The sequence below is a fragment of the Mariniflexile gromovii genome, from assembly GCF_017814435.1.
Taxonomy (GTDB): Bacteria; Bacteroidota; Bacteroidia; order Flavobacteriales; family Flavobacteriaceae; genus Mariniflexile; species Mariniflexile gromovii.
Window position 1 is genome coordinate 115344 of record NZ_JAGJCB010000003.1, and the last position, 57671, is coordinate 173014.

Sequence of the window (57671 nt, forward strand, 5' to 3'; positions counted from 1 at the left end):
CTCTAACAAGAGTGGAAGTAATAAGTACTATAATAATACATTCGCAGATTATTCAGGGGCATTAACTTTAAGACATGGAGATAATTGTGAGGTTTATAATAACTTCTTTTTGGCCAATGGCCACTCTTTTAGTGGTGGCGTTCGGGTGATGGGTGAAAACCATAAAATTTACAATAATTATATTGAAGGCACCGTGGCTAAATATCCAAATAATTCGTCTACTAACGGTCTTGCAGGTATTAATATCCATAACGGTATATTAAATAGTGCTTTAAATGGATATTACCAAGTGAAAAATGCAACTATAATAAATAACACTTTTGTTAATTGTGATTTGGGTATAAGAGTTGGTGCTACATTTAATTCTACTCAAGATCAACCGCCTCTTAATGTAGTAATAGGCAACAATATCATGTATCAAAACACTAACAGAGCGATTCAGGTTACCACTCAGTTAACAGGAGCGTCTTCAAAGTATGAGAATAATATAAAACAAAACGGTACATTCGATTCGTTTGGGTCTGTAACCGCGTCGGGTAATAGTAATGTTACTTCAGGGTTATTAGCTTCAGGTACCGATATTTATAATATAGTTGCGGGAAGTGTAGCGATAGATTACGGGGCTGGTTCTTATGCGTTTTTAACAAAAGACATTCTTGGTGGCAACAGAGAAGTAGCTTTTGATGCTGGTGCAGAAGAATATGGTGCTGGCGGAACAATTGTACCTTACAAACAATCGGATGTAGGAGTTAAAGTTGGTTTTGGAGCATCAGGTACTTTATCAATAGGTGATAATGTAAAGAAACCATCTAACATTAAGGTGTATCCTGTGCCAACAAAAGATGAATTGATAATTTCATCCTTAAATAAAAATATAGGAACTATTGAGATATTTGATATTACTGGTAAGTTATTGATGAAAAAGACCAATAATTCTACACTGGCAAAAATTAATGTAAGTACCTTTTCAAAAGGAATCTACATACTTAAAGCCGATGATTTTAAAAGCCGTTTTGTTGTAGAATAATTAAAACAACCTGTTTGTGAAACCCAAGATAAATTACAAACAGACAGATTTTTTTAATCTTTATGATTAAATGAGTTAACAAACACTTAAAAAAAAGCCACAATTTTTGTGGCTTTTTTTTACCTTAATCCCCATGAATTATTATGATATAACTACATTAGGTATCGCATTTGGTTTGGGGCTGTTGGTAGGCCTACAGCGCCAACGGGATGACGATAAAATGGCTGGGGTTAGAACCTTTACCATTATATCCATATTGGGGGTTGTTGCTGGATTTCTGAACGAGTCTTATCATAACCCATTTATTTTACCTGTTTTAGGGCTTTCATTAGCATTAATATTGGTGGTTGCTAATTTGATAAAAAGCAAAAATAATCAAGATGCCGGAATAGGGCAGACCACCGAAGTCGCTGCTTTATTAATGTTTGCTATTGGAGCTTATCTTGTTTTAGGAAGTCGAGTGATTGGTGTGATGATGGGAGCATCCTTAGCCATTTTATTATACCTAAAAGAACATCTTCATGATTTTATAGAACGATTGACCCAAAAGGATTTATCTGCAATTTTCACTTTGGTGGCCATTAGTATGATTGTGCTTCCTATTCTTCCTAACGAAACCTATGGGCCTTATGATGTGCTTAATCCAAGAAATATTTGGTGGATGGTAACACTTATAGTGGGTATTAGTGTGGTGGGATATTTTATTTACAAATTTGTGGGGAAGAATACCGGCATCATTTCCAATGGTATTTTAGGTGGACTTATTAGCAGTACGGCAACAACCGTTAGCTATGCACGAAAAACTTCAAAAACTAAATCAATTAGTAAAATTGCAGCGTTTATTATTACCGTGGCATCATTAGTGTCAATGGTAAGAATATTGATTGAAGTAGGGGTTGTTGTTCCCGAAAAATTGGCTATTATTGCAGTGCCTATTGGCGCTGAGATCATTATAATGATCATTATCGCTATATCTTTATTTTATTTAATCAATAAAGAAGAATCGGATTCTGATATGCCAGAGCCTGAAAATCCAGCACAATTTAAAAGTGCTTTAATATTTGGATTACTGTATGGCTTTATTTTATTGGCAGTTGCGTTTACTAAAGAGCAATTTGGAGAAAATGCGCTCTATATTGTTTCAATAATTAGCGGTTTAACCGATGTGGATGCCATAACATTATCGTTATCCAACTTAATAAAAAACGGCTCTTTAGAAGCTGATTTTGGTTGGAAACTAATATTATTGGCTGCCCTTTCAAATTTGGTGTTTAAAGGCATTATGGCTATGGTGCTTGGAACCAAACAATTAACCAAGTGGATTTCAATAGCTTTTGGTATATCATTGTTTTCTGGGTTATTAATCATTTGGTTATGGCCAGAAAATTGGCATTTTTAATTAAAAAATATGTTCAAAAAAGATCCGCTTCAAATTATTTCTTTCCAAACCTATGGATCCTCCAATCATTTATATGTTAGAGGAAGAGCCCTTGAAGATGAAAGCATAGATCTAGAACAGAAAGGTGTATTTAAATTACTTTTAAACGCTTGGAAAAGTTTCGAAACCGATGAGGTAAAAAATGCCGAACTTATAGTTAAAGTAGGTACAGATAAGTTTTTTTACACTACCACAGATAATAAAGGCTACTTTTTATTGGATGAAAAGGTAGAAAATATTAATAGCTATGCCAATGACGAAGGTTGGGTGAAATTGGAATTTTCCTTTAAGCTGGAAAAATTATCTAGAAGCATTAAATCTAATAACCGATTTCCCGGAGAGATGCTTATTCCATCACAAAAAGCGTCTTTTGGAGTGATTAGCGACATTGATGATACCATTTTACACACAGGCATCAGCTCCATTTTAAAATGGCGTGTTCTTATAAACACCTTTTTGGTTTCATCAGGAAAAAGGATGCCGTTGGAAGGTGCTCCAGAATTTTATCATTTATTGCACCAGGGCAAAAATGGGGATGAAGCAAACCCCATTTTTTATGTGAGCCATAGTCCATGGAATTTATATAGGTATTTGGAATTTTTTTTAAAGAAGAACAATTTTCCAAAAGGGCCAATTGTTTTAAGGAATTTCCCTAAGCCTTTTTCCAGAAAAAATAAAGGTGAAAAACCACAAAAACAAAAAGAGATTTTAAATATTTTGAAGGCGTATCCTAAAATGGATTTCATATTAATTGGAGATATTGGCGAGCATGACCCAGATATTTACTTAGAGATTGCTGAGGCGTATCCAAATAGGATTTCTGCTATATATTTACGGAGCGTTAACCACAAAAAGAAAATGCTTCGTGTAAAAAGTCTTTATGACCAATATAAAACGACCCCGGTTTTATTAGTTGAAAACACAAATCAGGCTATTGAACATGCCAAAAAGCACCATTTTATAAAATAAAAGTCTTTAAAAAAAACACCTGTTATACCATCAATAATTGCCAAGTCTAATTCCTCGGATTTATTGTGCTTGATTTTAAAAGTAAATTCGTTGTAGAGTAAACTGATATTATGGTTTAAGGAAATAAAAAGGTTCATATATTAAAATGTTCCCACAAGTCCTATAGTGCCATATCCAGCTTTTAATTGCCAACTTATATTCTTGGGTTTAGAGTAATTGTATGCATTTTTCCTTTTCATAAAATTATCAACACCATCTACAACTACAATGCTTACGGCAATACCAACACCTATGTCACTCAACCAATGGGCTTCTGCCCATAGTCGGCTAATAGGCGCAATAGAACCAATGGTGTAAATACCTGCTTTGGCCCAAAAGCTGTCAAACTGTTTGGCTATGGCATGTGCCATTGAAAAAGAAAGTATAGAGTGACCTGATGGAAAAGAGTGATACCCAGGAGTTCCTTCAAAAGGTTTAAAGTTATTATGGTTGCCAGTGTTTGGACGTGCACGACCAAGGGCTGTTTTAGTAATGGATTGTATAATGCCTGATGTTGCAGCAGATGCAATAATTAAGACTCCCGTATGCCTTACTTTCTCATTATCTGTAATAAGTCCAAAACCATATATGCCTGCTGAGATCATGAAGAAGTTTTGTGGACTTCCAAAGTACCAACCAAACTCTTTAAAAAACTCTGGCACATCTTCATTTTGGTTTTTAAAAATAGTTCGTGCTTCATTGTCAGATAGATACAATATGCTTGTGCCGGCAACAATGCTTCCCGCAGTAATAAAATCATTCTTCTGCCATCGTAGAGGTTGAGTGAATGCGTTCCCCATGCTTTGTAAGGTGAACTTACCATCAAAAGCAAGTTGTTTCCATATTCTATGTTTTGTAGCAGTGGTATCTATGCTGTCTTGCGCAAATAGTTTGTTTGCCGGTGTGAATAAGGCAAAAAACAAGACTGTAAAAAGGATGTTTTTAACGTTCACCAAGAGTTTTTTTTGAAAATGAATAGGGATTGATTATTGATTTCTCAATTTTAAAACAACCCATTTATTTCAGCATCAATAGTATTGATCACAAAGCCTAAATCTTCAGGATTATCAACAAAATCAAGTTTATCAACGTCAATAATTAAAAGTTTGCCTTTGTTATATCCATGTATCCAAGCTTCGTAGCGTTCGTTCAACCTACTTAAATAATCTATACTAATGGAGTTTTCGTATTCGCGTCCGCGTTTGTGGATTTGAGATACCAAATTAGGGATGGTGCTTCGTAAATAAATCAACACATCTGGTCCTTTTACCAAGGATTCCATCAATTCAAAAAGCGATTTGTAGTTTTCAAAATCACGATTGGTCATCAAACCCATAGCGTGCAAGTTGGGTGCAAAAATATGGGCGTCTTCGTAAATGGTTCGGTCTTGAATAATGTCTTTGCCACTTTCACGAATTTGTAAAACTTGGCGAAACCTACTGTTTAAAAAGTACACTTGCAAATTAAAACTCCAACGTTCCATTTGGTTGTAAAAATCGTCTAAATAGGGGTTGTCTACAACGTCTTCAAGCTGTGCTTCCCACTTATAATGTTTTGCTAGTAATTTTGTAAGGGTGGTTTTTCCTGCGCCAATATTTCCGGCAATAGCAATATGCATGTTAGTTGATTTTTAATTGGTACTTCTGTAGGTTTTCCTTGTGGTAAATATACAAGGTTTCGTTGGTTACATAAAACTGATTTATTAACAAATTTGGTAAGTTAATGGGAACGATGGTTCCTGAATCCTTTTTCATGTAAAACAAGGCGTTATCTTTTTTGAAAATGATGTTTTCATTATCAATTTCAATAGATGTGTATCCATGGTTTTTTATCTTCTTTAAAAGATTTCCAAAATAATCATATACAAAAAGCTGTTTTTCAGTAAGCACCCAACAGTTATTATAGTTGCTTTTTATGTCTAACACAGTGCTTTTAATAGGCAACGTTTGAGCGCGTTTTGTTTTGGTTTTATAATCAAAAAGCTCTAATTGCTGCGTGTTTTCGTTAAAAATCCAAATGGTATTATCCGAACCCGTAGCAACGTGTGATACGTTTTTATAATCCGGAAGCGCGTTAAAATCTATTTTAAATATTTCGGCTAAACGATTGTCCAAAACGATTACAGTATTAAAATCTTTGTAAAAAATATTGATTTTTAAAGGGTTGAAGGTGTTTACGGAATATATGTTGCCTAATTGAAAATTACTATAGCCAATATCGATACCCTTGGTTTCTTTACTATGTTTAAACAAAACATTGTCAAGAATATAAAAAGTGGTATCAAAATTATTTGTACTTAAAAAAGTGTCAGCATCCAGTTCGGTTTCACCAATTAAAGAAGTTTCAATAAATTCTTGAGAACTAACAGAAAGAGAAAGAAAAACCAATAAATATAAAGCGTATTTCATAGTGGCACGAAAAATACAAAAATTAATAAAATAATTTAAGAATAGTTTAACAATTCGCCTGTTAAACTAATTTCGATTTTTTAAGTCTAAATGATTTAAAATTATAATTTTAAATCAAATTTTTAAAAAGCCCATATTATATGAAACTCCATGTTGTTAAAATAAGTGTTATTTGCTTAATGTTTTTTGCTTCGGCGGTGTCGTTCGCTCAAAAAGACTTTCAAGGAAAAGCCTATTATGAATCTAAAACCACGCTCGATATGAATAATTTTGGTGGTGGTGATATGAGTGAAGAACGAAAAAAGGAAATAGCCCAACGAATGAAAAGTATGCTCGAAAAAACATTTGTTTTAACCTTTAATCAATCGGAATCTTTTTATAAGGAAGAAGAAAAATTAGAAGCGCCAGGTGGTGGAAGTGGACGTTGGGGAGCCATGATGAGTAGTTTCACAGCGGGTCCACAATATAAAAATGTTAAAAACCAATTGCTTTTACAAGAGCAGGAGTTTTTTGGAAAAAAATTCCTAATTAAAGATTCATTGCCAAAATTGAATTGGAAAATGGAAGGCGAAATGAAACAAATTGGTCAGTACACCTGTTTTAAAGCCACTGCAACAAAAACGGTAGATGCATCGGGTGGCGTTCTAAGTTTTAGAAGACCTTCAAACAATGAAGAAGATGAAACACCTAAAACAAAAGAAATTGAGGTAGTGGCGTGGTACACTATGCAAATTCCAGTAAACCAAGGTCCTGATGATTATTGGGGACTACCAGGGTTGATTTTAGAATTAAATGCCGATAGAACCACTATTCTTTGTTCAAAAATCATATTAAATCCAGAGGAAAAAGATGATATCAAAGTGCCTTCAAAAGGAAAAGAGATTACCAAAAAAGAATACGAGGAAGTAGTAAAAAAGAAAACCGAAGAGATGCGCCAGAATTTTAGAGGCGGTCAAGGTGGCGGCGGAAGAAGGTAATTCCAAAATTAATCCCATTTATAATTAATGAAATTAAAAATATCTGTGTTACTATTTTTAGTAACGGGTTCGGTGGCTTTTGCCCAAATAAAACTAGAAGGCGTTGTAAAAGATAGTATTGGTAACCCTTTAGAGCTTGCCAATGTCGTTGCCATAAACCAACAAACAAAAGCATTGGATGCTTATGGCATTACAAACGACCAAGGGCGGTATAAGCTCAGTTTAAAAAAGAACGCGTCCTATAAGCTTCAAGTAAGTTATATAGGTATGAAAGCAGGCGAGGAACTATTTGAATCTAAAGAAAGTGATGTTGTTAAAAATTTCACATTACAAAATGATAATACTTTAGATGAAGTCAATATTGTTTACGAAATGCCCGTAGTTGTAAGAGGCGATACTTTAATTTATAATGCCGATTCCTTTAATAAAGGTACCGAAAGAAAACTGGGTGATGTTCTTAAAAACTTACCAGGTGTTGAAATTAATGACGACGGACAAATACAAGTTGAAGGCAAAACCGTTTCAAAAATAATGGTTGATGGTAAAGAGTTTTTTGATGGCGATACTAAATTGGCAGTTCAAAATATACCATCGAATGCGGTTGATAAGGTACAAGTGCTTAAAAACTACGCCGAAGTTAGTCAGCTAAGTGGTGTTACCAACAATCAAGATAATGTTGCCATCAATATCAAATTAAAAGAAGGTAAAACAAATTTTTGGTTTGGTAACGTAACTGTAGGTGGAGGTGCTTCAAACCAAAACGAGTTGTATTTAGTGCAACCAAAATTGTTTTATTACAGCCCTAAATACAGCATTAATACCATAACCGATTTAAATAATTTAGGTGAAATAGCTTTTACGCGACGCGATTATTTCAACTTTACTGGTGGTTTTAGAAGCCCCAGCCGCAGCAGTGGTACCAATATTAATTTAGGAAGCAATAGTTTAGGTTTTTTAACGACTCAAAATAATAGAGCTAAAGACATCAATACCAAATTTGCGGCAGCCAATTTTAGCTGGTCGCCCAACAAAGCGTTGGATTTAAGTGGTTTTGCTATTTTTTCAGGAAATAGAACAGACATTCAGGAAATTAGAGATGTTCAGTATTTTGATAACGCTTTAAGAAACGAGAACAAAGAAAACAACACCCATCAAAGTAGCGATTTGGGTATGGTAAAATTATCGGCTAAATACAAACCCAATACCAGCAACCAGTTGGATTATGATATTCTGGGAAGACTTTCAAAAGAATCTCAAGACCAAAATGTACTTTCAACCCAGATAGGGACTATTAATGAATTAGAAGATTCAAGCCCATACAGCATCAATCAAAATTTAAATTATTATTACACATTGGATGCTACAAATATTTTTGCTTTAGAAGTTCAGCATTTTTTACAGGATGAAGACCCGTTTTACAATGCCATTTTAGAGGACAAAGATAATTATGATAGTACAGCAGCTATTTTAGGTCTAGATGGCGCGCAATTAGATTATAATGTAGCCCAAGATAAACGTGTAAAATCCAATCAAATGGATGCAAAACTTGATTATTGGAATATCCTTAATAATAAAAGTGACATCAATTTTACCGTTGGAACCATATTAAGTACCCAACAGTTTAATTCAGAAATTTTTCAGTTTTTAGATGATGATTCCCAATTCAATCCAACGCCAACTATAAATGATGGGTTGGATGTGAATGATATTAAATACAATTTTAGTGATGTTTATTTAGCGGCACATTACAGGTTGAAATCGGGAATTTTTACATTTACTCCGGGAATTTCGGCACATGCTTACAGTACCAATAATACACAGTTCAATACCAAAAGCACCGATAATTTTTTCAGATTACTACCAGATTTTAATATGTTGATGCAGTTAAAAAAGAGTGAGCAAATTACCTTGAATTACCGCATGCAAACACAATTTACCGATGTATCCAAATTTGCAGAAGGCTTGGTGCTTAACAGTTATAGCTCTTTGTTTTCTGGCGATCCGGCTTTGGAAAATGCTTTGTCGCACAATGTAAACCTATCTTATTTTAGTTTCAACATGTTTAATTATACCAACGTATATGCAAGTCTTAACTATAATAAAAGCATTGATAACATTAGAAATATATTAACGCCATCTGATGCCAATAGTGTGGTATTTGTTAGTTCCCCATTCAACTCGCCTTTTGCAGATGAAAGCGCCAGTGCTAACGGAAGGTTTCAGCGCACTTTTGGAAAAATTAGAGCTTCGGTGAACGGAAATTTTAATTATTCAAAATTCAATCAATTTTTTCAAAACACACCATCTGTAAACGAGAGTTTTTCGCAAACTTATGGTGCGGAATTAAGAACCAATTTTAAAACAGCGCCTAATATTGAAATAAATTACCGCCACAGCATTCAAGATAATAACAATAACAGGTTTTTTACAAAGTCGCCATCGGTAGAAGTAGATGCGCTTATACTAAAATCATTTACATTTAAAACGGATTTTTCATATACGAACTATAGTAACGAAGAAAAAACCATTAATAATTACAAATTTTGGAACGCTTCATTGTCTTATAAAAAAGATAAAAACTCTAAGTTGGAGTATGAAGTGAAAGCGACTAACTTGTTCAATACCAAATCACAAAACAATACAAACTCTAGCAATATTTCGGTAAGTGCCACCGAATATTTTATACAGCCACTATTTGCATCGTTTAGATTGCGTTATGAATTGTAAAATAGCGTCATTTTATTTTGCATAGTTGCTAAACTATGATATATTTGCGCTCGGTTTTGGGGAGATACTCAAGCGGCCAACGAGGGCAGACTGTAAATCTGCTGACTAAGTCTTCGCAGGTTCGAATCCTGCTCTCCCCACAAAACTTAAAAAGCAAGCTGTTAAGCTTGCTTTTTTGTTTTATTGGTGTTTTGAGAATAAAGGGTTTGTGGATCAAGAGCAATTGTTTAATGTTTTTTACAAGGTATTAGCTGCTGGCTTTTTTGTTCAATCCAAAAAAATATTCCTCAATTTTTGACTGGCTTTTTCTAATACGGCAATTTGATTGTTTACTAATTCACTTTGCTGAGTTAGCATGGTTTTTATTTGTTTAGAGGCTTGCTCTAGATTATTAAAAAGATGGATTGTTTGATTTGTTAAAATCCACAAATTTCCGAGGTTGTCATCAAATTCTTTATGTTCTGAATGAGCCTTGTCTAATAAAAATAAAGTTGGTAAAAGTAATTTCTCATGTTGTTGCCATATACTTTTTTCAAGATTAATATGTTTAATTTTATTTGAATTTTCTTGGATTTTAAAGAGTTCAAAGAATAATGGGTCATTTTTCTCTTTTAGGTACACTAAACTTCCTCCAAAAGCATCAGACCAATTATCTAAATTTAGGTTGTAATTTTTTTTAAGTTCAAATTCAAGAACTTGTTTACTCTCTAAGTCATTATTTATTTGAATAAAAATATCGTTTATAATACCGCAAGAATCAAGAATTTCTTTAAACTCATTTAATAGTTTTTTTTTGTTTTCTTTTGAATAAAACTTTAAATAAGAAAGTAAATAATCTTCCTTATCTATCTTTTCAGCTAATATTTTTAAATCATAAGTTACGTGTTTTGTTAATGGGATAGAATCAATCCCAGAATTATCAATTTGATAAATTAAATCTTTTATATTTTTATTTTGACCTTTTGAGTTTTCGATTGCATTATTTACAATCATTGAAAAATATGTTAGCTTATTTTTGATATCTTCCTTTTTTGCATTTAATTCATTTTTCCTGTCAGATACAATTTGTCGAATAAATACTAGCCAAGCAACTAATGCTCCAATTAAGGCAAGAATAAAAGGAAAAACAAAGTCTTTTAATATATTATACGTTAATGAATCTTGGAGATTTACTGAAGCTAAATGAAAACATTCAGTAGTTATGTTTAAGGTCATTATATTATGAATGTTTAATTGTTTTCTTTCTTTTTTTAGCTTGCAGTTAATGCAAAGACAAAGTTCAATTTCAATTAACTTCATCAGTTGCTAAACGAAAGTAGTAGAAAATTTTTACAAAGTCAAATTTTACTTTATCCTACTCACAGGATACCTTCTGTTCGCTGTCATATTATTAAAAATTAAAGCGACCATTAAAAGGATAAGCGTACCCGATAACACAGGTGATAGTACATATAAATAGCCCAGCGATTTTATTTTTTCAGTACCAATAACGGCTATTAAAGCCGTAGCGCCTCCTGGAGGATGAAGCGTTTTTGTAATTTGCATAAAAACTATGGAAAGCGAAACCGCAAGGGGTGCTGTAAGCCAAATAACATCTGGAAAAAGTTTAAAAACAGTTACGCCAATAAGGGCAGATATAACATGGCCGCCAATTAAATTTCTGGGTTGTGCTAACGGACTTTCTATAGCGCCATAAATAAGCACGCTTGATGCACCAAATGAACCCACTAAAAAGGTGTTTTCTAATTTAGGTAAAAATTGTGCTTGCATAAAAGCGATAAGCCCAATGCCAAAAAAAGCCCCTAAAAAAGACCAAAAGTGTTCTTTATAGTCCACTAAAGTTTCTCTATAAATAACGTATTTAGAAACCCGATAGGTTCTGTGGATTTTTTTCTTAATCATTTTAAGTTATAATTGAAGTGGAATTAAACTAAAATGTGATTTTTAAAATAAAGGCTATCTAAAAAGTGTAATAAGTTTCATGTGTCAGGTTGAGCGCAGTCGAAACCGATATTATTACCAGTAAGTTAAATATTTCGACAAGCTCAATATGACATATAACTACACTTTTTAGACAGCCTATTTTTGTGATTGTATGAAGTTAAAAGTTACAAGCTAAAAGCAGCTTTTACTTTATCAACGTAATCTAATTTTTCCCAAGTAAACAATTCAACATCCAAAGTGATTGTTTCACCATAAGGTTGACTAAATGTTTTGGTAACTGTTTCGTTTTTACGCCCCATGTGCCCGTAAGCAGCAGTTTCACTGTAAATAGGGGCGCGTAGTTTTAAGCGCTCTTCAATAGCAAATGGGCGCATATCAAATACTTTTGAAACTATTTCGGCAATTTCGCCATCGGTCATATTAAAAGGGCAGGTACCATAGGTGTTAATAAAAATACCCATAGGTTCTACAACCCCAATCGCGTAACTTACTTGCACCAAAACTTCATCGGCAACACCTGCAGCTACTAAGTTTTTAGCAATGTGTCTGGTAGCGTAAGCAGCACTTCTATCTACTTTACTTGGGTCTTTTCCAGAAAATGCACCACCACCATGGGCACCTTTTCCGCCGTAAGTATCCACAATAATTTTACGTCCTGTTAACCCCGTGTCGCCATGTGGACCACCAATAACAAACTTGCCCGTTGGGTTGATGTGGTATTTAATATCGCTATTGAACAAGGTTTGCAAGTTCTCTGGTAATTTAGCAACCACGCGCGGTATTAAAATGTCAACAATATCCTTTCTAATTTTTGCAAGCATCGTATCATCATCTGCAAAATCGTCATGTTGCGTAGAAACTACAATGGCATCAATGCGTTGCGGAATGTTATCATCGCTATATTCAATGGTAACCTGACTTTTAGAATCGGGTCTTAAATAGGTGATGTCTTTGTTTTCTCTGCGTAATTCAGCAAGTTCAATCAATATTCTATGCGATAAATCTAAAGCCAAAGGCATAAAATTTTCGGTTTCGTTGGTTGCGTAACCAAACATCATTCCTTGGTCGCCAGCACCTTGTTGCTCTTTGGTAGCACGGTCTACACCACGGTTTATATCATCCGACTGCTCGTGAATGGCAGAAAGTACCCCACAAGAATTGCCGTCAAACATGTATTCGCCTTTGGTGTACCCAATTTTGTTTATGGTATCACGTGCAATTTTTTGAACATCTAAATAGGTATGTGATTTTACCTCGCCAGCAAGAATTACTTGTCCTGTGGTTACAAGAGTTTCACATGCTACTTTCGAATCTTTATCAAAAGCTAAAAAATTGTCAATTAAAGCATCGCTAATTTGATCTGCTACTTTGTCTGGGTGTCCTTCAGAAACACTTTCAGAAGTAAATAAATATGCCATTTAACTATATATATTATGCGGGAGATTTGACGATAACGTCGAAGGAAGTTTACACTGCCTTTAGCATTTTTGCTTATACCAGAAATTTGTTGGTATAAAGAGGTTGCAATCAGTCAAATCTTTCCTCTATTATTTATGGCGCAAAAGTAAAAAAATAAAAGGAAAAGCAAATTGTTTTTTACTTTTTTAACTAATAAATTGGATGTTACATTTTAATTTTAAATATTTGCCTTTCGTAAAATGAATAAACAAATATTAAATAGCATTTCTATCAATGTCGTTGTGATTATTTCGCATCGATAGGAAGGCTTATTTATAATTTATAGTAAATATTAAAAGCCTTTCGTAAATGGAAGGCTTTTTTATTGAATATTTTGAGTGTTTTGAACATCATAAAAATATTTATTTAATATGCTGATATATAGTTAGTTAGGTTATTTTTAAATACAATGAATTTAACCTCAAATAATAAAGAATAACCTCTATAAAATCCTAATAAATTAATTTCGAGCATTAATTTAGGAGATTGAAGAGTTTTTATGAAAATCATAAAATCGTTGAAAGATTAATATAGAATTAAGAAAAAGCATAAAATTATCCATATAAAAATGAGTAAACTTAATAAACACAGTAGTAGATTAACACAAGATGTATCTCAACCAGCTTCACAAGCTATGTTATATGCCGTAGGTTTAACCGATGAAGACATGCAAAAAGCCCAAGTAGGTATTGCAAGTACAGGTTATGATGGTAACCCGTGTAACATGCACTTAAACGGTTTAGCTGCTGAGGTAAAAATTGAATGTAAAATTGCTGGTTTAGTAGGTTTAGGGTTTAATACCATTGGTGTTAGTGATGGTATTTCTATGGGAACTTCAGGGATGAATTATTCCCTGGCTTCTAGAGATATTATTGCAGATTCTATAGAAACGGTTATGCAAGCTCAAAGTTATGATGCGCTTATCTCTGTTGTAGGTTGCGATAAAAACATGCCAGGTGCTGTCATTGCTATGTTGCGTTTAAATCGCCCATCCATCATGATGTATGGTGGTACTATTGCATCAGGAAAATATAAAGGAAGAAAATTGAATATTGTATCGGCTTTTGAAGCTTTGGGGCAAAAAGTAGCTGGTGAAATTGGTGAAGAAGAATATAGAGAAATTATAAAAAGTGCTATTCCAGGAGCAGGAGCTTGTGGAGGTATGTACACGGCAAATACCATGGCTTCGGCTATAGAATGTATGGGCTTTGCGTTACCTTATAACTCTTCCATTCCTGCTGAAAATCCAAATAAATTATCAGAGGCCGAAAGAACTGCGATTGCCATCAAAAATCTTTTGGAATTGGATTTAAAACCTTTGGATATTATTTCAAAAAAATCGATTGAAAACGCCATTGCATTGGTAAATGCTTTAGGTGGTTCAACTAACGCTGTATTGCACTTTTTGGCAATTGCGCACGCTGCTGATATAGAATTCACATTAGAAGATTTTCAGCGTGTAAGTGATAGAACGCCTTTAATAGCCGATTTAAAACCAAGTGGAAAATATTTAATGGAAGATGTTCACGGTATTGGTGGAACACCTGCCGTAATGAAATATTTATTGGATAATGGTTATTTACATGGCGATTGTATGACTGTTACCGGAAAAACATTAGCGGAAAACTTAAAAGATGTAGAACCACTAGTTTTTGAAAACGACCAAGACGTTATTTATCCAAAAGACAAAGCATTAAAATCTTCAGGAAACCTTCAAATTCTATATGGTAACCTTGCGGAAGAAGGTGCTGTGGCAAAAATTTCAGGAAATGAAGGATTGCTTTTTGAAGGAAAAGCGGTGGTGTATGATGGTGAACAAGCAGCAAATACGGGTATCTCTAATGGGGAAGTCGCAAAAGGGGATGTTGTCGTCATCCGTTATGTAGGTCCTAAAGGTGGTCCGGGTATGCCAGAAATGTTAAAACCAACTTCTTTGATTATGGGCGCAGGTTTAGGAAAATCGGTTGCTTTAATTACAGACGGACGTTTTTCCGGAGGAACACACGGGTTCGTGGTAGGCCATATTACACCAGAAGCACAAGAAGGTGGTGCTATTGGGTTGTTAAAAACAGGCGATATCATCCGAATTAGTGCTGAAGACAATACCATTAACGTATTGCTTTCTGATGAAGAATTAGCAGAAAGAAAATCTAAATGGGTACAACCAGAATTAAAACATAAAAAAGGAATTTTATATAAATATGCACGATCGGTAGCTTCAGCATCAAAAGGATGTGTTACCGATGCATTTTAAATAGTAATGTTTTGTCATTCCTGCGTATGCAGGAATCTCATCATTAAAAGTTGAGAATATGAATACACAAACAGCAAATAAAAAACAAGAAGTGGCACAAGAAACCATGCGTATTACAGGAAGTGAAGCCATCATAAGATGTCTATTAGCCGAAGGAGTTGATATTCTTTATGGATATCCAGGAGGTGCTATTATGCCAGTTTATGATGAATTATATAAATTTAGAGACCAAATTCATCACGTATTAACGCGCCACGAACAAGGTGCTGCACATGCGGCGCAAGGTTATGCACGTATTTCTGGTCGCGTAGGTGTGGCTATGGCAACATCGGGTCCAGGAGCAACAAACCTTATTACAGGAATTGCCGATGCACAAATAGATTCTACACCCATAGTGTGTATTACGGGTCAAGTGTTTTCACATTTATTGGGAACGGATGCATTTCAAGAAACCGATATTATTGGTATCTCTACACCTGTAACGAAGTGGAATTGCCAAATCACTAAAGCGGCAGATATACCTGAAGTTTTAGCAAAAGCGTTCTACATTGCGAAAAGCGGACGTCCAGGACCGGTATTGATAGATATCACTAAAGATGCACAAGTAAGTGAATTGGATTTTAAATATGAAAAATGTACCGGCGTTAGAAGTTATACACCAGTGCCTAAAACAAATCCTGAAACACTTACAGCAGCAGCAGAATTGATCAATTCAGCAAAAAAACCGCTTATCGTTTGGGGGCAGGGTGTTATTTTAGGTCAAGCAGAAAACGAATTGAAAGCTATTATTGAAAAAGCAGGTATACCAGCAGCGTGGACTATTTTAGGTGCTTCGGCGTTACCAACGTCACATCCATTAAACGTGGGTATGGTGGGCATGCATGGAAATTATGCGCCCAATATGTTAACCAATGAGTGCGATGTACTTATTGCTATTGGAATGCGTTTTGACGACCGTGTAACGGGAAGTTTAAATACCTATGCAAAACAAGCTAAAATCATCCATTTTGATATTGATCCGGCTGAAATTGATAAAAACGTAAAAACAGATGTGGCGGTCATAGGCGATTCTAAAGATAGTTTAGCTAAATTATTGCCTCTTTTGAATGAAAACAAACATGCTGATTGGTTACAGAAATTCGAAGATTTATATGCTATTGAATTTGAAAAAGTAATAAAAGACGATATCACCCCAACCAAGGAAGGTTTAACCATGGGTGAAGTTCTTAGACAAATAAATATTGAATCTAAAGGGAACGCAGCAATTGTATCTGATGTTGGACAACATCAAATGATTGCTTGTAGATACGCTGAGTTTACAACTACTAAAAGCAATATTACTTCTGGAGGATTAGGTACTATGGGCTTTGCATTACCAGCGGCTATTGGCGCTAAAATGGCAGCGCCCGATAGAGAAGTGGTAGCAATTATTGGAGATGGTGGTTACCAAATGAATATTCAGGAATTGGGCACTATTTTTCAGCAAAAAGCAGCTGTTAAAATTGTGGTATTGAACAACGAATTTTTAGGGATGGTGCGCCAGTGGCAACAATTGTTTTTCGATAAGCGTTATGCATCTACCGAAATGACAAACCCAGATTTTGTAACCATTGCAAAAGGCTATTATATTGAAGGGAAACGTGTAACAAAACGCGAAGAATTAGCAGAGGCTATTAAAGAAATGATGGCATCAAAAGAGTCGTATTTCTTGGAAGTTTGTGTAGAAAAAGAAGATAATGTGTTTCCAATGATACCTGCGGGAGCGTCAGTTTCAGAAATACGTTTAAGCTAATTGAAGAATTAAGAACTTAGACAAAAGAATATAGAATAAAGAACCAAGAATAAAGAATCAAGAGCCTAGGATAAGTAAATCTTTTCTCTTTTTTCTCTCATCTTTTATCTTATTAAAAATGAACGAAGAAATAAAAACATTCACGATTTCAATTTATACCGAAAACAACATCGGTTTATTAAATCGTATATCCGCTATTTTTCAACGCAGGCATATAAATATTGAAAGCTTAACAACATCACAATCTGAAATTGATGGTGTAAATCGTTTTGTAATTGTGGTAAACATTACAGAATCTCAAGCTAAAAAAATTATAGGTCAGTTTGAAAAACAAGTTGAGGTTATAAAAGCATACTACCATAAAGATGAAGACACTATTTATACAGAGTCTTGTATGTTCAAAATAAAATCATCTTTATTATTTGAAGAACCTCAAATTCAAAATATAATTAAAGAAAGTAATGCTAGAATTGTTACCGTAAACAAAGAGTTTTTTGTGCTTGAAAAATCGGGTAGAAGAAACGAAATCGAATCGTTGCGAAGAGATTTAAATGTGTTTGGCATTATGCAATTTGTTCGTGCAGGACGTATTGCAGTAACAAAAGATGAAATGAAAGTAACCGAAGTGCTAATGGCCTTCAATAATCATAATAACTAAAATTAAAAATGGGAAATTATTTTAACACACTATCGTTAAGAGATAAATTAACTCAACTATCTAAGTGTAGATTTATGGACTCTTCAGAGTTTGAAGACGGTGTAAATGCTTTAAAAGGAAAGAAAATTGTAATTGTAGGATGTGGAGCGCAAGGGCTTAACCAAGGTTTGAACATGAGAGATTCTGGTTTAGATATTTCTTATGCTTTAAGAGCGCAAGCTATTGCTGAAAAACGTGCATCTTTTGTAAATGCAACAAATAATGGATTTACAGTTGGTACTTACGAAGAGTTAATTCCAACAGCAGATTTAGTGTTAAACTTAACACCAGATAAACAACATACAAGCGTTGTAAAAGCAGTAATGCCTTTAATGAAAAAAGGAGCAACGTTATCATATTCTCATGGTTTCAATATTGTAGAAGAAGGGACTCAAATCCGCGAAGATTTAACTGTTATTATGGTGGCGCCAAAATGTCCAGGAACCGAGGTAAGAGAAGAATATAAAAGAGGTTTTGGTGTGCCAACATTAATCGCGGTACACGAAGAAAACGATCCAGAAGGAAAAGGTTGGGCACAAGCAAAAGCGTATGCAGCTGCAACTGGTGGCGATAGAGCAGGTGTTTTGGCATCGTCTTTTATTGCTGAGGTGAAGTCTGATTTAATGGGTGAGCAAACCATTCTTTGTGGATTGTTACAAACAGGATCTATCCTTTGTTTCGATAAAATGATTGAAAAAGGAATTGATGCTGGTTATGCTTCAAAATTAATCCAATACGGTTGGGAAACTGTAACTGAAGGTCTTAAATATGGTGGTATTACCAACATGATGGATCGTCTTTCAAATCCAGCAAAAATTAAAGCGTTTGAACTTTCTGAAGAATTAAAAGATATCATGCGTCCATTGTTCCAAAAGCATATGGATGATATTATGGAAGGTCGTTTTTCTGGTGGTATGATGGCAGATTGGGCTAATGATGATAAAGATTTATTAGGATGGAGAGCTGCAACTGCTGAAACTGCTTTTGAAAAAACACCAGCTGGAAACGTTGAAATTTCAGAACAAGAATACTACGACAACGGTGTGTTAATGGTAGCTATGGTAAGAGCTGGTGTTGAATTAGCGTTTGAAGCTATGACCGATTCTGGAATCATCGATGCATCCGCATATTACGAATCGTTACACGAAACACCACTTATTGCAAATACTATTGCAAGACGTAAATTATACGAAATGAACTCTGTTATTTCTGATACAGCTGAATATGGGTGTTATTTATTCGACCACGCTTGTAAACCATTATTAGCAGATTTTATGAAGAAAATCGATACCGACGTAATTGGAAAAGCGTATGCAAAAGATAACGGAAAAGCGGTTGATAATGCTAAGTTAATTGCTGTAAATAAGGCATTAAGAGATCACCCAGTTGAAAAAGTAGGGTCTTTCTTAAGAGCGTCTATGACGGCTATGAAGCCAATAGTTTAAGGATAAAAAAAGACCTGCAAGATTTTTAAAACCTTGCAGGTCTAATCAATATTCATTATGAAAAAGGAAATACACACATATTTTCCTAGTATTAAAGATATAAAAGTAGCTGCCGATACCATTAAAAAGGTATCGGCAGTTACGCCTTTAAGCCCTAGCCTAAGATACTCTAAACAGTTTGACGCGCATATTCTTTTAAAGCGTGAAGACTTACAACAGGTGCGTTCGTATAAAATAAGAGGTGCTTACAATAAGATAAGTTCTCTTACTGCGGAAGAATCTCAAAATGGTGTGGTTTGTGCTAGTGCGGGTAACCATGCACAAGGGGTTGCCTTATCGTGCAAACTTTTAAAAATTAAAGGGTCTATTTATATGCCTGCACCAACGCCAAACCAAAAAGTGGAGCAGGTTAAAATGTTTGGAGAAGATTTTATTGAGATCAAACTTATTGGCGATACCTACGATGATGCATATCATGCGGCCATGTTGGAGTGCGACCAGTTAAAGAAAACCTTTATTCACCCTTTTAACGATGAGAAAGTTATTGAGGGGCAAGCAACCATAGCTTTGGAAATTTTAGAGCAAACCAAAAACCCCATAGATTATGTATTTATAGCTGTTGGTGGTGGTGGATTAGCTGCGGGTTTATCAACGGTTTTTAAAGAATTATCGCCAAACACCAAAATTATTGGCGTAGAGCCTGAAGGCGCACCTTCTATGTCGGTTTCCATAAAAAATAATAAAAATACCGAGTTGGATGTTATCGAAAAATTTATTGATGGCGCAGCGGTAAAACGTGTTGGCGACTTAACATTTCCTATATGTAAAGCCAATTTGCATGCTATGTTAACCGTTCCGGAAGGGAAAGTATGCGAAACCATTTTGGAATTATATAACAAAGATGCCATTGTGGTAGAACCAGCCGGAGCTTTAAGTATTTCGGCTTTGGATTTTTATGCTGAAGAAATAAAAGGTAAAAACGTGGTTTGCGTTGTGAGTGGAAGCAATAACGATATTACCCGTACCGCCGAAATAAAAGAACGCGCTTTACTTTACGCGAATTTAAAACACTATTTTATTGTGTTGTTTCCGCAACGAGCAGGGGCTTTAAAAGAATTTGTTGTTGATATTTTAGGTCCTAATGACGATATCACACATTTTCAATATACAAAGAAAACCAATCGTGAAAATGGTTCGGCAGTGGTAGGAATTCAATTGAAATCGGCATCGGATCTGGAACCATTAATAACTAGGATGAAACAACGTAATTTTTACGGCGATTATCTTAACAACAAACCCGATTTATTTCAATTTTTGGTTTAAACAAAAGGTGTTTTTTTTGAATTAATTGGCGAAAACGTTTGAGTTTTATGCATTTTCAGTACATGCAAATAGTATGTTAAGAATTTGATATTTCTTTAATCACGCATTTTGTTTTGATGGGCTTTGTGCCAAATTATAGGTATATTAGCAATAGCTATTAACATTATAATTTTGAATATGAGCACAACCTTTTTTGAAATTCCAGAACAATATAAAATACACACTTTATTACATCAAACAACCTATTTAACCAATGGGGAATTGATTGAATGGAAGGGTGAAACAGCCGAGGTGTATTCAACCATATCCTCAATTCCAGAATATAAACCAACACTGTTGGGAACAATTCCTCAATTGGGTGAAAAAGAAGCTTTGGAGGTGCTGAATTCCGCATTAACAGCTTACGATAAAGGTCAAGGTTTATGGCCAACAATGAAGGTGATTGACAGAATTGCTTGCATGGAAAAGTTTGTAGAGCAAATGAAAACCAGAAGAGAGGTTATTGTTAAACTTTTAATGTGGGAAATAGGTAAAAATCTACCCGATTCCCAAAAAGAGTTTGATAGAACAGTCGATTACATTTATGATACTATTGAAGCTTACAAACAAATAGATAGAGATTCTGCTAAGTTTGAAAAAAGTGATGGTGTCTATGCGCACATCCGAAGAGGGCCTTTAGGAGTTGTTTTATGTTTAGGACCATACAATTATCCGTTAAACGAAACATTCACATTACTTATCCCTGCGTTAATTATGGGGAATCCCGTTATTTTTAAGCCTGCAAAATTAGGGGTTTTATTAATTTCCCCATTATTGGAAGCCTTCCAAAATAGTTTTCCAAAAGGCGTAGTAAACGTTATTTATGGTCGTGGACGTGTTTTGGCAACCCCCATCATGCAATCTGGTAAAATAGATGTGTTGGCTTTAATTGGTAATAGCAAATCTGCAAATGCCTTACAAGCGCAGCATCCTAAAGGCAATAGATTGCGTATGGTACTAGGTTTAGAGGCGAAAAACCCTGCCATTGTACTGCCTGATGCCGATTTAGATTCAACTGTAGATGAATGTATTGCGGGAACCTTGTCGTTTAACGGGCAGCGTTGTACAGCGTTAAAAGTATTGTACGTTCACGAATCGGTTGTAGATGAATTTAACAAACGTTTTACAGCTAAAGTAGATGCCCTTAAATTTGGAAATCCTTGGGAATCTGGAGTAAAATTAACACCACTTCCAGAAGTAGAAAAACCAGCATATATAAAAGAATTAATTACAGATGCTTTAGAAAAAGGAGCCAAAGTTTTAAATGAAAAAGGAGGCGTTATAACCGATAATTTTATTTATCCAGCGGTTTTGTATCCTGTTCATACGGGTATGGATGTGTATAAGGAAGAACAATTTGGACCTGTCATTCCTGTCATTCCGTTTTCGGATATTGAAGAACCATTGCACGATATGGCGGAGTCTAACTATGGGCAACAGGTAAGCTTGTTTGGTAAAGATGTTAAAACTTTATCACCATTAATTGATACTTTAGTAAATTTAGTATGCCGTGTTAATTTGAACAGCTCATGTCAACGTGGTCCAGACGTTTACCCGTTTACTGGAAGAAAAGATTCTGCTTACGGTACATTGAGTGTGCATGATGCGTTGCGTTCATTTTCAATTAGAACCTTTGTGGCTTCAAAAGATAATGCCTACAACAATGCTATTTTAAAAGAACTATTGGATAAGAAAACATCTAACTTCATCAGTACCGATTATATTCTATAACATATTTAAAGAATACTAAATTTTCTGGTTAGTACATTTTTATTTAACTTTATTCAAAATCAAATTAAGGAGTAGTATTTTCTGCTCCTTATTTAGTGCAATATTTTTCACTGAAAAAAACTGCACTATTATTTTAGTATTGATAAGTATATTTGGATTTACTGTCAATGTATTGATATGTTAAAAATCAACTTAATTAAATAAAGTAATAAAAATGAAAATAGTAAAATTTGTGTCGTGCTTGGTTTTTTCTTGTTTTGTACTCATAGGATGTGGAGGAAAAGAAGAGAAAAAGAAAGAAGGTTTTACCTATGAGAAAACAGAAGAAGTAAAAAGTGTAAAAGAAGAATCGAATGTTGAAACAGTTGTTCTAGTAGGTACAGATTTAATGAAATTTGACAAGGCGGAAATAAGAGTTCCTGCCGGTAAAAAAATTAAACTAACCCTTAGGCATACAGGCAAGATGGATATTAATGTCATGGGGCATAACTTCGTGCTTTTGAAACAAGGCGTAGACATGGCTGCATTTGCTGGAAAAGCAGCGACTTCAAAAGATAATAACTATATACCAAAAGATGCGGAGCAAGATATTATTGCACACACCGATTTGATTGGAGGCGGACAAACAACATCTATAGAATTTGATGCGCCACCTGCAGGGACTTATGATTTTTTATGTAGCTTTCCTGCCCATTATATGATGATGAAGGGTAAATTTATTGTAGAGTAATATTCTAATAAACCCAAAAAGCGTTGTTTTTTTAAAGACAACGCTTTTTGTGTGTTTATAATTGAAATTATTCGTGTTTTAATTCTGTATGTTTTTTTAATATGTTATTTTGATATTGAACAGAATATCGGCATCAAATAAGCTGTTTTAGTTGAAACAACTTACCTAAACATGTTTATGAGACATATTTTATATAGTTAGAAGCATAGGTTATAGTCTTTGCTTTTTTATCGCATTTCAAAATGGATATTAATTAATATCTTGTATACTTAATATTTTTATAAAACTAAAATAATCTGAATGATGATTAAAAACATGTTACCTGTTTTTCTAGTGCTCTTATTTTTCTTCAATTGCCAAAAGAAAGAAAAAGAATATGTAGAAAAAATTTACGAAAAGCCTGAAATAGTAATGGAAGCTCCTTCAAATTTTCTTTCACCAGAAGAAAGTATGAAAACATTTTATTTGCCAGAAGGTTATAAGGTAGAATTAGTGGCAAGCGAACCCATGATAGACGAACCGGTAACTATTGCTTGGGATGGAAACGGGCGTATGTATGTTGCTGAAATGAACACCTACATGCAAGATGTTGATGGAACGGGTACCAACAGGTCTATAAGTAAAATAAAATTGCTAGAAGATACTGATGGCGATGGTAGAATGGATAAAAGCACCGTGTTTATTGATAGTCTTCTACTTCCAAGAATGATATTGCCTCTTGAAAATGAACTCATCGTAAATGAAACATTCTCGTATGATTTATGGAGTTATAAAGATACAGATGGTGATGGTGTAGCCGATAAAAAAGAACGCGTTTATTACAACCCTAACCGCCGTGGTGGAAATTTAGAACATCAACAAAGTGGTTTGTTATGGAATTTAGATAACTGGGTTTATACAACATATAACCCAATACGTTTTAAATTTCAGAAGAATAAAGTTATTGTAGATTCTTTAGAAAATATGCCTAGTGGTCAATGGGGTTTAACCCAAGATGATATGGGTATTATGTACTATTCTTCAGCAGGAAGTGAAAACCCAGCATATGGTTTTCAACAACCAGCTCCATATGGCGATTATAACCCAGAAGGCAGATTGTCAGAAGGGTTTATGGAGCCTTGGCCAGTAGTTGGAACACCTGATGTTCAAGGTGGCCCTGGTAGATTACGTCCAGATAATACATTAAACCATTTTACCGGTGTTGCAGGACAAGAAATATTTTTAGGAGATAAATTGCCACGATCAACTTATGGCGATTTATTTATTCCTGAGCCTGTTGGCAGACTTATCCGTCGTGCTAAAGTAAAAATTGAAGATGGTAAAAAAGTGCTGTACAATGCCTATGATCAAGCAGAGTTTATGGCATCAACCGATTTGAATTTCAGACCCATTCAAGCCAAAACAGGTCCTGATGGAGCTTTGTATATTGTAGATATGTATCGTGGTATCATTCAAGAAAGTAACTGGACTAAAAAAGGAAGTTCCCTTCGTCCTGTTATCATTCGCAAAGAATTGGATAAAAATATAGGTAAAGGACGTATTTACAGAATTGTTTATGAAGGCATAAAACCTGGAAAAAGACCAAATCTTTTAGGGAAGAAGGCTTCAGATTTAATTGAATATTTAGGGCATCCAAACGGATGGTACCGTAATACAGCGCAGAAATTAATCATTTTAAAAGATGATAAAAGTGTGATTCCAGAATTGAAAGATATAGCATCAGATAATAATTCTTGGTGGATTAAATTATTTGGAACTGATAATGATTTAGGAATTCAACGCGTTCATGCACTTTGGACCTTGGAAGGTTTAGGAGTGGTAGATAAGGTACTTATAAAAGAAAAGTTTTTAGATGAAGATGCAAGGGTTCGTTTAACAGCCATTCGTTTAAGCGAGAAGTTTTTAAAAGCAGGTGATACCGACATTTTTCCTGATTTAGAAAAATTAGTCTCTGATGCTTCTTTAGAGGTTGCAAATCAGTTAGCTTTAAGTTTGCGCTACAGTAAAGATAAAAAAGCGACCGATATACTTAATAAAATTAAGGCGAAATATGAAAACAATGAAATTGTATCGCATTCTGTAACAGAAAGTTTAAAGAAAGACGATTCAAGATTGGCGCAATTAAAAAAACGTATAGCGGGTAGAGGATTAGGAGAGAAGCAGAGTATTCTTAGAGGTTACGACTCCTATAATCAACTTTGTATTACCTGTCATGGTGTTGATTTAAAAGGTGTTCCGCTTGGTGAAGGAGCACTAGTAGCGCCTTCGCTAATAGGTAGTCCTAGAGTTGTTGGTGATGACTTAGGCAAGTTAAGTAAGATATTATTAAATGGACTTATTGGTCCTGTTGATGGTGTTGATTATGGTATTATGATGCCGCTTAAGGCAAATGATGACCAATGGATTGCAGATGTACTTACCTATGTAAGAGCTATGAATGATGTAGGTGGCGTTCATAAAAAGTTTGTTAGAAACGCCCGCGCACAATCAAAAGACAGAGAAGATTACTGGACCTTGAAAGAGTTAGAAAAAGAAAAGAAATAGTTGTTTAACTTTGATTGCCAGTAATTAGTGTCAGGTCGAGCGCAGTCGAGATCTAATTATTCGGATAACCTCTTAAATACGCTATTGCTGAGATCAGATAAAGAAATCATTAAATTTAATAAGCATAAAAAAAAAGTTGGATTCTCATCCAACTTTTTTTTATACAATAGCTTTAAATGTTTTTAAACTTAAAACTTATAGTTCAATTGTAAAAGTGCTGCTCTAGGTAAAATAGGCACAACTACAAAGCTAGCATCTGGATTCGCTTCAATGAATTCAGACGTCGCTCCATTGGCGTTGGCACCAAAAGAATTTGCTCCAAAAAAGTTTGCTAATCCATCAGAATTTAGGATGTTAGTGGCTAATATATTTGCAGATAAGTGACTGTTTATTTTATAGCCAAGACCTGCATCAAAAACACTATATGCAGCTAATTGAAATGCATTGGCAACATTGCCTTCGCGTTTACCCATATAGCGCCATTTAATAAAAGAAGCCGTTTTGTTTTTGTTGTATTCAGCAATCACATTAAACATTAATTTAGGGTTGAAGGGTAGGGTGTTTCCAGAATAATCGGTAGTGCTATCATCACTTGTATCTACACTTCCAGCAGCATCGTAAATATTCCATTTTGTAGCTTTAGGATTTTGGATAACGCCATTAAATCGGAAAGCAAAATGTTCTAATGGTGAATAGACGCTTTCCCATTCCAAACCAATAGTTCTTGATGTGTTAAATTGAATAGGCGTGTAGAAGATGTTACTGGTATCATCATCAAACTCAAAATTAGTAACACCTATATTTTTAAGTTCACTCCAAAATAAGGTAGTGGTGAATGAAACGTCTTTAAAATTAGATTTCAATCCTAATTCAACTTGGTTAATATCCTGTACTTCGCCTTTTTTGTTGATTGGAACGTTTGCAAAATTATTGAAATAATAATTCAGTTCTGGGGCTTTGTGTCCTTTTGAGAAACGTCCAAATAATGCAGCATCATCTGTTATTTTATAATTAATTCCTGTAGAATAAGACACATAATTATAGTTGAAGTTAAAAGTATCTTGTTCACCAGTAGGCTGTAAAATGTTATTGTCGTAGGCCGTGTTTTCATCACCGTCCAAACCACCGGTTTGTGTGAATGGTGCAAACCTATCGTTGCTTCCTTTATGTTTAATGGTTTCAAAACGTACGCCCAAATCCAGCTGAAGGTTCTCTGAAAGCTTCCAACGGTCATTTACAAAAGTGGCCAATTGTGTAACATTAGCTCTGCTATTGGTAAAAAATAATCCACCATAATTACTCACGCCATAAGCATCAGACAAGGCCATAACGGGCTCTCCTGGGTTTTCTAAAGTAACTTGTAGCATTCTAGAGTTGTTTTCATAAGTAGAAAAAGCAAAACTTCCTTGTGTATAAACCAAAGTATCCGAAAAACCAGAAGCAATTCCAAAATTTAGATCATGGTTTTCCCATTCTTTCCTAAGGGTAAATTGCTGCATAAATTCGTCGGCATCATTATCCTTATACCAAGTAGAGGTGCCCATAACGGCATCATTAGGCAGTGTGCCGCTTGTTAAATATTGTGCAGGATCACCTGAAAAAATACCACTGTTATCTATTCTAGCAAGTTCATTTCCAGAATTGGCATCACGAAACACAATTTGTCCCACAGGAAAAGGATTTCCGTTACTCACTAAATAATAAACTGTAGGGTCGCTAATAGATACAAAGGCATTGCTTATTGAGGTTTGCCAATTAGCACTTTTTGAAGAAAACTTCATATTGTTTTTGAAAGACCAGTTGTTGCCTAAATCTTGAAAGATGTCGAAGCCAAAAGCTAAATCTTTGGCATCAACTCCTTGCGATGGGTCAAAACTGATGGTATTATCTAGGTTTCTTCCATCAGGAATGTTGGCATGAAACTCAGGCATCATTAAAACTGAAGAATTAAAATCCAGACCAAAAGCAGGTTTTGGATCGTTCCAGTTTGTTGCAGGCAACCCGGTGTATCTATTTGTATAATCGTTTAGATATTTTCCATATAGTTTAAAGTAGCCATTAGAGTTTTCTTTAATAACATTGAATTTAAACTGACCGCCTTTGCTAAAAGTGAAATCGGTATTTCTCGCGCCTTCATCAAGTCTGTAATGTCCGCCAGCATTAAAAAACCAGTTGTTTCCTAAGGCGCCACCTAAAACACCATCCACTCGGTATAATGGGTTGCCTTCTCCTTGAATACCGCTTTGCAATTGTATTTCACCATTTAGGTTTTCAGTGCTATTCCTAGAAATAAAATTGTAAACGCCACCAGGAGCATTCATAGCTGTAATGGAAGCGCTTCCGCCTCGTAATGCTTCCACCTTTGAGGTTGTTAAATCTGTACGGTGAAAAAGATCAGATCCATAATAAGAGTGTTGTACCAAGCTAACTGGCAAACCATCTTCTTGTAACGATACATAATACCAACCCATATCGTCTTCGGCTGCAGCCGAAACACCTCGAGTATAAACTCTGGTGAATACTTCACCCGCAGAAGCATCAGCAAAAGTACCCGGAATATTTTGAAGTAAATTGGCAGTGCCTTGTGGATAAACCTGTTGAATGTCTTTTTTGTTCAACGTGCTAATAGATGTATTGGATTCCAGTTGGGGTCTAGGGTTAAAAGTGCCCGTTACAACTACAGTGTGTAGGTTTAACAAGTCGGTTTGTAAAGTGTATGAAAACGTTTTATTGTTTGAATCAACCTTAATGGGAGTTTCAATGGTTTTATACCCCAAATGTGAAACAGTCAATTTATAATCGCCTGTTGGGACATTAAGAATGCTAAAATTACCATTTATATCGGTAGTGCTGTATAAATTTGAAGGTGTATTTAGTACAATGGCTGCACCTTCAATGGGGTTATTGTTGCTGTCTTTTATTGTTCCGCCAATAGATGTTTGGGCACAGATAGACATGGTGTTGACCATTACCAAAAGGTAAATGAAAAACTTTATTTTGCTCATAATAAATAGGGTGAATTTTTGTGGTTTATTTAAATGAGAGCAAATTTAAAAAATATATTTTCAAAACTGTTTATATAAAACCACTGAAAGCGTTTAAACATAGTGTTGCTAAATTTATAGATGATGTATATGTTAAAAGTTTATATTGATTTATTTTTGAAATCTTATACTAAAAATGTCTAGTTATGATAAAAGCGTCATTATCTAAATCAAAAAAAATAACAAACAGTGTACTTTTTATATTGTTTACTCTTTTTGCGGTTATTCAATTGAACGACCCAGATCCCATGCATTGGTTTTTAATTTATATGGGTGTTGCTGTTATTTCTTTGGGGTCTAATTTCATTACCATTCCTAAAGCAATTATTGTTTTGATTATTTTAGGACTTCTTGTTTACGCAGCCATGCATTTTATGTTTTTAATAGATTGGTTACAGACTGAAAATAAATCTGAAATTTTAGGGGAAATGGTTTATGAGAAACCATACTTAGAAGGGTCTAGAGAATTTTTAGGTTTATTAATAGCGGTTGGCGCTTTGCTTTATCAATTAAAACGTTAAACATGTGTTTTGTAATGAATTGCTTCTGAATAACAGAGGCTTTACGGACACTTGAAATTGCTAAAAAATATGTAATTTGCAAAGTGAAATAATTCAAACAATTTTAGTGAAAGCAAATAAAAAAAAGATTGAGCCTTATAAGGCTGATGGCATTGTTTATCATGCCGATACTTGTTTGCCATTAACTGATGCTTTTAAGCGAAAAAAAATAAAATTTAAAGCACTTGCGAGACATACATATCCGGGTGATCGATTGGATGATAATACATTAGGGCTTAATAGTATAGGGTATTGGGATGCTAATGGAGCTCAAGATTGGGGTTTGGATTGGCATAGAAATGAAGGGATTGAATTCCATTTTTTAGAATCTGGTAGCATGCCTTATGCTCAAGAAGGTAAAGAAGTGGTGCTAACGCCCAACCACCTTACCATTACCCGTCCTTGGGAAGCACACAAAGTGGGAAACCCGAACATTGGAATGGGTAAATTTTATTGGGTTATTATCGATTTAGGTGTGCGTAGGCCACATCAAGATTGGGTTTGGCCCGATTGGATTACTTTAACACCACAAGATTTAGCAAGACTTACCACAATTTTAAGGCATAACGAAAAGTCTATTTTAAAAACGAACCCAAGTATTAAAGATTGCTTTTCTCAACTCAATAAAGCGATTAATACAGATGAAAAAGGAAGCAGTGCTTCTAAAATAAGAGTTCTTATAAATTCCTTGCTTGTTAATTTACTCGATTTATTAGACACGAACGATATTGTTTTAAATGAATCGTTAACAGATAGCTCCAGAAGTGTTCGGTTTTTTCTAAAAGAACTTGAAAATAACCTTTCGGAACAATGGACTATTGAATTAATGGCCCAATCTGCCGGCGTGGGATTAACCCGATTTACATACCATTGCAAGCAAATTACAAATCTAACCCCCATGCGCTATTTAGCAATGAAACGGTTGGAGATGTCTAAAAAAATATTTCAAGAGGATAAAGATTTAACGATTGCAGAAGTTGCTTACATGTGTGGTTTTACCTCTAGCCAATATTTTGCCACGGTATTCAAAAAGCATGAAAAATGTTCGCCTAACGAATATAGAATGAAATGCGAAGTGCATAATTTAGAATTGGTTTAGCGTATTTTTTGTTGTTTAATATTTTTCACTGAATAAAAATAAACGGTTTTTTTATTCTAATTCCGTATTTTCACAATGTTATCATTAATTTGGAATGTTGCACTTTGGGTAATGTTTCACTGTTAACTTTTGTTTCTAATTTTCTAAGAAACACTTTTTGCCATGGGTTTATAGTTCGTAAAACGATAGGACCCTAAAATATAACCACTAAACTAAAATCATTTAAAAAATGGAAGGCATTAACAAAAACAGACTTTTTCTAGCCAGTTGTTTGGCATTAATTACTACAGCCATGACCTTTGCCATACGGGCAAGATTGGAAACCGTTTTCGGTCCAGAAGGTGTTGGTTTAACTTTAGAGCAATTAGGCTATGCTTTTGCGCCTGCTTTTTTTGGGTTTACTATCGCCATGATTATTGGTGGACCATTGGTCGATTTATTAGGTATTAAAAAAATCACGTGGATGGCATTTGTTACACACGCCATTGGTATTGTGTTAACACTTATGGCAGATTCTATGACGTCACTTTTTATAGCAACTTTATTTGTGGGTATAGGGAATGGTATGGTAGAAGCAGCACTAAACCCAATGATTGCCTCTATGTACACCACTGAAAAAACCAAAATGCTAAACAGGTTCCATGTGTGGTTTCCTGGTGGCATCGTTATTGGCGCCTTAGTAGGTTGGCTTGTTATGGATGTGTTGGGCTTAAGCTGGCAAATTATGGTGGGTACTTTGGTTGTGCCATTGGTGTTATATGCGGTTTTGTTTTTCGGACAAAAAATGCCTGTTACCGAGCGTGTTCAGTTAGGGGTAAGTAATAAAACCATGTTTTCAAGTGTTTTAAAACCGTTGTTTTTATTTATGGTTTTCTGCATGTTGCTAACTGCAGCTTCAGAGCTTGGTACAACACAGCGTATTGAATCCCTTTTAAAAACATCCGTTGAAGCCCCCTTGTTAGTACTTGCATTTATAAATGGTATTATGGCTTTAGGCAGATTGTTTGCTGGACAAGTAGTACATAAATTAAAGCCATCGGGCATGTTATTGTATTCAGCAATTTTCACATTTATTGGGTTGTGGCTGCTTACGGTTACAAGTGGCGGAATGATATTTGTTGCAGCTGCGGTATTTGCAATTGGAGTCACTTTTTTTTGGCCAACCATGTTGGGTTTTGTTGCCGAATATTTACCGGAAACAGGTGCGTTAGGACTCTCCATTATGGGAGGTGCAGGCATGTTTTCGGTATCAATCGTGTTGCCAATTATGGGGAATTTAATGGATAATGCAAGCGCTGGGGAAGCCTTGCGAACCATGTCTATTTTACCTGCCATACTTATTGTGGCGTTTTTAGGCTTAAACATATATATGAAGAATAATAAATCTTTAAATAAAGTACACGTATAAATTTATGATGGGTAGAAAATTAAGAATGGGAATGGTCGGTGGAGGCACTGGCTCATTTATTGGAGATGTGCACAGAAAAGCAGCGGCTATAGATGGTATGATAGAGCTGGTATGTGGGGCTTTTAGTAGTACTGAAGAAAAATCCATAGCATCAGGAAAAGACCTTAATTTAGATGAAAGCAGATGTTACAAAACATTTGAAGAGATGATTCTAAAGGAAAAAGAATTGCCAGAAGCTATTAGAATGGATTTTGTAGCTATTGTAACCCCTAATCACATGCATTTTCCACCTGCAAAAATGGCAATCGAAAATGGCTTTCATGTTATTTGCGATAAACCCGTTACGCTTACGCTAGAAGAAGCTACCGAGCTTGAAAACATTATAAAAAACAGCGGTAAATTATTTGCGCTTACACATAATTATACGGGCAATTCCATGGTAAAGCAAGCAAAAGCGATGATTGCTAATGGTGAATTGGGAAAGATTAGAAAAATACAAGCACAGTATCTTCAAGGCTGGTTGTCCACTTCTTTAGAAAACACGGGGCAAAAACAAGCCGCTTGGAGAACAGACCCAAAACGATCCGGTATCGGTGGGGCTTTAGGCGATATTGGTACGCATGCCGAAAATTTAATAGAATACATCACCGGATTAAAAATTGAAGAAATAGCGGCCGATTTAGGTGTTTTTGGCGAAGGCAGAGTTTTAGATGATGATGGCAGCATGTTAATCCGAATGGAAAATGGTGCTAAAGGAAGTATTTCCATTTCCCAAATAGCTTTAGGCGAAGAAAATAATTTAGCAATTAAAGTGTATGGCGACAAAGGAAGCTTGGAATGGTACCAAGAAAATCCAAGCGAATTAATCACGCGTTGGTTAGAGGATCCTAAAAAAATATACACACCTAACGGAAATGGCTTGCATCCAGAGGCTTTAGAAGTTTCCAGAATTCCGTCGGGGCATCCCGAAGGGTATTTAGAAGCTTTTGCTACTATTTATAAAAATTTCGCAAAACATGTAATTTCTTTTAATGCAGGTGAGACCATAAAAAAACCAGATTATCCAACTATTGAAGATGGTATTAGAGGTATGAAATTTATTTATGCCGCTGTTGAAAGTAATAAGAACAATGCAAGTTGGATAAAAATAAATTAATCTTAAAAACGATTGTTGGCGGATGTTGCGTTAGGGATTGAGCGGTCTGTTTGAGCTCCCCGACAAAGGAGGGAGCGAGTAGCGAAAGCCCGACCCTTGTGGTAACGCCAAAAAAATAATATAAAAATATGAAAACAATAAAAGGACCAGCCGTTTTTTTAGCACAATTTGCAGGAAGTGAAGCACCATTCAATTCATTGGATGGGATGTGTAAATGGGCAGCAGATTTAGGCTATAAAGGTATTCAGATTCCAACCTGGGAATCTGGTTTAATTGATATTGAAAAAGCAGCCGAAAGTCAAACCTATTGTGATGAATTAAAAGGAAAAGTAAATTCGTATGGTTTGGAAATCACAGAGCTTTCAACCCATTTGCAAGGACAATTGGTGGCTGTTAACCCCGCTTACGATACCTTGTTTGATGGTTTTGCGCCCGATAAAGTAAAAGGAAACCCGAAGGCTAGAACGGAATGGGCGATTGATTTTGTTAAAAAATCAGGAACCGCCAGTGGCAGATTGGGTTTAAAATCACACGCGTCATTTTCAGGGGCTTTATTATGGCACACCATATATCCATGGCCACAGCGTCCGCAAGGATTGGTGGAAATGGGTTTTGAGGAATTAGCGAAACGTTGGTTGCCAATTTTGAACCATTTTGATGAACATGGTGTTGATGTGTGTTATGAATTGCACCCTGGGGAAGATTTACACGATGGTACTTCTTTTGAACGTTTTTTAGAAGCCACAGGAAACCATAAACGCGCTAATATTTTATACGACCCAAGTCATTTTGTGCTTCAGCAGTTAGATTATTTAAAGTTTATAGATTATTACCACGAACGTATTAAAGCGTTTCATGTGAAAGATGCCGAGTTTAATGCATCAGGAAAACAAGGTGTTTACGGTGGGTATTCTAATTGGAAAGACAGAGCTGGAAGATTCAGATCTTTAGGCGATGGACAAGTAGATTTTTCAGGAATATTTTCAAAATTAACCACTTACGGGTGCGATGTATGGGCGGTTATGGAATGGGAATGCTGTGTGAAATCGTCTGCTCAAGGAGCGCGAGAAGGGGCGCCATTCATCCAAAGTCATATTATTGAAGCTGCAGAACGTAGTTTTGACGATTTTGCAGGTGCGAAACCAGATGAAAATTATCTGAAAAAGATATTAGGTATTTAGAAATTAAAAGAATTTTATATTAAAAATTGGTGTTGTTATGATGAAGCAAATTGTTTTTTTATTAATGAGTCTTTGTTTTTTTACTAAGACATTTTCTGATAATGCGCATAAAGGCAAAATAAAAGTGTTGATTGTTGATGGTCAAAATAACCATTCTGTATGGCCAAAATCTACCATCATGATGAAACAATATTTAGAAGAAACCAATTTATTTGAAGTCGATATTGAAAGAACCCATTACTTAAACAATAGTGAAACCCATAAAGACTGGTTGCCATTGGCGAATGTGCCTGAAGGTGTTGAAGGTAAGCCAATAACCGACCCAAATTTCAATCCAGATTTTTCAAAATACGATGTTATTATTTCCAATTTTGGTCATAGGGCAGCAGATTGGACAAATGAAACGCAAAAAAGTTTTGAGACTTATATAAAAAACGGAGGCGGTTTTGTAAGTGTGCATGCAGCGGATAATTGTTTTCCAGAATGGGAAGCTTACAATAAAATTATTGGCATTGGCGGCTGGGGAAATAGAACCGAAAAAAACGGACCTTATTTGTATATTGATGAACATGATCAACCAAAAAAAGATTATACCCCTGGACCAGGTGGCAAGCATGGTAAAAGAGAAGATTTTTTAGTAACAACTTATCATAAAAAACACCCCATAACCAAAGGTTTACCCTTAAGTTGGATGCATGCAGATGATGAATGTTATGCCTATATGAGAGGACCAGCTGAAAACGTTACCATTTTAGCAACGGCAGTTACAACGTTAAAAGCTGCTGAATTACAGCAAAAAGAACCGGTAGTAATGACCGTTAACTACGGAAAAGGTAGAATATTCCATACCACATTAGGGCACGATACCACAGCGTTAGAATGTGTGGGTTTTATTACCCTTCTAAAAAGAGGGGTAGAATGGGCTGCAACTGGCAAAGTGAAACAGACAAAAATTCCAGCAGATTTTCCAACAGAAAATAAAACATCTACAAGAGAATTTCAATATAATAAATAGAATTTAAGCATGTAGCGTAAAATTAATTAAGCTATATCTTATGTAAATCATCTAAAAATCAACAATTAAAGATTTTTAGATGATTTGTTTTTTTTAATTAGGATTGTGATATAATTGGATAATTAAAAATAATTTCTTAAAAAGTAGAGATATTAATAATTTTTTCAAAAAAAGCACCAAATTTTAACAGAGGTAATGAATAAAATCATAATTTTACATTATGAATACATTAAAAAATAAAATACGTCCTTCATCACCCGGTTTCCGCGCGAGTATTACTCGTCGCAGCTTCTAGTCTTTCAATGACCAAAAACCAAAACGTAATTTAATTTTTTTAGAGTGTATAAAATTTCATCCATAAAGTTTCAAAGTTTTTTTAATATCGTAATCAACACGTATTTTATGTGTCGTATTTACCCGCGTCGCCCTTAGTGGTGCGCTTTTATTTTTTGAACTAGGTGAGTCCAGTTCAGTTTAAAAAAATTAACTTTAACTTTTAATACGTTTTTTAAAGTATAATGGAAATTGTAATTGCCGATAAATCACATTCGAAATACGCAGAAATTATTTGCGAAACTATTGCAGAATCAGCCGCTGTTAGAGGCACTGGTATTGCAAGACGAACCCCAGAATACATCACAAAAAAATTGGAAAATGGCAATGCTGTTATTGCTTTGGATGGTGATAAATTTGCAGGTTTTTGTTATATCGAGCTGTGGGGCCATGGTAAATATGTGGCTAATTCTGGTTTGATTGTGCATCCAGATTATAGAAGTATGGGGTTGGCAAAAAAAATTAAACATAAGGTGTTTAAACATTCCAGAACCAAATTTCCAGATGCAAAAGTATTTAGTATAACTACTGGGTTGGCAGTTATGAAAATGAATACCGATTTAGGCTATAGGCCAGTGCCGTTTTCAGAATTAACAGACGATCCAACCTTTTGGGATGGGTGCCAAACATGTAAAAACTACGATGTGTTAACACGTACCAACCGAAAAATGTGCTTGTGCACCGGTATGTTGTACGATCCTAAAGCTAAAAAGTCTGAACCCGTTAAAATAAAAGAAAAGGTATTTAATAGACTAAAAAGCATCAAACAAGCGATGTTTTTAAAAAAGAATAAGAAGTAGTGTAGGTGGAAAAAATTTTAATGACATCAAAAATTGATTTAGTTGTTGAAAATATGGGTAGGTTTTACCAAAGTAATGTGTGATATAAATTAAAATGAGTACAATATTAGATATAGAAATCGATCATGTGATAGAGCAAGCTGAGACTTTTTGTGCAGAAGCAGGTATAGAAATAAAATTGGTGTATAAACTTTCCCATAAATCGTTAGAAATTATTTCTGAAAGGTCGAGAGAGCTTCCTACGTTATATTTTGTGAGTGTTGACATGCTGAAAAAGCGTGTGGAAAACGGTTGCTTTATATTGAAAAAAGAGGATCAAATTATAGGGCATATCTTCGTTCATGAACATCAAGTTAAAGGGCATTTTGTTTATGAGCGTTCATCGCTATGGGTTGATAATGCCTATAGAAATTATAATCTTGGTTTGCTGTTGATGGCTAAAATAACCGAATTTTATAGCGATACATTTCTTATTTCAATAGCACAAACACCAAAAGTACATCATTACAACGAACTGTTGGGCATGACGCATGTTACCCTATCTAAAATGTCTTTGGTATTAGTTGAAGAGCTAGAGAAATTAGGAAAATTACGAGATGAATTAAATTTCAAGTATTACGTGAATGCTTGTTTTGAAGCTGAAATAAGAGAATTAAAATAAATAAAGAATTAATTAACAAAAATCCCCTCTCCTTTGGAGAGGGTTAGGGAGAGGATATGAAAAAACTAGTAATAGCATATAGTGGCGGATTGGATACGTCGTACTGTGCAGTAAGTTTATCAAAAAAGTTTGAAGTTCATGCTGTAAGTGTAAACACGGGTGGATTTACAAAAACAGAAATAGAACACATTGAATCAAACGCCTATAAAATGGGTGTTACAACTTATAAAAACATTGATGCTGTGGCTACTTTTTACCAAAAAGTAGTAAAGTATTTAATTTTTGGTAATGTATTGAAAAACAATACCTATCCACTATCTGTAAGTGCAGAGCGTATCATTCAAGCAATTGAAATTGTGGAGTACGCAAAAAGCATTGGTGCAGAATATATTGCACATGGTAGTACAGGAGCAGGAAACGACCAAGTGCGTTTCGATATGATTTTTCAAACATTGGCACCAGAAATTCAAATCATCACCCCAATTAGAGATGAGAAATTAACCAGACAACAAGAAATCGACTATTTAAAAGAAAATGGTATCGATATGTCTTGGGAAAAAGCAAAATACTCGGTTAACAAAGGACTTTGGGGAACCAGCGTTGGTGGTTCAGAAACCTTAACGTCTGATAAACCATTGCCAGACAACGCTTACCCATCGCAGTTAAAACATGCTGAAGATGAAAAAGTGAAATTAACTTTTGAAAAGGGCGAATTAGTTGCTGTAAACGGGATTGAAAACGACCCTGAAATTAACATAGAAACCTTAAACAATCTTGCAAAAGCCTACGCTATTGGTCGCGATATTCACGTGGGAGATACCATAGTAGGTATAAAAGGACGTGTTGGTTTTGAAGCGCCAGCAGCTTTAATTACTATCAAAGCGCATCATTTATTGGAAAAACACACGCTTACCAAATGGCAATTGCAGCATAAAGAATATTTAGCAAGTTTCTATGGTATGCATTTACATGAAGGTCAGTATTTAGACCCCGTAATGCGAAACATTGAAGCCTTTTTACAAAGCAGTCAAGAGGTTGTAAGTGGTGACGTTACGGTAACTTTAAGACCATACCATTTCACCTTAGATGGTATTACTTCTGAACACGATTTAATGAGTGCGAAATTTGGAAGTTACGGTGAAGAAAATAAAGGTTGGACAGCCGATGAAGCGAAAGGGTTTATTAAAATCTTCGGAAATCAAAATAAAATTTATCATCAAGTTAATTCTTAATTTGATTTGAAACTCAGACCTCTCAGGTTTTAAAAACCTGAGAGGTCTTGAAAAGAAAAGATTGCAAATGAAAAATATCAAAGTAGGTATTATTGGAGGCGCAGGTTACACAGCGGGCGAGTTAATTAGATTGTTAATTAACCACCCTAACGCAGAGCTTGATTTTGTGTACAGTACTTCCAATGCAGGTAATAAGATTAGCAACATCCACCAAGATTTAATGGGGGATTTAGATGTGAAATTCACAGATACTGTCAACCCAAATGTTGATGTGTTGTTCTTATGTTTAGGTCATGGAAATTCAGTGAAGTTTTTATCGGCTAATACGTTTTCAGCTACCACTAAAATTATCGATTTAGGAAACGATTTCCGACTTGAAAAAGATAAAGTTTTTAATGGAAAAACTTTTGTTTACGGGTTGCCTGAATTACAAAGAGATGCTGTTAAAAAAGCAGATTATATAGCAAATCCAGGTTGTTTTGCTACTGCTATTCAATTGGCTTTGTTGCCGCTTGCTGAAAAAGGATTGTTGCATAACGATGTGCATATTAATGCGGTTACGGGCGCTACAGGTGCTGGAACTTCATTGTCTGAAACCTCGCATTTCCCATGGAGAGATAATAACTTTTCATATTACAAACCGTTTACGCATCAGCATTTAGGTGAAATTAATCAGTCGGTTAAACAATTACAGAATGGTTTTACTTCTGAAATTTTGTTTATGCCAAACCGAGGTAATTTTTCCAGAGGAATTTTTGCAACGGTATATACCAATTTTGAAGGCACTTTAGAAGGAGCAAAAGCCCTATTTGAGGCATTTTATAAAGATGCCAAATTTACATTTGTTTCTGATGAGGTGTTGCATTTGAAACAAGTAGTAAACACCAATAAGTGTTTAATTCATTTACATAAACACAACAACAAATTATTAGTAACAAGTATTATTGATAATTTATTAAAAGGAGCTTCGGGTCAAGCCATACAGAATATGAATTTGATGTTTGGTTTGGAAGAAACCACAGGATTGCAATTAAAAGCGACTTATTTTTAAAAGCCCCATCTAATTTCCCTAAAGGGGAGGAAAAGATTGTGGTTAAAGAAGATTAATAATGATTAAAAACGCTCCAGTTCCCTTCCTTTGGAGGGGTTAGGGGAGGCAAAAAGAGTTAACATGAAAATAGCCATTATAGGAACTGGAAATTTAGGAAGTTCTATTGCGAAAGGACTTATCAATAATAGGTCGTTTACATCGTTATATTTAGCTGATAAAAACACCGCGAATGTTGATGTTTATAAAACTGAAGAATATGTTACCGTTACACACGATAATGTGCTGGCAGTTGAAAACAGCGACATGGTTATTTTTGCATTGCAACCAAAACATATTAATGCTGTTTTGGAAAGTGTAGCATCGAAAATAACAGATAAACATATTATTATTTCGGTGGCTGCTGGTGTTGAAATCCCAAGGATAGAGGGCATTATTGGAAAGGATAAAAACATTATTCGTGTGATGCCAAACACTGCGATTTCTATTGGAAAATCCATGACTTGTATTGCAGCTAACACTAAGGCGCATGATAAAGTAGCCTTGGCGCAAGATGTGTTTAACCAATTAGGCACTACATTGGTTATTCCTGAAGATTTAATTCAAGCAGCAACGGTAATTTGTGCTAGTGGTATTGCGTTTTGGATGCGCCTTGTGCGTGCTACAACACAAGGAGCTATTCAGTTAGGTTTTGAAGCCCACGAAGCACACCAATTGGCTACACAAACGTGTTATGGTGCTGCGAGTTTATTGTTGGAATCTGGTAGACACCCAGAACAGGAAATAGATCGTGTTACTACACCAAGTGGCTGTACCATTGAAGGGTTAAATGCTATGGAACATCAAGGTTTAAGCTCTGCTTTGATACAAGGTATTGTGGCTTCTTTCGAGAAAATTAATCAAATTAAAAAGAATTAAAATGCCATTATTTGACGTTTATCCTTTATATAATGTAACCCCTGTTTCGGGAAAAGATATGCTCGTTTACGACGATGCGGGAATTGAATATTTAGACCTTTACGGAGGTCATGCCGTAATATCTATTGGACATTCACACCCAAAATATGTGGAGGCTGTTAGCAATCAAGTTTCAACTTTAGGGTTTTATTCGAACGCGATTCAAAATCCGCTGCAAGTTGAACTTGCCAATAAAATTGAAGCCCTTTCTGGTTGTAAGGGTTATGAGTTGTTTTTGTGTAATTCTGGCGCAGAAGCTAATGAGAATGCTTTAAAATTAGCGTCGTTTAAAGCAGGAAAATCGCGTGTTATTGCGTTTAACAATGGGTTTCATGGGCGTACATCGGCGGCGGTAGCGGCCACCGATAATAAAAATATTGTCGCGCCAATTAATGCACAACAGCAAGTTACTTTTTTAGCATTGAATGATATTGAAGGCGTTAAAAGAGAATTGGAAAAAGGTGATGTTTGTGCGGTGATTGTAGAATTTATTCAAGGCGTTGGTGGTTTAGACCAAGGGACAGCCGAATTTTTCGAGCAAGTTGATAAACTTTGTAAAGCAAACAATACCTATTTTATTGCAGATGAGGTGCAATCAGGTTACGGACGTTCGGGTAAATTCTTCGCGTTTCAGTATTACAACGTAACACCAGAAGTTATTTCAATAGCCAAAGGTATGGGGAATGGGTTCCCGATTGGCGGTATTTTAATTCACCCAAGTATTGAAGCAAAACATGGGATGTTAGGTACCACGTTTGGTGGCAATCATTTAGCTTGTGCTGCTGGTTTAGCTGTTTTAAATGCGATTGAAGATGAGAAGTTGATTGCCAACGTTAACGATATTTCCGACTATTTTATTTCTATAGCTAAAACCATTCCGCAGATTAAAAATATCAAAGGAAAAGGCTTGATGATTGGTTTGGAATTCGACTTTGAAGTTGGAGAACTAAGAAAAAAGCTTATTTACGAACATCGTATATTTACAGGTGGTGCTTCTAACAAAAAACTGATTAGAATTTTGCCACCATTAACTATTAAAAAAGAACATGTAGATCAATTTTTTGAAGCTTTAAAAAAGGCTTTAAGCTAACATGTAAATTAAAATACTGAACTAAAAACTTAGAAAGTCTGAGAATTTAAAGTTTAGAAAAATAAGTTGTAAAGTTTCTAAGTATCAAAGCTTTGAATCTCAGAAACTTTGAAGCTTTGCAACTAAAAAATTAAAAAAATGAATACTTTATTAAACATAGAAACAAGAAACGCTGTATTACTTAAAATGGCAGAACTTTTAGAACAAGAAAGAGCTGCTATTATGAAGATAAATAAAGCAGATTTAGATGCTTATGATGGCGATGATATTTCTATGTACGATCGATTAAAAGTAGATGACTCCAAAGTGGATGAGATGATTAAATCTGCAAAACATTTGGCTTCACAAGAAGATCCAGTTGGTGTAGAACGTTTCAGTTTTAAACACGATAACGGGATGCAGGTCTATAATAAAACGGCATCATTTGGAACGATTTTGATTATTTATGAATCACGTCCCGATGTTACCGTAGAGGCTGCAGGAATTGCTTTTAAATCGGGAAATAAAATTTTATTAAAAGGCGGAAAAGAATCTTTAAAATCGAATTTAAAGATTGTTGAATTATGGCATCAAGCATTAAAAAGTCAAGGAGCTTCAACTGATTGGGTTGAATATTTACAATTCAACAGAACCGAAACCCAAGCGTTTTTAGAAAAACCAACACAGAAACTCGATTTAATCGTGCCTCGTGGTGGCGAACGTTTAATTGCCTTCGTAAAAGAACATGCATCGTGTCCTGTAATCATCAGTGGACGTGGTAATAATTTTGTGTATGTCCATAAGGAAGCCGATTTAGACCTTGCTTTAAAAGTCATCATCAATGCAAAAACAGCTAAAATTTCAGCATGTAACGCATTGGATAAAGTACTGATTGATAAAAACCTTCCTAATAAAGAAGCATTTATTAAAAATTTGATTTCAAAATTAAAGGAATTTAAAGTGCAGATTTTAGGAGATGAAGCCATTTCAAAGTTTGAAGGTGTTGAAGCTATTGTATCGGATGCTATTTGGTATCAAGAATTTTTGGATTACAAAATTGCGATTGCTGAAATAAATTCAAATGAAGACACTATTGCGATGATCAATAAGTATTCTGGAGGTCATTCATCATCAATCATCACAAAAAATGATGCAGTTGCCGAAACATTTATGGCAAATGTAGATACAGCGGCGGTTTATCATAATGCATCAACACGTTTTACTGATGGAAGCCAATTAGGCTTGGGCGGGGAATTAGCCATAAGTACTGATAAGTTACACCAACGTGGTCCCATAGGTTTACAACATTTAGTAACTAATAAATGGTATGTTCATGGTAATGGACAAATAAGATAAGCCCATAATGGGCATTTAAAAATAAGCGAACGCTTGTAGTAGATATTAATACAATTAAGGAGCGAAGGTTTAAATAGATGAAGAAAAAACGCATATTACTAAAAGTTGGTTCTAATACGCTTACTAAAGAGACTGATAATATCTCTAGAGGTAAAATTGAGGATTTAGCAAATCAAATCGCAAAACTTCAAGATACTTGTGAGTTTGTAATTGTGAGTTCTGGAGCCATTGCAGCAGCAAAACAGTTTGTAAAGCTGGAAAGTAAAGGTAAAGAAATTACGGTTAAACAGGCTTTAGCATCTATTGGTCAGCCACATTTAATCCGTATTTACCAAGAAATTTTTAGAGAGTGCGGACTTTTAACATCGCAGTGTCTGTTGTCGTATTCCGATTTTGAAAAGGAACAAAGTAGAACAAACATTGTAAATACCATTAATGTGTTGGTTGCCAATAATTATATTCCCATTATTAATGAAAATGATACGGTTGCAACAGACGAGATTAAATTTGGTGACAATGATAAATTAGGTGCTTTAACAGCGTCTCTTTTAAAAGCCGATTTATTTATAATTGCAACAAACACAAATGGCATTTATACCAAAGAATCGATGGAAAACGGTACGCCAAAAACCATTGAAGTAGTAGAGGATTTTGATGCCTTACTAAAGCAAGTTGTTAGCTCAAAATCAAAACACGGAAGCGGTGGCATGCTATCTAAAATTGAAGCTGCAACCGTTACCAAAAATGCAAACATAGAAACTTGGATTGTAAACGGGTTGGAAGATAATTTCATTTTGAATGCCTTCGATAATAAAATTCAGTTTACCAAAATAAAATAGCAGCTAAAGACCATACAGGTTTTTAAAACCTGTATGGTCTGGAAATATAAGTTATCCTTCAAGGTTTGAAAGCCTTGTAGGTATTAAGAATAATATTAAAAACATGAAACATTATACCTCCATACAAGATATTAGTGATATCAATATTTGGATTCAGGAAGCTAAAGCATTAAAAAGAAATCCACTTAATTATAAAGACTTAGGAAAAAACAAAACACTAGGTTTATTGTTCTTTAATTCAAGTTTACGTACACGTTTAAGCACGCAAAAAGCTGCTTTAAATTTAGGAATGGACCCTATTGTAATGAATGTTTCTGGTGATGCATGGGGTATTGAGTTTGGAGATGGTACCATTATGAATGGCAATACGGCAGAACATATAAAAGAAGCTGCGGCAGTGGTTTCTCAATATTGCGATATTATTGCGGTAAGAGCATTTCCTACGTTAACAGATAAAGAAAAGGATGAAAGCGAGCACGTATTAAAGTCGTTTGTAAAATACGCATCAGTGCCTATTGTAAACATGGAAAGTGCAACGGGTCATCCGCTGCAAGCGTTAACCGATGCGATTACCATTTCAGAAAACACCAAAAAAGAAAGACCTAAAGTAGTTTTAAGTTGGGCACCACACATTAAAGCATTACCGCATGCCGTGGCAAATAGTTTTATTGAAGCCATGCAAAAAATGGATGTGGAATTCGTGGTTACGCATCCTGAAGGTTATGAGTTAAGCCCGGAAATTATGGGAGATTCAACCGTAGTCTATAATCAAGAAGAAGCATTTAAGGATGCCGATTTTGTATATGTGAAGAACTGGAGCAATTATAACGATTATGGCAAAGTATTAAACACGGACCCCAATTGGATGATTACTAAAGAAAAATTAGGTGATGCTAAATTTATGCACTGTTTACCAGTAAGGCGTAATTTAATTGTTGAAGACGCAGTGTTGGATAGCGATAGTTCATTAGTCATTGAGCAAGCAAATAATAGAACCTATGCAGCCCAATTGGTATTGAAAAAAATATTGGAAGATTTATAAAATCTTTAAAAATGAAAGAAAAACTATCCATAGTAAAAATAGGAGGAAATATCATTGAAGACGATGCATCTTTAAGCGCGTTTTTAAAATTATTCGCCAACTTAAAAGGAAAGAAAATTTTGGTTCACGGCGGCGGAAAACGTGCCACTGCTATAGCTTCAAAATTGGGCATTAAATCGAATATGATAGAGGGAAGACGTATTACCGATGCAGAAACCTTAGAAGTGATTACCATGGTGTATGGTGGTTTGGTAAACAAAAATATTGTCGCACAGTTACAGGCTTTACGTATTGATGCCATAGGATTAACAGGCGCCGATATCAATAGCATTTCATCAGAAAAAAGACCCGTAAAAGAGGTTGATTTTGGTTTTGTTGGCGATGTTAAAAAAGTAGCCCATAACGCCATTGACAAATTAATTAAGGCAGATTTTACACCTGTTTTTTGCGCCATTACCCACGATGGCAACGGGCAATTGCTAAATACAAACGCCGATACCATTACATCGCAATTAGCTGTTGGTATGAGTAATTTATACGAAACCTCTATTTATTACTGTTTTGAATTAGACGGTGTTTTAAAAGATATTAACGATAAAAATTCGGTAATAAAGCACATCGATTCTAATTTATATAAAGAATTATTGGCACAAGGCATCATTGCAGATGGGATGCTTCCAAAACTGGAAAATTGTTTTGATGCTCTCACTAATGGCGTGAACACCATAAATATGGGAAACACCAATATGTTAACCCAAGAAAACGATAATTTTACAAGAATAACTTTATAAAATGGCTTTACAAGAATTAACAAACGATGCGATTGCACTATTAAAACAGTTAATAGAAACGCAATCTTATTCATCGGAAGAAGATCAAACGGCATCACATATAGAAGCTTGGTTTAAGCGACATGATATAGAGTATAAACGGAATAAAAATAACGTGTGGGCGGTTAATAAACATTTCGACGCCAGCAAACCAAACATGTTGTTGAATTCGCACCACGATACGGTAAAACCAAATTCAGCATATACAAAAGACCCGCTTAAAGCCATTGTTGAAGATGGTAAATTATACGGATTAGGCAGTAATGATGCAGGTGGATGCTTGGTGTCCTTAATTGCAACATTTACCCATTTTTACAATCATAAAGATTTAAAATATAATTTGATTTTAGTCGCTTCTGCGGAAGAAGAAAGCAGCGGCCCAAACGGATTAAACTCCATGCTGAAAATCATTCCAAAGATTGACGTCGCTATTGTTGGCGAACCAACCCAGATGAATTTAGCGGTTGCCGAAAAAGGTTTGGTTGTTTTTGATGCGAAAGTGAAAGGAACGGCAAGTCATGCAGCACATCCAAATGATGATAACCCCATTTATAAGCTGATTGAAACCTTACAATGGTTTAAAGATGTTAAGTTTGAAAAAAGTTCTGAGGCTTTAGGCGATGTGAAGTTAACGGTTACACAAATAAATGCCGGAAAACAACATAACGTAGTACCTGCTGATGTTGAATTAGTCATCGATGTACGAGTAAACGATAAATTTACCAATGCTGAAATTGCAGAATTTTTGCAAAAGAATGCACCGTGTGATAGTATTGTGCCACGTAGTTTGAATTTAAATTCATCATCAATTCCAGTAAATCATGCATTGATAAAAGCAGGAGTTGCTATGGGAAGAACAACATACGGATCACCAACATTGTCAGACCAAGCGTGGTTGACTTGTAAATCATTAAAAATGGGGCCAGGGGATAGCACACGTTCACATTCAGCAGATGAGTTTATTTATTTACATGAAATTGAAGAAGGTATACAAATTTATGTTGAATTGTTGAATCGGGTATTAATTCCTGCGTAGGCAGTAATCTAAATTGTCTGGTCGAGCGCAGTCGAGACCTTAAACATCCCGATTGCGTTCAAGGATACAGAACGAATAAACAAATCAACAAATCAACGAATAAACATTAAGAAATGAAACTCTGGGATAAAGGCATATCAATAGATAAAAAAATAGAACAATTTACTGTTGGAAACGATAGGGAAATTGATGTTCATATAGCAAAGTACGATGTGATAGCATCGAGAGCACACGCTAAAATGCTACAAAAAATTGGTATTTTAACAACTAATGAGTTAGTTGAATTATTGGGAGGTCTAAAAAAAATAGAGACCCAAATAGAAAATGGCACCTTTGTTATTGATGCCCAATTTGAAGATGTACACTCTAAAATAGAATTTGAATTGACGAAGACTTTGGGCGAGGTTGGGAAAAAAATCCACACCGCACGTTCTAGAAACGACCAAGTTTTAGTGGCGTTACAACTATATTACAAAGAAAATTTAGGCATTGTAAAACAAAAAACACAAACTCTTTTTGAAACGCTTTTAGGGTTGGCAGAAACGCATAAAGATAAAGTGCTTCCTGGATATACGCACTTGCAAGTGGCCATGCCATCATCGTTTGGGTTGTGGTTTTCGGCGTATGCTGAGGTTTTGATTGATGATGTATATTTACTAGATGCCACTTTAAGAACCGTTGATCAAAATCCGTTAGGTTCTGCTGCAGGCTATGGAAGTTCTTTTCCTATTGATAGAGAATTAACTACTAAAGAAATGAATTTTTCAACACTAAAATACAACGTAGTGGCTGCTCAAATGAGCAGAGGGAAAAGTGAGCGTACCATTGCAGCAAGTTTAGGGAGTTTATGCAACACCATGAGCCGTTTTGCTATGGATGTGTGTTTGTATATGAGTCAGAATTTCGGTTTTATATCGTTTCCGGATGAATTGACCACGGGAAGTAGCATCATGCCACACAAAAAAAATCCGGATGTTTTTGAGTTGATTCGTGGTAAATGTAATAAGATACAAGCGCTTCAAACGGAAATGCTTTTAATAACCAACAACTTGCCAAGTGGTTACCATCGTGATTTTCAGTTGTTAAAAGAAAATATGATAGCTGCTTTTGAAGACGTTAAAGATATTTTAGATATTTTCAATTTCTCTATAAAACAAGCCATTGTGAAAGATGTTGATATCCACAACGATTTGTATAAGTACCTTTTTACAGTTGATAACATCAATACACTTGTAGTAGAGGGGCAAAGTTTTAGAGAAGCCTATCAAAAAATTGGCGGACAAGTACAAGATGGAACTTACAAACCAGATACTTCTAAAAAGCATACGCATGTTGGTAGTATCCATAATTTGTGTTTGGATAAAATTAGAAGTAAGTTTCCTAAATAAATGACAATTCCTGTAGAAGTAAAACAATCGCTAGTACACGGTAAAGGTGTTTTTGCAACACGAAATATTACAAAAGGTGAATTGTTGGCCAAATGTGATATGGCACTTATTCATGTAAATGAAAATTTGCCAGAGGTTTTGGCAACACTTCAATTTCCTTGGATTGAAGAATATGATGCTATTTGTATTAGTGATGTGGGGAGTTTTTTCAATCATAGCAAAGAACCAAACGCGGAAATTTATGAACGTGATTTTGAGAACTTAATTCAAACATTTGTGGCTAAAACCGATATTGTGAAAGGAACAGAAATAACTATTTATTATAACGATGCTTTTGAAGCATTTGTTAGTCAATAATTTGATTATCTTCTTAACTTTAGTAATTATGAGGTCTCGACTGCGCTCGACCTGACATAGAAATTGAATGATTGGTGATTACTGATACTCAAAAAGTGGCGAATTCGCTTAAATGATGCAAATAAGCCCGCGTTAGCGATTAGAGCAAACTACCGTGTAGTGCGGAAAGCGCGACCCACAGGGTAACGCCCAAATAATTTTAATATGTATTTTGTTTAAACGTGCATGAAAATAAAAATTGATAAGTTTGTTCTATCTATTATAGTTGTAATTGGTATTGCATATCTTTTCCCTAATTGGGGAATACCAGAAAGCCCCGTGCCCATAGATGCGATTTCTACCGTAGGAATTTCATTGATTTTCTTTTTTTATGGGTTGAAGTTAAGTCCTGAGAAATTAAAATCGGGTCTTAAAAATTGGAAGCTTCATTTTTTAGTGCAAGCTTCAACATTTTTAATTTTTCCGCTTATTGTTTTAGCTTTTAATCCCTTTTTGAGAACTCAAGAGCAAGAAATAATGTGGTTGGCATTCTTTTTTTTGGCAACCTTACCATCTACAGTGTCGTCTTCGGTTGTTATGGTTTCTATAGCTAAGGGTAATGTGCCTGCCGCTATTTTTAACGCGAGTATTTCGGGTATTATAGGTATTGCCATTACACCACTTTGGATGGGGTTATTTGTTGATAGTACACAAACCGATTTTGATTTTACCGAGATTTACACGAAGCTTATAGTACAAATTATTTTACCTGTTGTAATTGGTTTACTGCTACAGAGGTTTTTAAATGTGTTTGCAAATAAGTACAGTAAACAACTTACCTTGTTTGATAAATTTATAATTCTGCTTATAATTTATAAAAGTTTTGCAGAATCGTTTTATGAAAATATATTTAGTGGTGTTTCTCTGTTAGACTTGTTTTTTATGTTTGTAGCGGTATTGCTTCTGTTTTTCTTGGCTTTTTTTATAACACGATTGGTTGCCGAAAAATTGAAGTTTAGCAAAGAAGACCAAATTACAGCCCAGTTTTGTGGAACCAAAAAATCGTTGGTACACGGCACTGTTTTTTCTAAAATACTTTTTGGAAATACGGCTGCCATTGGTATTGTATTGCTGCCACTTATGGTGTTTCATGCTACACAAATAGTGATTATTAGTTTTATAGCTGCAAAACTAGCCAAGCGTTAATTAAAAAAGCGCACTGTAAACAATGCGCTTTTAAGGACCTTTTCCAAAAATTTTAATATTGGTGACTAACTCAAATAATCAAATGATTGTGGATTGCCCTAGATGTATGTTGGTAAAGTTTAAATTGGTTTCATCGGGATTGTTTATAAAATCTTCAATGAAATCGCCAACTTTTGTGGTGGTAATGTTGTCGTACTTTGTGTTTAAATCGGGTGTGGTAATATGTAGTTTTAACGATTTATCTACACCTTCTCTTACCAAAGCTGCTTCGTCGTCTAAACCAAAATGGTCCAGTAACATGGCTGCTGCTAAAATGGCTGCAATGGGGTTTGCAATGCCTTTATTTGCTATTTTTGAATAGGCACCATGAATGGGTTCGAACATGGCATGTTTATCGCCTAAAGATGCTGAAGCCAATAGTCCAATAGAGCCTACAATAACGCTGGCTTCTTCCGATAGGATATCACCAAACATGTTTTCGGTTAATATCACATCAAACTGTCTTGGGTTCATAATGAGTTCCATGGCAGCATTATCGATATACATAAAGTTTAAATGTACGTTTGGGTATTGCGGTGCCAATTCTTGCACCACTCTGCGCCATAACCTAGAGCTTTCTAAAGCGTTTGCTTTATCTACCAACGTTAGTTTACGTTTTCTAGATTGTGCTGCTTTGAAAGCTAAATGGGCAATGCGCTCAACTTCAAAACGGGTGTATTCGCAAATATCGGATGCGGTATTACCATCTTCACTTAATTTCTTTTCGCCAAAATAAATACCACCGGTAAGTTCGCGGTAAATAAGAATGTTGGTATTGGCTATTTGCTTTTTCTTTAAAGATGATTTGTTTAGCAAATCATCATAAGCAATTACCGGTCTTATATTTGTGTATAAACCTAATGATTTACGTAGTCGTAAAAGCCCTTGTTCGGGTCTTATTTTTGCATACGGATCTAAATCGAAAGCAGCATTTCCAATAGCACCAAATAAAATGGCATCGGCTTTTTCGCAAATGTCTATAGTTTCTTCCGGTAATGGATTGTTTGTTTTTTCTATAGCACTTGCTCCCACTAAAGCATGTTGAAATGTAAATACATGGTTATATTCCATAGCTATAGCTTTCAAAACCTTAACGGCTTGTGCTATAACTTCTGGACCTATACCATCGCCAGGTAAAACGGCAATATTTAATTTCATTTTAATGTATTTAAGCTGAAATAATTTCTTTATATAATCTGCTATTTTCTATAATAGTGTGGATATCATCATCATTCACTTCTTTCTTTTTGTCAGCAAAATCTAAGAAATTAGTATAGATTTCATCTAATTGAAGTTTTGTTAATTCATAGCCAACATTTTTTGCTCTATAGGCTAAGGCTGCACGTCCGCTTCTCGCCGTTAATACAATGGCCGATTCGGTTACACCTACATCTTTAGGGTCTATAATTTCGTAAGTTTCACGATTTTTAATGACACCATCTTGATGAATTCCAGAACTGTGTGCAAACGCATTAGCACCAACAATAGCTTTGTTTGGTTGCGTGTAAATACCCATGCTATCTGATACTAATTGGCTTAGGCCATAAAGCATTTCAGATTTTATGTTGGTATCTAAATTCAAATAAGGATGTTGTCTTAAAATCATTACCACTTCTTCCAAAGCCGTATTTCCAGCGCGTTCGCCAATACCGTTAATGGTACATTCAATTTGGCGCGCACCGTTAATAACACCTTCAATAGAGTTGGCGGTTGCTAAACCTAAATCGTTATGGCAATGGCATGATAAAACAGCTTTTTCAATACCTTTTACGTTTTCTTTTAGGTATTTAATTTTGGCTCCGTATTCACTTGGTAAACAGTAACCTGTTGTATCTGGAATATTTAAAACTGTGGCTCCTGCTTTAATAACAGCTTCACAAACACGTGCTAAATATTCATTATCGGTTCTACCTGCATCTTCGGCATAAAATTCTACATCTTCAACAAAAGATTTTGCGTAACTTACGGCTTTAAAAGCACGGTCAATTATGGCATCTCTATTTGAGTTGAATTTGAATTTTATGTGAGAATCAGAAGTTCCAATCCCTGTATGAATTCTAGGTGTTTTAGCATATTTTAATGCTTCTGCAGCTACTTTTATATCGTTTTCAACAGAACGTGTTAAACCACAAACTGTTGCATTTTTAACAATTTTAGAAATGGCTTCAACCGATTTAAAATCGCCAGGGCTTGATACAGGAAAACCAGCTTCAATAATATCAACACCTAACAAATCGAGCTGTTCAGCAATGATAAGTTTTTGTTCTGTGTTTAGTTTGCAGCCTGGGACTTGCTCGCCATCGCGAAGCGTTGTGTCAAAAATTTGGACGTTAGTATTAGACATTTAATAAAATAAATTTTCTTTTTGTATTACGAATGTATATTTTGGTTTCCTTAAATGATAATGCAACTCACTTTTTTTACGATGTTTAACTCGAATATAATTTAGTTAAATAATTGAAAATCAATATTTTAATAAGGTTTTTATAACTATGACAAAAGAGCAAAAAGATAATTTGTTTGTATTGGTAAAGTCCCTTTCTAAGTCCGAAAAGCGACAATTTAAACTTTATGTTGGACGGTTAGGGGTGAATGAAGATTCAAAATTTTTAACGCTTTTTAATATTTTAGAAAAACTTTCGGTGTATGATGAAGCGGCAATTCTAAAAAAGGGTATTGTAAAAAAAGAACAATTATCAAATTTAAAAGCCCATTTATATAAGCAAATATTAATTAGTTTGCGTTTAAATCCTTCGCACCAAAATATAAGAATCCAAATTCGTGAACAATTGGATTTTGCCACCATTCTATACCATAAAGGCTTATATAAACAGAGTTTGAAAATTTTAGATAAAGCCAAAAACTTAGCCATCTCCAACGAAGAAAAGAATGTGGCTTATGAAATTGTTGAGCTTGAAAAAGTTATAGAATCGCAATACATTACTAGAAGTTTAGGAGATCGAGCCGATGAACTTTCAATTCAGGCAAAAGAACTGAGTCAGCAAAACGTATTAGCAAGTAAACTATCCAATTTATCGCTTCAACTTTATGGTTTGTTTTTAAAAACGGGCTACGTAAAAAATGATAAGGAAAGCAAACGTGTTATTAAATATTTTGAAGCGCGTCTACCCAAATACGATATAAACACTTTAGGATTTCGTGAAAAATTATGGCTCTACAAAGCCTATTTATGGTACAGTTTTTTAACGGTAGATTTTTTGTCCTGTTATAAATATGCTACCAAATGGGTGGAGCTTTTTTATGAGAACAAAGATCAAATTATTTTGAATCCGGTATTTTTCCTAAGAGGGAATCATTATTTATTGGAGGCTTTATTTTATTTAAGACATTATGAAAAGTTTAAAGAATCCTTAATAAGACTGGAAAAAGTAACCAAAGAAAAATGGTTTCCATTTGATGATAATATTGATGGTTTAACGTTTTTGTACATCTACAATAATAAGTTCAACTTACATTTTATTGAAGGTAGTTTTAAGGAAGGTTTACCATTGGTTGATGAGGTTTTAATAAGGTTGAAGGATTATAACGACCGTATTGATGAGCATCACGTTATGGTGTTTTATTACAAAATTGCCAGTATGTATTTTGGTGCAGGCGAAAATAAAAAGTGTATTCAATACCTGGAAAAAATTATAAATAACAAATCGTTACAAATGCGTGAAGATTTGTTGTGTTTTGCCAGAATTTTAAATTTGGTAGCGCATTACGAAGCAGGAATGGACTATAATTTGGATGTGTTAATTCGCAGCACCTATAAGTTTTTAATTAAAATGGAGGATTTGTACGATGTGCAAAGAGAGTTCATTAAATTTTTAAGAGGCTTGGGCGATATTTATCCGAACGAGGTTAGAAATGAGTTTATCAAACTTCATAAAAAGCTTAAAGAATTTGAACACGATCCTTACCAAAGTCGCGCGTTTTTGTATTTAGATATTATATCGTGGTTGGAATCTAAAATCCAGAATAGGCCTATTGCATTAGTTATACAGAACAAGTTTTATGAAATGCGATATAATAAGTAGATTAAAAGGAAATGAACTTTAAGGGCGTTACCCGCAAGGGGTCGGGCTTTCACGAGTCGCTCCTCCTTAGGTCGGGAGCTCCAACAGTCGTTCAATCCCTAACCTTTAGTTTGTATTTAAGATAAAAGTTATATTTATTCAACGGAAAACAGAGGTGAACTATATCCCTAACTAAGTCAGACTTATGCCGCGTATCAGTCCTCTGCTTTCTCCTTGAATAAAAGTTGAATAGCTTCAAATAGAATAGTAGATATAAGCGATCTAATAAAGGTTCTAAAGAGGTTCAACATTTTAATTTACTTAAATATAAAATTATGAAAAATTATTTATTCCATGTGGGCATTGACATTTCTAAATTGAAATTGGATGTTGTTTTGGTGGATAGAACCACTAACACATTGGAAGTCCATTTTGTGGTCCCCAATAATACCAAAGGATTGAAACGGATGCTTTCCGTTTTAAAGCAAAGGAAAGTTGATCTACAACGAACGTTATATTGTTTTGAAAACACAGGTGTATACACGTTTCCTTTAAGCTGTTTCTGTTTTGAGAACGGGTTTGATTATTGGATTGTTCCCGCGGTGGAAATTAAGCGTTCCAAGGGCATCACAAGGGGCAAGAGCGATAAGTCCGAGGCAAAGGATATTGCTTATTACAGTATTCGCAATATAGATAAGCTCCAACTATCGAGTGTGCCAGAGCAATCGGTCCAACAGTTGAAATTGCTTTTTGCCGAGCGGGAAAAAATCAAGAAATCACTTTTGTTATTCGGTTCAACTAAAGAAAACAGCGGGTATGTGCCGTTAGATGTCTATAGAACGGTAGAAGCCCAGAACAAGAAAACGATTAAATTCCTTAAGGCAAGCTTAGCGGTTATTGATGCCAAGATGCGGGAGCTTGTAAAACGGCAACCTAAATTAAAACGTCAATTTGAGCTTATAAAAAGCATTAAAGGTGTTGGCGATAACACCGCTATTTATTTTATAATAGCAACAAAAGGGTTTGAGGTTTTTGCTTCGGCAAGAAAACTGGCCTGTTATGCGGGAGTTGCCCCTTTTGAATATAGCTCAGGCTCAAGTATTAGGGGAGGCACTAAAGTTAACCATATGGCGGACAAAACAATGAAATCATTGCTTCAAATGTGTGCCTTGTCAGCGGTAAGGCACGATGCCCAGTTAAAAGCTTATTACTTAAGAAAACAAGGGGAGGGAAAAAACAAAATGTTGGTCTTGAACAATGTGAGGTGTAAGATTATAGGCCGGATTTTTGCCGTAATCAACAGGGACTCTCCATTTGTGGATACTTGTAAATTTGTAGCTTAATTTTATTTGATGTTTATTTGGTTTTTATCATAGAATACGCGGATAAAAGATTGTTTTTTTATTAAATTACAATATATGAGACTTATATTTTAATGCATCCGAAAAGGTATCAAAACCTTCAAAGGAATATTCTTTTTTTGAGTTTATTTTCCGATAACACTTATTTAAAGTCTTGTCAATATCTAAAACTTCAGTATATTCCATATATGGTTGTCCAGTTTGATTAAGGTATATTACATTTGTAGAAAACAACTTATCTTCATTGCTATATCCTCTTTCAATAATAAAAAACTCCGTAGTTTCAGTTTCAAAATATGAATTTAACTCATGGTTGGAATAGTACTCAATTACTTTTATAGATCCCTTAAAATAATGTCTTTCATAAGTTAATACGGATTTAGTAGTAAAATGAGGGTCATTAATAAATCCCTTTATGTTTTTTATTGTTTCATCATTTAATATATCAAACTTGTGAATCATGCTAAATTTTATTTTTTACTTCTTTAAAAAGGTAAATCATTATCTTTTTTTTGTGGTTTTGGCTTTCTGCCAGACATGGCATAGCCTTCATAAATTAGTTTTCTTTTTCTTAATTCCCAAAAACATCTTGCTGTTGCATTAATATCTGCACACGCATTATGAGCATCAACAAATTCTGTATTGAATAATTTAAAATATAACTCAGATAATTTTGGCCATTTGTACATGCCATAATCACCACCAATTTGACAGAAACTGGTGCTCTCTTCCATTGTGCAAATTTTATTTTTAGTTGAAATTTCATTTTGGATGCCGTTCCGTATAAATTCGCAGCCAATAATGTTTTCATCAAATGATATATTATGAGCAACTAAAGTATCAGCTTTTTTAACTAAGTGATTAAATTTTTCCAATACGAACTCTAAACTAACACCTTCCATTAAAGCTCTTTCGGTTGATATGCCATGTATGGAGGATGCGTGATGCGGTATAGTGAATCCTTCAGGTTTTACTATGTAATCATCTCGTTCTATTTCATTGCCCTCAACATCAAATAATATCCAAGCAATTTGAACTAACCTTGGCCAATTTGATAAATCGGAAACAGGAGCATGCCAATCGATAGGTAGTCCATTTGTTTCGGTATCGAATAATAAATAATGGGGATTACCTGTTTTTTCAATCTTATTTGGATTATTTATATCTGATTCTGATTCTTGGATTATATCATTAATAAATTTTCCATTTTTGAACTTTCCTTCATATTTTTCCCCTGTTGATAAAGTTAAAACTCCAATTCCGTTGTATTTGTCATCTTCGAATTCTCCGGTATAATTTTCTCCATCGGAAAAAGTTAGAGTTCCTAATCCATTATATCTACCGTCTTTAAACTCGCCAATATATATTTCTCCATGCGGAAAAGTTAAATTTCCAGTCCCATGATATCTGTGGTCTTTAAATTCACCTATGTACTTTTCTCCATCTGATTCAGTCAAATCTCCAAATCCGTTGTATTTGTTTTTTTTAAATTCCCCAATGTATTTTCTTCCGTTTGAAATTGTTAAAGTTCCTGTGCCATGTAATTTATTGTCTTTAAATTCTCCAACGTATTTACCTTTTTCACCTTCCTCGTTATAAGTCCATATGCCAATACCATGAAATTCATCGTTCTTAAATTCTCCAACATATTTTTCTTTGTTAGGATGAGTCCAAATACCCATTCCGTTTAGTAGGTTGTCTTTAAATTTTCCTATAAATTTTTCGCCATTTGGATAAATTAAAATTCCATTTCCGTGAAATTTATCTTCTTTAAACTCACCTATGTAAATTTCTCCATCGGGATATGTTTTCTTTTTAATATTATCTATCATGTTTTGAATGATTAATAGTTTAAAGTTATTTTAAATCAAACAAAATTCAAAGATAAATTTTCTTTTTACTGATTATTGAGATTAATTATGCATAGTTTTAGCTATATTAGAGATGTTTGGAGTTACGCTTAATAAAGATTTAGTTTGTTCTATAATAACGATAAACTATTTGTAATGTACGCAAAAACAGCAATAAAATTTCACGAAAGGGAAGGATGGGTTTTTTTAAAAGAAACTGTAACTCAACTTATGGAGTTGCATTTAGCCACTAATAGTGGTATAGTTGAACTTACTATTTGTGGAGAAAATCAACAGGAATATAAAATATGGATTGATATTTGGAAAATATGCAACCGCAAAGACTTGAGAATTTGATGTAAATTTTACTTTTCATCACTTTATTTTCAAAAAACTGCCAATTAATTTGGAATTGTAACTTTTCTGTCGCAATATTTGCATTCACAAAGTTCAAAAACTTATTGAGATGTTATCAAGAAAGGCGGAGGGATTAGACCCATTGAAGCCTTAGCAACCCTTTACCTGTAAAGAAGGTGCTAAATTCTAACCGATCTGGATTAGTTTTCAGTGTTTTACGGATAGATAACCAAAACAAAATTCCTTACGGTAATTTTATTTTTCTTTTTAACATTTTTCTATTAAGTACATCAATTTTGATGCATTTGGCTTTTGTTTTAATTTCGAAATAATTCCTAAATGCAGTGCATTTAGGTTTCATTTGAAACTGTCATTCTCGCAAATGCGGGAATCATTATTAACTCAAAAAAATTAGAAAAATGAGCACACTAAAATTAGCAACAAACGCATTACACGCAGGACACGACACAACTGCAACTGGAGGAACACGAGCGGTTCCAATTTATCAAACATCGTCGTATGTTTTTAATAATTCAGATCATGCAGCAAACCTGTTTTCATTAAAAGAACTAGGTTTTATTTACACCAGACTTAACAATCCAACCAACCAAATTTTACAAGAGCGTTTAGCAGCGGTAGAAGGTGGTATTGGCGCTGTAGTTTTTGCTTCGGGAACATCGGCAATTTCAACCGGATTATTGACTTTATTAAAAGCAGGCGACCATATCGTAGCATCAGCCAGTTTATACGGTGGTACTTATAATTTATTGAAAGTAACATTGCCTCGTTTGGGCATCACAACCACATTTGTAGATGCCGATAATCCAGATAATTTTGCTTCAGCCGTTAAAGAAAATACACGTGCTTTCTTTGTGGAGTCTTTAGGAAATCCTAAATTGGATGT

The 57671-nt window shown here is 34.8% G+C and carries 48 protein-coding genes, 1 tRNA gene and 1 riboswitch (2 of these 50 cut by a window edge); of the genes, 38 read left to right on the plus strand and 11 right to left on the minus strand.

What is annotated here, in order from left to right; genetic code table 11:
* The 3 genes from J8H85_RS04165 to J8H85_RS04175 all read left to right on the plus strand — a co-directional run.
* Positions 1-1027 carry the 3' portion of a chondroitinase-B domain-containing protein gene (locus J8H85_RS04165; RefSeq protein ID WP_209652957.1) on the plus strand. 719 nt of this gene lie to the left of the window's left edge, so only the last 1027 of its 1746 coding nucleotides appear in the window; its start codon lies beyond the left edge, outside the window; its stop codon occupies positions 1025-1027.
* Positions 1028-1160: 133 nt separating this feature from the next.
* Entirely contained in the window at positions 1161-2426 is a 1266-nt protein-coding gene (locus J8H85_RS04170; protein WP_209652959.1) for an MgtC/SapB family protein, read from the plus strand.
* A gap of 9 nt (positions 2427-2435) precedes the next feature.
* Positions 2436-3434: an App1 family protein gene (locus tag J8H85_RS04175; RefSeq protein WP_209652961.1), complete on the plus strand. Its 999-nt coding sequence runs from the start codon at positions 2436-2438 to the stop codon at positions 3432-3434.
* A gap of 140 nt (positions 3435-3574) precedes the next feature.
* Here the strand turns inward: J8H85_RS04175 and J8H85_RS19085 are convergent, their stop codons facing one another.
* Genes J8H85_RS19085 through J8H85_RS04190 form a run of 3 tightly spaced genes read right to left on the minus strand, consistent with a single transcriptional unit; the run spans position 3575 to position 5881 of the window.
* On the minus strand, positions 3575-4426 hold the full coding sequence (locus J8H85_RS19085) for a phosphatase PAP2 family protein (protein WP_209652963.1): 852 nt from the start codon (positions 4424-4426) through the stop codon (positions 3575-3577).
* A gap of 50 nt (positions 4427-4476) precedes the next feature.
* Positions 4477-5091, minus strand: a complete 615-nt coding sequence (locus J8H85_RS04185) for a deoxynucleoside kinase (RefSeq protein WP_209652965.1) — start codon at positions 5089-5091, stop codon at positions 4477-4479.
* A gap of 1 nt (position 5092) precedes the next feature.
* Complete coding sequence (locus J8H85_RS04190) at positions 5093-5881, minus strand: hypothetical protein (RefSeq protein WP_209652967.1); 789 nt, start codon at positions 5879-5881, stop codon at positions 5093-5095.
* A gap of 140 nt (positions 5882-6021) precedes the next feature.
* On the opposite strand from J8H85_RS04190, the gene J8H85_RS04195 reads away from it, so the two are divergent.
* The 3 genes from J8H85_RS04195 (at position 6022) to J8H85_RS04205 (ending at position 9725) form a co-directional block, all read left to right on the plus strand.
* Positions 6022-6858: a GLPGLI family protein gene (locus J8H85_RS04195; RefSeq protein ID WP_209652969.1), complete on the plus strand. Its 837-nt coding sequence runs from the start codon at positions 6022-6024 to the stop codon at positions 6856-6858.
* A 27-nt stretch (positions 6859-6885) separates the two neighbouring features.
* Positions 6886-9585: a TonB-dependent receptor gene (locus J8H85_RS04200; protein WP_209652971.1), complete on the plus strand. Its 2700-nt coding sequence runs from the start codon at positions 6886-6888 to the stop codon at positions 9583-9585.
* Between the two features lie 58 nt (positions 9586-9643).
* A tRNA-Tyr gene (locus J8H85_RS04205) sits at positions 9644-9725 on the plus strand.
* A 127-nt stretch (positions 9726-9852) separates the two neighbouring features.
* On the opposite strand, the gene J8H85_RS04210 is transcribed toward J8H85_RS04205, so the two are convergent.
* The 3 genes from J8H85_RS04210 to metK form a co-directional block, all read right to left on the minus strand.
* Positions 9853-10800, minus strand: a complete 948-nt coding sequence (locus J8H85_RS04210; RefSeq protein ID WP_209652973.1) for a hypothetical protein — start codon at positions 10798-10800, stop codon at positions 9853-9855.
* A 129-nt stretch (positions 10801-10929) separates the two neighbouring features.
* Positions 10930-11487, minus strand: a complete 558-nt coding sequence (locus tag J8H85_RS04215) for an HPP family protein (protein ID WP_209652975.1) — start codon at positions 11485-11487, stop codon at positions 10930-10932.
* 206 nt (positions 11488-11693) lie between these two features.
* Positions 11694-12947, minus strand: a complete 1254-nt coding sequence (metK, locus tag J8H85_RS04220; RefSeq protein WP_209652977.1) for a methionine adenosyltransferase — start codon at positions 12945-12947, stop codon at positions 11694-11696.
* A 608-nt stretch (positions 12948-13555) separates the two neighbouring features.
* Here metK and ilvD point away from each other — a divergent pair.
* The 8 genes from ilvD to J8H85_RS04260 all read left to right on the plus strand — a co-directional run bounded on the left by ilvD (position 13556) and on the right by J8H85_RS04260 (position 25542).
* The gene (gene ilvD / locus J8H85_RS04225) at positions 13556-15241 is read left to right on the plus strand and encodes a dihydroxy-acid dehydratase (protein WP_209652978.1); all 1686 of its coding nucleotides are present in this window, start codon (positions 13556-13558) and stop codon (positions 15239-15241) included.
* Positions 15242-15299: 58 nt separating this feature from the next.
* Positions 15300-17033: a biosynthetic-type acetolactate synthase large subunit gene (ilvB, locus tag J8H85_RS04230; RefSeq protein WP_209652980.1), complete on the plus strand. Its 1734-nt coding sequence runs from the start codon at positions 15300-15302 to the stop codon at positions 17031-17033.
* Between the two features lie 118 nt (positions 17034-17151).
* Entirely contained in the window at positions 17152-17691 is a 540-nt protein-coding gene (ilvN, locus tag J8H85_RS04235) for an acetolactate synthase small subunit (protein WP_209652982.1), read from the plus strand.
* Between the two features lie 8 nt (positions 17692-17699).
* Entirely contained in the window at positions 17700-19175 is a 1476-nt protein-coding gene (gene ilvC / locus J8H85_RS04240) for a ketol-acid reductoisomerase (RefSeq protein ID WP_209652985.1), read from the plus strand.
* A gap of 57 nt (positions 19176-19232) precedes the next feature.
* Complete coding sequence (ilvA, locus tag J8H85_RS04245) at positions 19233-20498, plus strand: threonine ammonia-lyase IlvA (RefSeq protein WP_209652987.1); 1266 nt, start codon at positions 19233-19235, stop codon at positions 20496-20498.
* A 177-nt stretch (positions 20499-20675) separates the two neighbouring features.
* Complete coding sequence (locus J8H85_RS04250) at positions 20676-22268, plus strand: NADP-dependent glyceraldehyde-3-phosphate dehydrogenase (RefSeq protein WP_209652989.1); 1593 nt, start codon at positions 20676-20678, stop codon at positions 22266-22268.
* A gap of 214 nt (positions 22269-22482) precedes the next feature.
* The gene (azu, locus tag J8H85_RS04255; RefSeq protein WP_209652991.1) at positions 22483-22998 is read left to right on the plus strand and encodes an azurin; all 516 of its coding nucleotides are present in this window, start codon (positions 22483-22485) and stop codon (positions 22996-22998) included.
* A gap of 300 nt (positions 22999-23298) precedes the next feature.
* Positions 23299-25542: a DUF7133 domain-containing protein gene (locus J8H85_RS04260; RefSeq protein WP_209652993.1), complete on the plus strand. Its 2244-nt coding sequence runs from the start codon at positions 23299-23301 to the stop codon at positions 25540-25542.
* Positions 25543-25730: 188 nt separating this feature from the next.
* Here J8H85_RS04260 and J8H85_RS04265 read toward each other — a convergent pair whose 3' ends face one another.
* A complete protein-coding gene (locus J8H85_RS04265; protein WP_209652995.1) occupies positions 25731-28547 on the minus strand; it encodes a TonB-dependent receptor in 2817 nt (938 codons plus the stop codon).
* A gap of 185 nt (positions 28548-28732) precedes the next feature.
* On the opposite strand from J8H85_RS04265, the gene J8H85_RS04270 reads away from it, so the two are divergent.
* From J8H85_RS04270 to J8H85_RS04365, 20 genes are all read left to right on the plus strand, one after another.
* Positions 28733-29107 (plus strand): transmembrane 220 family protein, encoded by a 375-nt coding sequence (locus J8H85_RS04270; RefSeq protein ID WP_209652997.1) that lies wholly within the window; start codon positions 28733-28735, stop codon positions 29105-29107.
* A gap of 106 nt (positions 29108-29213) precedes the next feature.
* Positions 29214-30245 carry an AraC family transcriptional regulator gene (locus J8H85_RS04275; protein ID WP_209652999.1) on the plus strand — a complete coding sequence of 344 codons (1032 nt, stop codon included), beginning with the start codon at positions 29214-29216 and terminating at the stop codon, positions 30243-30245.
* A 229-nt stretch (positions 30246-30474) separates the two neighbouring features.
* Positions 30475-31653, plus strand: a complete 1179-nt coding sequence (locus J8H85_RS04280) for an MFS transporter (protein WP_209653001.1) — start codon at positions 30475-30477, stop codon at positions 31651-31653.
* Between the two features lie 4 nt (positions 31654-31657).
* On the plus strand, positions 31658-32809 hold the full coding sequence (locus tag J8H85_RS04285; RefSeq protein ID WP_245243731.1) for a Gfo/Idh/MocA family protein: 1152 nt from the start codon (positions 31658-31660) through the stop codon (positions 32807-32809).
* A 128-nt stretch (positions 32810-32937) separates the two neighbouring features.
* Entirely contained in the window at positions 32938-33990 is a 1053-nt protein-coding gene (locus tag J8H85_RS04290; protein ID WP_209653003.1) for a sugar phosphate isomerase/epimerase family protein, read from the plus strand.
* Between the two features lie 37 nt (positions 33991-34027).
* Positions 34028-35005, plus strand: a complete 978-nt coding sequence (locus J8H85_RS04295; protein ID WP_209653004.1) for a ThuA domain-containing protein — start codon at positions 34028-34030, stop codon at positions 35003-35005.
* 518 nt (positions 35006-35523) lie between these two features.
* Positions 35524-36138 (plus strand): GNAT family N-acetyltransferase, encoded by a 615-nt coding sequence (locus tag J8H85_RS04300; protein WP_209653006.1) that lies wholly within the window; start codon positions 35524-35526, stop codon positions 36136-36138.
* 94 nt (positions 36139-36232) lie between these two features.
* Positions 36233-36799: a GNAT family N-acetyltransferase gene (locus J8H85_RS04305; protein ID WP_209653008.1), complete on the plus strand. Its 567-nt coding sequence runs from the start codon at positions 36233-36235 to the stop codon at positions 36797-36799.
* A 56-nt stretch (positions 36800-36855) separates the two neighbouring features.
* Positions 36856-38031 (plus strand): argininosuccinate synthase, encoded by a 1176-nt coding sequence (locus tag J8H85_RS04310; RefSeq protein WP_209653010.1) that lies wholly within the window; start codon positions 36856-36858, stop codon positions 38029-38031.
* A gap of 67 nt (positions 38032-38098) precedes the next feature.
* Positions 38099-39082 carry an N-acetyl-gamma-glutamyl-phosphate reductase gene (gene argC / locus J8H85_RS04315; protein ID WP_209653012.1) on the plus strand — a complete coding sequence of 328 codons (984 nt, stop codon included), beginning with the start codon at positions 38099-38101 and terminating at the stop codon, positions 39080-39082.
* 120 nt (positions 39083-39202) lie between these two features.
* Positions 39203-39997, plus strand: a complete 795-nt coding sequence (gene proC / locus J8H85_RS04320; protein ID WP_209653014.1) for a pyrroline-5-carboxylate reductase — start codon at positions 39203-39205, stop codon at positions 39995-39997.
* Between the two features lies 1 nt (position 39998).
* Positions 39999-41126 carry an aspartate aminotransferase family protein gene (locus tag J8H85_RS04325; RefSeq protein WP_209653016.1) on the plus strand — a complete coding sequence of 376 codons (1128 nt, stop codon included), beginning with the start codon at positions 39999-40001 and terminating at the stop codon, positions 41124-41126.
* A gap of 138 nt (positions 41127-41264) precedes the next feature.
* The gene (locus J8H85_RS04330) at positions 41265-42461 is read left to right on the plus strand and encodes a glutamate-5-semialdehyde dehydrogenase (RefSeq protein ID WP_209653018.1); all 1197 of its coding nucleotides are present in this window, start codon (positions 41265-41267) and stop codon (positions 42459-42461) included.
* Between the two features lie 77 nt (positions 42462-42538).
* Positions 42539-43300 carry a glutamate 5-kinase gene (gene proB, locus J8H85_RS04335; RefSeq protein WP_209653020.1) on the plus strand — a complete coding sequence of 254 codons (762 nt, stop codon included), beginning with the start codon at positions 42539-42541 and terminating at the stop codon, positions 43298-43300.
* A 103-nt stretch (positions 43301-43403) separates the two neighbouring features.
* Entirely contained in the window at positions 43404-44342 is a 939-nt protein-coding gene (locus tag J8H85_RS04340) for an N-acetylornithine carbamoyltransferase (RefSeq protein WP_209653021.1), read from the plus strand.
* A gap of 11 nt (positions 44343-44353) precedes the next feature.
* Positions 44354-45133 (plus strand): acetylglutamate kinase, encoded by a 780-nt coding sequence (gene argB / locus J8H85_RS04345; protein WP_209653023.1) that lies wholly within the window; start codon positions 44354-44356, stop codon positions 45131-45133.
* Position 45134: 1 nt separating this feature from the next.
* Entirely contained in the window at positions 45135-46208 is a 1074-nt protein-coding gene (locus J8H85_RS04350) for a M20 family metallo-hydrolase (protein ID WP_209653025.1), read from the plus strand.
* A 113-nt stretch (positions 46209-46321) separates the two neighbouring features.
* Positions 46322-47596 (plus strand): argininosuccinate lyase, encoded by a 1275-nt coding sequence (argH, locus tag J8H85_RS04355; RefSeq protein ID WP_209653026.1) that lies wholly within the window; start codon positions 46322-46324, stop codon positions 47594-47596.
* Positions 47597-47953, plus strand: a complete 357-nt coding sequence (locus tag J8H85_RS04360; protein WP_209653028.1) for an SET domain-containing protein — start codon at positions 47597-47599, stop codon at positions 47951-47953.
* Positions 47954-48178: 225 nt separating this feature from the next.
* Positions 48179-49138 (plus strand): bile acid:sodium symporter family protein, encoded by a 960-nt coding sequence (locus J8H85_RS04365; RefSeq protein ID WP_209653030.1) that lies wholly within the window; start codon positions 48179-48181, stop codon positions 49136-49138.
* Positions 49139-49216: 78 nt separating this feature from the next.
* Here the strand turns inward: J8H85_RS04365 and leuB are convergent, their stop codons facing one another.
* Both leuB and J8H85_RS04375 read right to left on the minus strand, forming a co-directional pair.
* Positions 49217-50335, minus strand: a complete 1119-nt coding sequence (gene leuB / locus J8H85_RS04370) for a 3-isopropylmalate dehydrogenase (RefSeq protein WP_209653032.1) — start codon at positions 50333-50335, stop codon at positions 49217-49219.
* Positions 50336-50345: 10 nt separating this feature from the next.
* Complete coding sequence (locus tag J8H85_RS04375) at positions 50346-51521, minus strand: 2-isopropylmalate synthase (protein WP_209653034.1); 1176 nt, start codon at positions 51519-51521, stop codon at positions 50346-50348.
* Between the two features lie 148 nt (positions 51522-51669).
* Between J8H85_RS04375 and J8H85_RS04380 the strand changes: the two genes are divergently transcribed.
* Together J8H85_RS04380 and J8H85_RS04385 are read left to right on the plus strand one after the other, a co-directional pair.
* On the plus strand, positions 51670-53220 hold the full coding sequence (locus J8H85_RS04380; protein ID WP_209653036.1) for a metallophosphoesterase: 1551 nt from the start codon (positions 51670-51672) through the stop codon (positions 53218-53220).
* A 314-nt stretch (positions 53221-53534) separates the two neighbouring features.
* Positions 53535-54542, plus strand: a complete 1008-nt coding sequence (locus tag J8H85_RS04385) for a transposase (protein ID WP_209653038.1) — start codon at positions 53535-53537, stop codon at positions 54540-54542.
* 66 nt (positions 54543-54608) lie between these two features.
* On the opposite strand, the gene J8H85_RS04390 is transcribed toward J8H85_RS04385, so the two are convergent.
* Both J8H85_RS04390 and J8H85_RS04395 read right to left on the minus strand, forming a co-directional pair.
* Positions 54609-55022: a hypothetical protein gene (locus J8H85_RS04390; RefSeq protein WP_209653039.1), complete on the minus strand. Its 414-nt coding sequence runs from the start codon at positions 55020-55022 to the stop codon at positions 54609-54611.
* 23 nt (positions 55023-55045) lie between these two features.
* Positions 55046-56392, minus strand: a complete 1347-nt coding sequence (locus J8H85_RS04395) for an exonuclease domain-containing protein (RefSeq protein WP_209653041.1) — start codon at positions 56390-56392, stop codon at positions 55046-55048.
* A gap of 174 nt (positions 56393-56566) precedes the next feature.
* Here J8H85_RS04395 and J8H85_RS04400 point away from each other — a divergent pair, with 174 nt between their 5' ends.
* The gene (locus J8H85_RS04400) at positions 56567-56767 is read left to right on the plus strand and encodes a hypothetical protein (RefSeq protein WP_209653043.1); all 201 of its coding nucleotides are present in this window, start codon (positions 56567-56569) and stop codon (positions 56765-56767) included.
* A gap of 109 nt (positions 56768-56876) precedes the next feature.
* Positions 56877-56999, plus strand: a riboswitch (SAM riboswitch).
* 187 nt (positions 57000-57186) lie between these two features.
* Positions 57187-57671, plus strand: the beginning of a protein-coding gene (locus J8H85_RS04405) for an O-acetylhomoserine aminocarboxypropyltransferase/cysteine synthase family protein (RefSeq protein ID WP_209653045.1). It continues 790 nt past the right edge of the window; the window shows 485 of its 1275 coding nt (coding positions 1-485); its start codon is at positions 57187-57189; its stop codon lies off the right edge, out of view.

What these genes read in the sequence shown, in the direction of transcription:
- J8H85_RS04170 (WP_209652959.1), top strand. Translation starts at nt 1,161, where the DNA reads ATGAATTATTATGATATAACTACATTAGGTATCGCATTTGGTTTGGGG.
- J8H85_RS04175 (WP_209652961.1), top strand. Translation starts at nt 2,436, where the DNA reads ATGTTCAAAAAAGATCCGCTTCAAATTATTTCTTTCCAAACCTATGGA.
- J8H85_RS04185 (WP_209652965.1), bottom strand. Translation starts at nt 5,091, where the DNA reads ATGCATATTGCTATTGCCGGAAATATTGGCGCAGGAAAAACCACCCTT.
- J8H85_RS04190 (WP_209652967.1), bottom strand. Translation starts at nt 5,881, where the DNA reads ATGAAATACGCTTTATATTTATTGGTTTTTCTTTCTCTTTCTGTTAGT.
- J8H85_RS04195 (WP_209652969.1), top strand. Translation starts at nt 6,022, where the DNA reads ATGAAACTCCATGTTGTTAAAATAAGTGTTATTTGCTTAATGTTTTTT.
- J8H85_RS04200 (WP_209652971.1), top strand. Translation starts at nt 6,886, where the DNA reads ATGAAATTAAAAATATCTGTGTTACTATTTTTAGTAACGGGTTCGGTG.
- J8H85_RS04210 (WP_209652973.1), bottom strand. Translation starts at nt 10,800, where the DNA reads ATGACCTTAAACATAACTACTGAATGTTTTCATTTAGCTTCAGTAAAT.
- J8H85_RS04215 (WP_209652975.1), bottom strand. Translation starts at nt 11,487, where the DNA reads ATGATTAAGAAAAAAATCCACAGAACCTATCGGGTTTCTAAATACGTT.
- metK (WP_209652977.1), bottom strand. Translation starts at nt 12,947, where the DNA reads ATGGCATATTTATTTACTTCTGAAAGTGTTTCTGAAGGACACCCAGAC.
- ilvD (WP_209652978.1), top strand. Translation starts at nt 13,556, where the DNA reads ATGAGTAAACTTAATAAACACAGTAGTAGATTAACACAAGATGTATCT.
- ilvB (WP_209652980.1), top strand. Translation starts at nt 15,300, where the DNA reads ATGAATACACAAACAGCAAATAAAAAACAAGAAGTGGCACAAGAAACC.
- ilvN (WP_209652982.1), top strand. Translation starts at nt 17,152, where the DNA reads ATGAACGAAGAAATAAAAACATTCACGATTTCAATTTATACCGAAAAC.
- ilvC (WP_209652985.1), top strand. Translation starts at nt 17,700, where the DNA reads ATGGGAAATTATTTTAACACACTATCGTTAAGAGATAAATTAACTCAA.
- ilvA (WP_209652987.1), top strand. Translation starts at nt 19,233, where the DNA reads ATGAAAAAGGAAATACACACATATTTTCCTAGTATTAAAGATATAAAA.
- J8H85_RS04250 (WP_209652989.1), top strand. Translation starts at nt 20,676, where the DNA reads ATGAGCACAACCTTTTTTGAAATTCCAGAACAATATAAAATACACACT.
- azu (WP_209652991.1), top strand. Translation starts at nt 22,483, where the DNA reads ATGAAAATAGTAAAATTTGTGTCGTGCTTGGTTTTTTCTTGTTTTGTA.
- J8H85_RS04260 (WP_209652993.1), top strand. Translation starts at nt 23,299, where the DNA reads ATGATGATTAAAAACATGTTACCTGTTTTTCTAGTGCTCTTATTTTTC.
- J8H85_RS04265 (WP_209652995.1), bottom strand. Translation starts at nt 28,547, where the DNA reads ATGAGCAAAATAAAGTTTTTCATTTACCTTTTGGTAATGGTCAACACC.
- J8H85_RS04270 (WP_209652997.1), top strand. Translation starts at nt 28,733, where the DNA reads ATGATAAAAGCGTCATTATCTAAATCAAAAAAAATAACAAACAGTGTA.
- J8H85_RS04280 (WP_209653001.1), top strand. Translation starts at nt 30,475, where the DNA reads ATGGAAGGCATTAACAAAAACAGACTTTTTCTAGCCAGTTGTTTGGCA.
- J8H85_RS04285 (WP_245243731.1), top strand. Translation starts at nt 31,658, where the DNA reads ATGATGGGTAGAAAATTAAGAATGGGAATGGTCGGTGGAGGCACTGGC.
- J8H85_RS04290 (WP_209653003.1), top strand. Translation starts at nt 32,938, where the DNA reads ATGAAAACAATAAAAGGACCAGCCGTTTTTTTAGCACAATTTGCAGGA.
- J8H85_RS04295 (WP_209653004.1), top strand. Translation starts at nt 34,028, where the DNA reads ATGATGAAGCAAATTGTTTTTTTATTAATGAGTCTTTGTTTTTTTACT.
- J8H85_RS04300 (WP_209653006.1), top strand. Translation starts at nt 35,524, where the DNA reads ATGGAAATTGTAATTGCCGATAAATCACATTCGAAATACGCAGAAATT.
- J8H85_RS04305 (WP_209653008.1), top strand. Translation starts at nt 36,233, where the DNA reads ATGAGTACAATATTAGATATAGAAATCGATCATGTGATAGAGCAAGCT.
- J8H85_RS04310 (WP_209653010.1), top strand. Translation starts at nt 36,856, where the DNA reads ATGAAAAAACTAGTAATAGCATATAGTGGCGGATTGGATACGTCGTAC.
- argC (WP_209653012.1), top strand. Translation starts at nt 38,099, where the DNA reads ATGAAAAATATCAAAGTAGGTATTATTGGAGGCGCAGGTTACACAGCG.
- proC (WP_209653014.1), top strand. Translation starts at nt 39,203, where the DNA reads ATGAAAATAGCCATTATAGGAACTGGAAATTTAGGAAGTTCTATTGCG.
- J8H85_RS04325 (WP_209653016.1), top strand. Translation starts at nt 39,999, where the DNA reads ATGCCATTATTTGACGTTTATCCTTTATATAATGTAACCCCTGTTTCG.
- J8H85_RS04330 (WP_209653018.1), top strand. Translation starts at nt 41,265, where the DNA reads ATGAATACTTTATTAAACATAGAAACAAGAAACGCTGTATTACTTAAA.
- proB (WP_209653020.1), top strand. Translation starts at nt 42,539, where the DNA reads ATGAAGAAAAAACGCATATTACTAAAAGTTGGTTCTAATACGCTTACT.
- J8H85_RS04340 (WP_209653021.1), top strand. Translation starts at nt 43,404, where the DNA reads ATGAAACATTATACCTCCATACAAGATATTAGTGATATCAATATTTGG.
- argB (WP_209653023.1), top strand. Translation starts at nt 44,354, where the DNA reads ATGAAAGAAAAACTATCCATAGTAAAAATAGGAGGAAATATCATTGAA.
- J8H85_RS04350 (WP_209653025.1), top strand. Translation starts at nt 45,135, where the DNA reads ATGGCTTTACAAGAATTAACAAACGATGCGATTGCACTATTAAAACAG.
- argH (WP_209653026.1), top strand. Translation starts at nt 46,322, where the DNA reads ATGAAACTCTGGGATAAAGGCATATCAATAGATAAAAAAATAGAACAA.
- J8H85_RS04360 (WP_209653028.1), top strand. Translation starts at nt 47,597, where the DNA reads ATGACAATTCCTGTAGAAGTAAAACAATCGCTAGTACACGGTAAAGGT.
- J8H85_RS04365 (WP_209653030.1), top strand. Translation starts at nt 48,179, where the DNA reads ATGAAAATAAAAATTGATAAGTTTGTTCTATCTATTATAGTTGTAATT.
- leuB (WP_209653032.1), bottom strand. Translation starts at nt 50,335, where the DNA reads ATGAAATTAAATATTGCCGTTTTACCTGGCGATGGTATAGGTCCAGAA.
- J8H85_RS04375 (WP_209653034.1), bottom strand. Translation starts at nt 51,521, where the DNA reads ATGTCTAATACTAACGTCCAAATTTTTGACACAACGCTTCGCGATGGC.
- J8H85_RS04380 (WP_209653036.1), top strand. Translation starts at nt 51,670, where the DNA reads ATGACAAAAGAGCAAAAAGATAATTTGTTTGTATTGGTAAAGTCCCTT.
- J8H85_RS04385 (WP_209653038.1), top strand. Translation starts at nt 53,535, where the DNA reads ATGAAAAATTATTTATTCCATGTGGGCATTGACATTTCTAAATTGAAA.
- J8H85_RS04390 (WP_209653039.1), bottom strand. Translation starts at nt 55,022, where the DNA reads ATGATTCACAAGTTTGATATATTAAATGATGAAACAATAAAAAACATA.
- J8H85_RS04395 (WP_209653041.1), bottom strand. Translation starts at nt 56,392, where the DNA reads ATGATAGATAATATTAAAAAGAAAACATATCCCGATGGAGAAATTTAC.
- J8H85_RS04400 (WP_209653043.1), top strand. Translation starts at nt 56,567, where the DNA reads ATGTACGCAAAAACAGCAATAAAATTTCACGAAAGGGAAGGATGGGTT.